A 56307-nucleotide genomic window follows, 5' to 3' on the forward strand; every position below is an offset into this window, starting at 1 on the left:
ACGCAGGCTTGAATCCGTGGGCCGCCGCAATGGGCCATCCATGGCCCAGTGCGGCTAACCCGGCGTCCTGCCGGGTTGCCCACGGATTCAAGCCTGCGTTCGGCCAGCGTGGTTTAACGGGGCGCCTAAGATCAAAAGCAGATCAAGATCAAGAGCGGCTCGCTGCGCATCGTGGTTAGCGTTGGGCGCTGCAGCGTTGTGTCGACACCCATGGGCATGCCCTCTGTAGGAGCGAGCTTGCTCGCGAAAAACGTCAACGATAACGCGTGCTTTCTGAATGAACGCGGTGCCCGTGAGTTTTTCGCGAGCAAGCTCGCTCCTACAAAAAAGCATTGACTGACTGGATTATGGCGAGCCCCACATTGGCCTTGCTCTGCTCCAGCTCAATCGGCACATGCCAAGGCAGACCGGCGGTTGCCGAGCTTGCGCAAGTGCTCAACCGGTGTGTTTGCCATCGCTTCTTCATGCAGGGCGGTTTCCAGCGCTTCCAAGTGCCGCGAAAGGATCTTTACCGAGCCGCTCGGGTTGGCAGGGTCGAACGGGATCTTGCCGTTGGCGACCAGCACCATCGCCAGCTCCCAGGCCTGCTTTGAGGTGTTCATCACGCCACCTCCCGTTCACGGATGACAACCTTCACACCCTCATTATTGGCCACGCTGGATGCGGGCGTCGGGAAATGCGTGTTGAGCACCCCCAGATGCTCAATCGCCTCACGGAACAGCGCTTCGGCCTTGGCTCGCAGGCGCAGGTACTGATCGAACTTTTCGCTGTCGAAATCGGCGCATTCCAACAGGTCGAATGCGCTGCGGCTGAGGGCGTTGGCCTCATCGAAAAGCTTCTGGTTTTGCTCCATCGCCAGTTGGCGGCAGGCCATCCGTTTTGCGTAGGTGTCGGTGTGGTGCATGGCGTAAATCCTTCTTCAACAGGTTCCGATAAGGCTGTGACCGGCCTGAAAAGCGACGGTATCAATTTGATTGCCCCTGAAATATTGATCAATTCAACGATTCAGTTCCGTCGCAACTATCGTTTTTTTAGATTCAGCGCCTGCCCGCCGAAAAATTCTGAACCCTATGAGCGTCCGGTAAACCTAATGTTTCATAACCGGGAGGTGCACCATGGAAACGACCTATTTCTGGATTGGCCTGATGATCATCCTGCTGTTGCTCGACCTGTGGGTCCTCAACAGCGTGTGGCGTAGCGAACATTCCTCGGGGAGCAAGGCAGGCTGGACCGCCGTGGTGGTCCTGCTGCCGTTCCTGGGGGCGGTGATATGGGCCGTGTCCGGCCCGCGCGGCGTGACCAAGGGGCCGTCTTCGCCGGAGCACAGCAAGGGCTGAAAGAGGGCGGGACATGAGCGAGTCAGGGCCTGACGACCTGCACAGCCGCGACTATCCGGTACGCGAGGATATGGCGTTGCAGCGCAAGGTCTGGCGCTTAGAGCGGCTGGGCTGGTATGGGCTCATCGTTCTGATCGGGCTGACGCTGGCGGGGCTGTTTTCCAAAGGGCCGCTGAGCACCAGCGAAGTGCGCAGCGCCGACGGCCACGTACGCGTCGAATACCAGCGCTTCCTGCGCAATGGCTCTTCCGACGCACTGGTGATCCATCTGCAAGGCCCCGCACGCACCCCACTGGAAGTCGCGATCAACGGCGAGCTGTTGCAGGGCTTCAACGTGGAAATGCTCCAGCCCCAGCCTCTGAAGGCCAGCACGGCGGGCGAGGGCGTGAAGCTGTGGACGCTGAGCGACGATCAAGGGCGGGCGACGCTGTATCTGACCTTGCGCAGTGACGGCGTCGGCAGCTTCGACACCCAGGTCTCGCTGAGCAACGGCGCTACCGTGGACTTATCACAGTTCATTTATCCCTAGGGGGCAATCATGGACTCCGTCCTGCGCGCAGCGGCGATTTACCTGGTGTTGCTGGTCCTGTTCAAAATCGCCGGCAGGCGTTCCCTCGCGGAACTTACTACCTTCGACCTGGTGTTGTTGATGGTGATCGGTGAGGCCACCCAGCAGGCGCTGTTGGGCGATGATTTTTCCCTGACCAATGCCGTGCTGGTGATCGTCACGCTGATCGCCATCGACATTGGTTTTTCATTGGTCAAGCAGCGTTCGCTGTGGTTCTCGCGCCTGCTCGACGGCGGGCCGACCGTAGTGGTCGAACAGGGCCGGGTACTCCAAGAACGCCTCAAGCGCGCACGCCTGGATGAGGACGATATCCTCGAGGCGGCGCGCTCGTCCCAGGGCATTCTCGAGATCAGGCAGATCCGCTTCGCGATCCTTGAGCGCAACGGCAAGATCTCGGTGATCCCTTACGAATGACCCCACCTAGCTCTGCGAACGGCACAAGGATTCGATCAGGCTGATCAACGCATCATGGGTGACCGGTTTGCTGACATGGGTGCTGAAGCCTGAGTCGGCGGTTTTCTTCTGGTCGCTGCTGGCACCGTAGCCTGTCAGGGCAATCGCGGGCACTTGCTTGAGGTGGCCGATCTGCCGCAGTTTCTGCATCAGTTCATGGCCGTTCATTTTCGGCATGCCGATGTCTGAAATAATCAGGTCGTAGGTTTTATCGCCAGCCACTTTCAGTGCGTTCAACGGGTCATTGAACGCACTCACCTCGGCGCCTTCCATTTCCAGCAGCATATTCAACACTTCCAGCACATCTTCTGAGTCGTCGACCAGCAACACCTTAACGCCGCTCAGGCGTTCATCCGATGACTGCGCGGCATCGGCGAAGGGCGGCCGATCCTGCTGTGCGGACAGCGGCAGCGATACCGAGAAGGTGCAGCCAAAGCCCAACCCCTCGGAGTACACGCTGACCGTGCCACCGTGGGCCTCCACCAGTTGGCGCACCAGGGACAGGCCGATCCCCAGCCCTTCGCGCTGATGGGTCTGATGTTGATTTTCCGCCTGCCCGAACAGATCGAAGATCTTCTCCAGGCTGTCCTCGGCGAGCCCGGCGCCACTGTCGATCACGTCCAGCCGCGCGAAGCCCTCGGTCCGGCTGACCATCAGTTGCACGCGGCCGTGTTCCGGAGTGAATTTGAGCGCGTTATTGACCAGGTTCCACACCACTTGTTCGAGGCGCGTCGGGTCAGCGTCGACGAACAAGGCCGCAGGCGCCGTTGGTTTTTGCAAGGTGACCTGGCAGTGATGACCATCAGCGAGCACCACAGCGTGGATATCCTCCAGCGTGCGGATCAGGTCGATGCGTTGTTTTTTCAGCTTGAGCTTGCCGGTGCGCACCCTGGCTACGTCGAGCAGGTCATCGATGATGCGCGCCTGGCTGGAGACCGCCTCGCAGATGGTGTTCACCGCCTTGATCGCCGGGCCCGTGGCCTTGGTGGCCGGCAGGCGCCGCAGCAGCTCGGCATTGAGCTGGATCAGGTTCAGCGGGTGCTTGAGTTCGTGGGACATCACCGCGAAGAATTCGTCCTTGAGGTGGCTGTTGGTCTGGGTTTCCATCAACCGCTGACTCTGCTCATCCTGAGTACGCTTGTGGCCTGTGAGGTCGCGGGCGATCTTGACATAGCCCTGCAGGCTGTTGCCGGTCAGCAGGGTGACTTCGCCGCTGCAATAGAACCGGCTGCCATCCTTGCGCACATGCCAGCGCTCGTCTTCGCCGCGCCCGTGTTCGCGAGCGGCACGCAGCTCGTTTTCGGGGATGCCGGCGGTGCGGTCCTCGGGCGAGAAGATCAGATCGTAATAGGCGCCGAGCACTTCCTGCTTGGCGTAGCCGAAGATCAATTCAGCCCCGGTGTTCCAATCGGTAATGGTGCCGTGGTCATCCAGAATGATGATGGCAAAGTCATGGGTGCTGTCGGCGACCAGGCGCATGCGCTCTTCACCCAGGCGCAGTTCTTCTTCGGCCTGGCGTCGCTTGGTGATGTCGATAAAGGTCAACACCGTGCCGTCGATATGGTCTTCGCTGGAGCGGTAGGGCAGCAGGCGTGCAATGTACCAGCGGTCATCCTTGCTGCTGATTTCACGTTCGATCATGCTCAGCGACTCGAATACCGTCGACGCATCGTCGATCATTTCCGGGTAGGTGAGACGATGGGTGATGTCCATCAGCGAGCGCCCGGTGTCCACCGGCAGCATGTTGAACAGGTCAGTGGCCCGTGGCGTGAACCAGCGGATGCGCATGTTGCGGTCGACGAACACCGTGGCGATATCGGTGGAGGCAATCAGGTTGGTCAGGTAGTCATTGACCTTGTCGGTCTCTTCCACCTTGGTCTTGAGTTCGAAATTGACCGTCAGCAGTTCTTCGTTGATCGACTGCAACTCTTCCTTGCTGGTTTCCAGCTCTTCGGTGGCCGAGCGCAGCTCTTCATTGACCGCCTGCATTTCCTCGTTGGACGCCTTGAGTTCTTCGCTTGAGACTTCGGCCTGCTCGATGGTGTCCTGCAGGTGTAATTTGGTGCGTTGCAGCTCGCGCTCCAGGTTGCTCATTATCTGGCTTTCGGCGTGGCCGATGGCGGTTTCTTCGGCGTGCTGCGGGTCGACTTCGGTCTCCTGGAAAATCACCAGTACATAATCGCTTTCGGTGGCTTCGTCCCGGTAGGGCAGCGCAGCGATATCCACCAGGTACTGCGCGTGATCGCGCTCGATGCGCACTTTGCGCGACGTCACCGCAAGGCTCGATTGCTGGACCTGGAACAGCGTGGTGCGGATATCCAGGCGCAGATCGGGGTGCACCAGGGCCAGCAGGTTGCGGGTCATCTCCCCGGCCACATGGCGCAGGAAGCGGCCCGCGCCTTCGCTCATGTGCAGGATGTCGGCCTGCATATCCACAATCACGCTCGGCGGCGCGGCCTTTTCCAGCGCGCGCAAGTGAATGTCGGCGAATGAAATCTTGTTCGGTATCTTGACCTGTGCCGCCGCGGTCGAAGCGTTCGGGCGCAGGTAGCCACCGCGCGGCATGGTGGGTGCGCGGCGCATGGCCGCTGAACCGGCACGCACGCGAAAGATGCGGTTGCGCTTGTCCACCGGCACGAACAGGTCCAGGCAACCGTCGGCGGACTCCGAGGAACCCAGGAACAGGTAGCCGCCGGGGCGCAACGCAAAGTGGAACATCTGCAGGATGTCGCGCTGCACCTCGCGGTCCAGGTAGATCAGCAGGTTGCGGCACACGATCAGGTCGATCTGCGAAAAGGGCGGGTCACTCAGCAGGCTGTGCTTGGCGAACAGCACCTTTTCACGTATCTCCTTGCGCACCCGATAGTGCTGGTTTTTTTCCTTGGCGAAGTACTGGCGCAGGCGTGGCGGCGGCACGTCGGTAATGATCGCTTCGGGGTAAGCGCCGTTACGCCCATGGTTGATCGCCCGCTCGTCGATATCGGTGGCAAATACCTGCATTTTTGCGTCGCTGGCATCCAGCGCCAGTTGCTCGGCGACCAGCATCGCCAGGCTGTAGGCTTCTTCGCCGGTGGAGCAACCGGCCGACCAGATACGCACCTCTTCGCGTTTGGGCACGCTGTCTTCCAGTGACTTCACCAGGTTGGGAATCACATCGCGTTCGAGCGCTTCGAAAGCCTCGCGGTCACGGAAAAAATTAGTCACGCCGATCAGCATGTCACCGAGTAGCGCCTTGGTTTCTTCCGGGTGCCCCTGGAGGTATTCGTAGTAGCTGGCCAAGTCGGATTGAGCCGTGACCTGCAGGCGTCGTTCAATGCGACGCAGAACGGTGGCGCGCTTGTAGTGCTTGAAATCGTGACCGGTGCTGAGCCGCAGTTGAATCAGAATATCCAGCAGCAACTGCTCGGCTACCGCCGCGTCGCGTTCATTGGCGGGCGGCGTGGTCTTGATCTCGGGGTCGTTGGCGGTGGGCAGGATGATGGACTGGGCGTTGCGCCACAGCTCCAGCAGTTTCTGCGGCATCTCCACCACGGGCAGCACCAGGTCGGCCATCTGGGTTTCGATGGCGGCCAGTGGCATGCCGTCGTATTCCGCGTCTTCCGGCGATTGCACCAGGGTGACGCCGCCTTGTTCCTTGATACGCGAAAGCCCCACCGCACCGTCCGAGCCGGTGCCCGAGAGGATCAGGCAAAACGCATGTTCCTTATGGGTGTCCGCCAGGTCGCGAAAAAACAGGTCGATGGCGATATGCGAACCGCCTTCGCGCGCCGACGGCGCGACGGCCAGATAGCCATCATTCATCAGCAAGTGCTGCGCGGGCGAAATCACATATACCCGGTTCTTCTCGATGGGTGTCGTCTCGTTGACCTGCTGCACCGGCATGCGGGTCGACTCCTGAATGATCTTGTCCGCCACGCTCTGATGATCGGGGGACAGGTGCAGGATCACCACAAAGGCCATGCCGCAGTCCTGGGGCATGTGTTCGAAAAACGCCTTCACCGCCTGCAACCCGCCCGCTGATGCGCCGATACCCACGACTGGAAAGTTCAAGGTGCTGGGGATCAGATCCTTGCGTTGCGGAACGTTGGGCGACCGCGGGGGGGCAGACTTCATAAATACCAACCTTGGTTAACTGCGCACGAGAACAACGTGATCAAGGGCACGAATTCAAAACGGGATGAGAGATAAACGAATAGCGGAATATAGCCGAAAAACGCTCTGCAACAGAACGCTACCCCTTCATTCGATACCCTCAACGGGCGTTCACCCTTCGGTTGAGGGATAGATCGTCGCAAAGGTTTACTCAATCTGACGAGTGGCGCAATGCGCTGGAACGGTCATCCGATTTTCTGAAAATTGCTCTGAACTATCGTGCCCGGCCAACCCTCGCAAGACTATCCACACACAGGAGGGAAACCCGATGACCCACTACCCGAAACCACCCTTCAAGCCACAGCAGCAGCCTGTCCCCGGTGACCAGCGCAAGATGGAGCCGATGCCCGATTGCGGTGAGCAAAGCTACAAAGGCTCGGGCCGGATGGCCAATAAGATTGCCTTGATCACCGGCGCCGACAGCGGTATCGGGCGCGCGGTGGCCATTGCCTTTGCCCGCGAAGGTGCCGACGTTGCGGTGTCGTACCTGGATGAGCATGAGGATGCAAAAGAGACCGCGCGCTGGGTCGAAGCGGCGGGGCGTCAGTGCCTGCTGTTGCCCGGCGACCTTGGCGAGGCGGCGCAGTGCAGCGCCATCGTCAATGACACGGTCAAGCAGTTCGGGCGTATCGATGTGCTGGTCAACAACGCGGCGTTCCAAATGACCTACAAATCCCTGGAAGACATTCCCGACGAAGACTGGGTAAAAACCTTCAACGTCAACATCACCGCGATGTTCCGGATCTGCAAGGCGGCGTTGCCGCACATGGCCGAGGGCAGTTCGATCATCAACACCACCTCGGTCAATTCCGATATGCCCAATCCGTCACTGCTGCCTTATGCGGCCACCAAGGGCGCGATTGCCAACTTCACCGCAGGTCTGGCGCAGATGTTGGGCGAACGCGGGATTCGCGTGAACAGCGTGGCACCCGGGCCGATCTGGACACCGTTGATTGTGTCGACGATGACGGAAGACATGGTCAAGGAATTTGGTGGCAACACGCCATTGGGACGGCCAGGCCAGCCGGTGGAAGTGGCGCCGATCTATGTGCTGCTGGCTTCGGATGAGGGCAGCTATATCTCCGGCGAGCGCTACGGCGTGACGGGGGGCAAGCCGATTCTCTGAACCTGCGCCCCCGCTGACTCAGGCGGGGGCTGCCGACGATGCCGAGTACTGTGCAAATCCAAAATGTGGGAGGGGGCTTGCTCCCGATAGCGGTGTGTCAGTCAACGCTTTATGACTGACAGATCGCCATCGGGGGCAAGCCCCCTCCCACATTGGGTATTGAGTGCTTTCGGATTATTGGTTTACTTCTTCCTCGCGCGGTGAATGCGCATCCACGCTCGATAAGCGGCGGTACGTTTGACTCAGGCGGAGGCTGCTGACGATGTCGGGAACTGTGCAAATCCAAAATGTGGGAGGGGGCTTGCCCCCGATAGCGGTGTATCAGTCAACGCTCTATAACTGACAGATCGCCATAGGGGGCAAGCCCCCTCCCATATTGGGTATTCAGTGCTTTCGGCTTATTGGTTTACTTTTTCCTCGCGCGGTGAATGCGCATCCACTCTCGATAAGCGGCGGTACGCTGTGCGTCTGCCACCTTCTTGGCCTCGGTGAAGCGTGCCCAGGTGGCCGCATCGCCGCTGTAGGATTCGATGATTTTATACGCCAGGGCATCGAGTCGATCCGCTTCGAAAAACATCTGCGTGTTTTGCGCCACCTCGTCGTCCACTGCCTGCCGCTTGGTAAAGCCCAGCACCTGACTGTTCATTATGTAATGCCCTCCGCCCACTGAATGGCTGCCGCACTGCACCAGCGCACGTCCGTAATGCCGTATTTTTCCGCCATCGGCTTGGAGACACGCTTGAGGTTGTTTTGCCCGAACCTGGGGATGACCGCCACGCCGGCATCGCAACTGGCCCAGTGCCATGCTTCAGCATTATTCATGCGCGCCGCGCGCACGATAAAGGACCTGGGCTTGCCGTGAAGCTGATAGTTGATCGTGAATAATTCGCTCTTGTTCATGAGGACTCCCTATGCTCATGAAGTACAGATATTTGACGTCAAAAAAAATTCAAAGAACTTGTCGGACAATGCGATGACGTGCGCGCAGGCTCAATCGTCCACCGTGAAGGTGACCCAGCCTGGCCCGTCAGCCGGGCGTTCCAGCGCTACGATTACACCACCAACGGACGTGCCGCCGGGCAAATTGACCGTGACGAAATTGGGATGACCGGGCCATTGCAACGGGGTGGGAAAATCCACGCGAACAATGGTGGGCTTGCCGCTGCTGGTCATTTTTATATCGACGTTCTCATTCAACACTTCATCATCTTCGGTGCCCAGATGGCGCGAAGCAGTGATTAGGCTGACGGTGCCTTGATGGTCATAGGACATATACGGATTCCTCGTGCGAAGGGCACACATGCGCCCCGATTCTTGTGAGGCAAGCGCCGGCAAATGATCGTTCAATCCAAATGACCGGCTGCTGCCGTCAGTGCTGGTGGTCGGTCTGGGTGGGGTCGACGATCTGGATGATGTTGCCCTGGCGCCAGGCATCCGCACCGGGTGCAATCGGCGGGGCGGGAATGTCGGCGCGGTTGGTCTTCTCCTCGGCGCTGTCGACCCCCAGCCGCTGATCCCGCTCGGCGACCATCTTCGCATCGGCCTGGCCGTCGGCGGTGAACCCCATCATCAATTGCGGCACACCCAGCGGCAGGCGCTTGTGCAGGTCGGTATGCCAGGTGTGCCAGGTCTTGCCGTAGGTGTGCACCAGTTTTTCCATCAACGCGTGTTCGGCCACCTGGGGAATACCGGGGGCGACCAATTGGCCCGATTTCACCTCATGCACATGGCTGTGCCACAACGCCTTTTCCGCCGTGGGCAGCGTGTTGAATAGCTGCTCGCTGATGATGTATTCCACGCCCATCAACTTGGCGTCCTTGCGGTTGCCGTCGTAGATCACGCACTGGATCACCTCCTCGTTGAGGATGGCGCAGTAGTGATGGGCTTCCATCTGCACGTCGGGATGGCCGTTGTAGAAGTGAAAACCGTCCAGGTAGGCATTCAGTGCGTCGATGGGCGGGCGCGATTGCAGCAGGGCGGCGCCGGCGTCGAGGCTGCGCGTGGTGGGGGACTTGGCTGCGCCGGGCGCGACCACGTTCGAGGCTGAGTCGTTGCCGGCGCAGGCGGTCAGCGCGGCAATCGAAATCGCCAGGCACAGCGAATGCAGGGTGGGTTGCAAGCGGGTGATGGTCATTGGGGACTCCCTCCATGAGCGGTTGTAGAGCACATCTAGAAAGCCTGCCGAAGTGGGTGTTCAACCGGATTGATGCACTTGCGTATTCGAAGAAGATTTGTGGAACAACCGCTCGACGTGCCGGGTCACTTTTAATAAGTGTTCAACCCCGCGAATGGAGACCATCCCGGATGCCAAACGACGCCCTACCTGACCACACCGCCTTGACCGAAGCCCACACCATTCCCCACTTGCTTGAGCAATTGCTGCTCGCCCGTGGTCCTGGTGGCCAGGAGGATGAGGTGCGCGCCATTTGCCTGGAGCGCCTGCGTCCGCTCTGCGACGAGACCTGGGTGGACCCTGCCGGCAATGTCGTCGGCCTGGTCAAAGGCGCGCAGGACGATGGCGCGCCCCGGCGTGCGGTGAGAGTCATGGCGCACATGGATGAAATTGCCATGGTGGTCAAGCATGTCGACACCGATGGCACCTTGCGGGTGACCGCATTGGGCGGCGCCAATCCGGTGAACTTCGGCATGTGCCCGGTGGACATACTCGGCGATCACCAATTCATTCCGGGGGTGCTGTCTTTTGGTTCGATGCATGCGACCGGCAATGCGCCTCAGGGCGCCGATGTGCAGTCGGGGGATGTGCACTGGAACGACGTGCATGTGATCACCCGTTGCTCGGTGCAGGCCTTGCGTGAATACGGTGTGCGTCCCGGCAGCCGCGTCACGCTGAGCCGCCATTGGCGTGCGCCGTTTCGGGTGGGGGATGCGACAGCCGCGCATTTTCTCGACGACCGCGCGCCCATCGCCGCCGTACTCCACAGCGTGCAGTGCCTGGATCAGCGCCGGCAGGAACTGGCATGCGATGTGTATTTTGTCTTCACCACCCTGGAGGAAGAGTGCAATGCCGGCGCGATGTATGCGGCGCAGACACTGCCGGGCGATACCACCCTCGCGGTGGAGGTGGGCCCGGTGATGAGCGAGTACGGCACGCGCCTGAGTGTCGATCCGATCATCAATACCGGTGACCTCAAAGGCTATTACACCCGCTCGGTGGTCACCGGCCTGGCGGCTGCCGCGCAACGCAGCGGCTATACGCCGCAATATGCGTTGCTGGTGGACTTTGCCTCGGACGCCAGCGCCGTCATGAGTAACGGCACCTCGGCACGCGGCGGTTGCCTGGCGATTCCAACCGAGAATACCCACGGCTATGAGCTGATTGTGGATGGCGCGATCGAGGCCTGTGCGCTGACCTTGGCCGACTACCTTGCAACCTTTTGAACGCGGGAGACTGTAACGATGGACATAGCCGCTGGCACGATCCACTACCTGAAACAACACCAGATGACCCTGACCAGCGCCGAGTCGTGCACGGCGGGCAAAATCATCACGCTGCTCTCAGAGGTGGCGGGCGGCGGCTCGTGCATCGAAAGTGGTTACGTCGTTTATTCGCCGCAGGCCAAACAGCGCTTGCTGGGCGTACGCGCCTATACGATTGACACGTTCAACCTCACCAGTTGCGAAGTCGCCCGGGAGATGGCCGAAGGCGCGTTGCGTGACAGTACGGCGCAGGTCGCCGTCGCCACTACCGGGCTGCTTGGCCCGGATGACATGGACGGGATTCCGGCCGGGACTATCTGTTTTGCCTGGGCCTATCGAATCGGCAAGACGCTCAGCGTGTTCAGCCGCAAGGAGCGCTTCATGGGGTCGCGCGAAGACGTGCAGCTTCAAGCCGCGCTGCATGCCTTGAGGCGGCTGACGCATTTCCACCAGCGTGCGTTGGCCGGTGAGCGGGGTTAGCGCTCAGTGAGCACTGGCCGCTTCAGGTTTGAGGTCCACTTTTAACAGCAACTCGTCGGTGCCGAACGCCTGGGCATCCACCAGCGCGCCATGATAAGTGTGGTTGTCGGTCTTGATCGAAACATTATGGGCTTCAGTCAATGCTTTCGGCCACGGCCATAGCACCCTTAGCGATAGGCCGTCGCCCGCCTGGGTAATCTGCGCTGTGCAGGCATGGGAGAGCGGATTGACGCCAAACAGCGTGTCTTCAAGAAAATCGATGGTGCAGTGTTGCGAGGGGACAGCAGCGGAATCCGGCATGGGAAGCCTCGTTCTGTTCGTGTAAATGCAGTTAACCGACGGATGAAAGGCGCGACGTTTTTCGCGAAACCACCATATCTTCCAGGATCTCCCGCACCAGCCGGTTGATGCCTGACGCGCCGTGGTAGCGGGCGCGGTTGATATTGGCGATGGTGAATTGATTTGCGTCGGGCGCGAGCACCGTAACGGACAGGCTGCTGTCCGGATTGATCGTGCAGGTGACACGGCAATTGCGCAGCCGCTGTGACAGCGCGCGCTGGATTTGCGCTTTGGTCAACGTGTCCATGGGATCACCGGATAACAGGCCTTGGCGGATGAAGGGTAGCGCAAATATGCCGTGCGTAAATGCTGGCAGGTTAATAGCAAACCATTCGTCAGTCTCATTACCCTTGCGTGGAACGTTCGTGCTCCGGTACTGGCCACATGCATCAAGGGTTGACGACTATTTCCTTCACTCATCAGGTGGTTTTCATGAAGAAGTTTTACATGTGCTTGGGCCTTTGCAGCGTGTTCCTGCTGCATGGGTGTTTCGACAACTCCAATAACACCACCAAGGACAACACCAGTGGAAGCAAGTCTTCGGTGCAGATGCAGGAAGGCAAGGCGGACGAGAGCAAGTAGGCGCCTGGAGCAAAATGTGGGAGGGGACTTGCCCCCGATGGCAGGGCGTCAGTCAATGAAGAGGTGACTGACCTACCGCTATCGGGGGCAAGCCCCCTCCCACATGAATGATCGTTCCCACGCTCCGCGTGGGAACGATCAAAGACATTGGATCGCTGTGTATCAACGCATGTGCAAAATGATCGGGCTGCTGCTTGCCGGGTCGGTATGCCCGCGAAGTTCGCCTACCGCCTGGGCCTCGACCGAGCCGCCGTGGTTGCCCCAGGTGCTGCGTACATAAGTCAGCACCTCGGCGATCTCCTGATCGGACAATTGCTCACGGAACGCCGGCATGCGGTAGGCGTCCGGCAACCCGGCGGCCACCACCCGTTGCGAGCCGTTGAGGGTGATATTGATCGCCGAGGCGCTTTCCCTGGCCAGCGCCGAGGTGGCGCCGGCCAGTGGCGGCATCCACGCCGGCTGGCCCTTGCCGTCCAGGCCGTGACAAGAGGCGCAGCGGGTCGCGTAGGTGTGGGCGCCGGGGATGTCCTGGCGCCTATCGGCCACCTGATACTGCCAGGGCGCGCCATCACGTTGCGGGTCGCCGGGCAGGGACTTGAGATAGCGGGCGATGGCGGCCAGGTCGTCATCGGCCATGAACTGCGTGGAGTTGTTGAACGCTTCGGTCATCGAACCGTAGACCACCGCATGCTGGTTGCGCCCGGTCTTGAGGAACTGCACGATCTGCGCCTCGCTCCAGCGCCCCAGACCGGTGTTGGGGTCCTGGCGCAGGCTCGGCGCGTACCAGCCGTCGAGCAGCGCGCCGGCAAGGAAGGGCGCGCCGGACTGGTCCAGGGCCTTCTCGTTGAATGCCAGGCCACGCGGCGTGTGGCAACTGCCGCAATGGCCGGGGCCCTGGACGATATAAGCGCCACGGTTCCACAACGCGTCCTGGCCGGGGGTGGCCGCATAGGGCGCAGTGGGTGCGAATACGCCATTCCACAGCGCGATGGGCCAGCGCATATTCAGCGGCCAGGGAATATCACTGGGAATATTCACCTGGCTGGCCGGTTGCACACCTTTCATGAAGAACGCATACAGCGCTTTCACGTCGTCGTCGCTGAGCTTCACGTAAGACGGGTAGGGCATCGCCGGATACAGGCGGCGCCCGCCCGGTGCCACGCCGTGGCGCACGGCGCGGTCGAAGTCGGCCAGGCTGTAGCGGCCGATGCCATGGTCGCGGTCGGGGGTGATGTTGGTGGCATGGATGGCCCCCAGCGGCGTGGCCATCTCCAGGCCACCGGCAAACGGCGCTTTGCCCGCCAGGCTGTGGCAGGCCACGCAGTCGCTCAGACGGGCGACATACTCGCCGCGACTGACCAGTGCCGGGTCAAAGCCTGTGGCGTGTTCCTGTTCGAACGGCGAGGCGGGCTCGCGGGTGACGTACCAGGCCAGGAGGCCGGCGACGACCAGGCAGGGCAGCGCCAGCCAGCCTGCGGTTCTTGCGAATCGGCGGTTGTTCATGGGCGTTCCCTGTGGGTTAACTGAAGGTGTAGCGGCTCAATGGCAGGCTGCGGATGCGCTGGCCGGTCAATTGGGCCACCGCATTGGCGACCGCCGGTGCCACGGCCGGTAACGGCGGTTCGCCGATGCCCCCCATCTTTTCGCCACTCTCGACGATCTTCACGTGCACCCGCGCCATCCGCGACGGCGGCAGGATCGGATAAAGGTCGTAGTTGCGCGCACGTGGCATGCCGTCCACGTACACCGCTTCCTCCAGCAGGGTTTGCGACAGGCCCAGGGCCACGGCGCCGTTGACCTGGGCTTCAATGATCGCCGGATTGACGATGCTGCCGGGGTCGATGGCCTGCCAGATGTCATGCACCTTGACCTGGCCCTTCTCGATCGACACCTCGGCGATCACCGCCGCGTGGGAGCCAAAGGGCGAAGCCATGGCCACGCCACGCGCCCGTCGGCTGCCGTCTGCGGCGGTGAACGGCCCGCGCTTCCAGCCGCCGGACAGCTCGCCCACCGCCTGCAGCAGGGTAGTCAGCCGCGCGTTGTCGCGCAGCAGGTGCAGACGCAGTTCGTAGGGGTCATGGCCGCCTTTGTCCGCCAGCTCATCGAGGAACGCTTCGTAGAAGAAGTCATTCAGCGAATTGCCCACCGAACGCCAGTAGCCAAGCATCGCCGGGCCCTTGACGTAGATCTGCGCGATGCGCTTGTTGGGGATCGCATAGCTCTTGCCCGACAGGCCTTCGAGGGCCGTAGGGTCGAGCTTGTCGCCCTGTTTGCCGGCAATCGCTTCGGTGGGGCCTTCGGTGGCGCTGACCGCTTCGATGGCCAGCGGCAGGCCTTTGTCATCCAGCGCGGCGCGGAACTTGACCACCGCGACCGGGCGCAGCACATCGCGCACGAACTCTTCCTCGCGGCTCCAGATCAGTTTGATCGGGCGGCCGACGGCCTTGGTCAGTGCGATGGCCTGTGGATACGGATTGGCCGACTCATACAGGAAGTGCCGACCGAAAAAACCGCCCAGCAGCGGGGAGTGCAGGGTGATTTGCTCGATGGCCAGGCCGGTGCGCTTGGCGATGTCGGCGCGGAACATATCCGGCGCCTGGTTGGGCAGCCACACCTCCAGCGTGCCGTCGGGGTTGTAGCGCGCCAGCGCCGAGGGCGGCTCCAACTGGGCGTGATTGAGGTATTGATTGTGATAGGTGGCGTCGACGCGGGTCTTGGCGCTGGCCAGCGTGGCGGCTACGTCGCCTGCGTTTTCTTCGTCGCGGGCCGGACCTTCTTGAGTGGCGAGAAAGTCACGGTAGTTGTCGCTGGAAAAGTCCGCCGGCATTGCGCGTAATGTGGAGTCGGCGGCGGCTTCGCGCCAGTCCACCTGGATCGCTTCAACGGCGCGCTTGGCGTGCCACCAGCGTTCGGCCACCACTGCCACGGCGCCGGGCAGGGTATGCACCGAATGCACGCCTTTCATGGCCTCGACCTGGGCCTGGTTGCGCAGGCTGCCCACGGTCATGCCCAGGCGCGGTGCGTGCTGCACGGCGGCGTGGAGCATGCCGTCGACTTTCAGGTCGATGCAGTACTGCGCCTTGCCGGTGGATTTGTCATAGGCATCCAGGCGTTTGACCGGCTTGCCGATCCAGCGGAACTGGCTGGGATCGCGCAGGGTGATACCGGCAGGGTCGGGCACCGGCATGTCCAGGGCGCGGCCGGCCAACTCGCCGTAACCCAGCGAGCGGCCCGACGCGGCGTGCACCACGCGGCCGGGCTGGGTGGTCAATTGGGCGACCGGCACACCGAGCTGCTCGGCGGCGGCCTGCAGCAACATGGCGCGGGCGAGGGCGCCGAGGCGTCGCATGGTCGGGTAGCTCATGCGCACCGACATGCTGCCGCCGGTGATGCGCATACCGTTTTCCATCACCACATAGGCCTCGCCGGGCGGCGCGGCTTCAACGCTGAACGTAGCCGGGTCGGCATCCAGTTCTTCGCCGATGATCTGCGCCATGGCGGTGTGTGTGCCTTGGCCGCCTTCCATGAAGGGGCTGAGCAGGCGCACGCTGCCGTCCGGGCGAATCTCCAGGAATGCCGGCACCTGGGTGCCGCGTTCGGCGGCGCCGGTGGCGGCCTGCACCCGGGATGCGCCCAGGGGCAGGCCGAAGCCGATCACCAGCGCGCCGACGGCGGTGCTCGCCAGGAAGCGCCGACGCGACAGGTTGATCGGCGCGTCGAGGGTTACGTCAGGCAGGACAGTGCTCATCAGGCGGTCTCCTTCCCGGCGGCCAGGTCAGCCATGGCGGCATGGATGGCGTTGTAGGTGCCGCAGCGGCACAGGTTGACCATCGCCGCGTCGATCTGGTCCCTGGTGGGCGCGGGGGTGTGCTTGAGCAGCGCGGTGGCCGCCATCACTTGCCCGGACTGGCAATAACCACATTGGGCCACCTGGCGCTCGACCCAGGCCGCGACCACGCGCTTGCCCACGTCATCGACCTCGATGGCTTCGATGGTAGTGATCTCGCGCCCGACCAGCGCCGCCACCGGCGTGACGCACGAACGCACCACGTTGCCGTCCACCAGCACCGAACACGCGCCGCACTGGGCCAGGCCGCAGCCGTACTTGGTGCCGGTCAGGCCCAGGTCGTCGCGGATCACCCACAGCAACGGCGTGTCGGCGTCGGCATCGACCTCATAGGCCTGTTGGTTAATACGTAATTGCATGGCGGCTCACCTGCTGATCATCGGTTGGTGCTGCATAAGTTCTTATAGGTGCGGTGCGACGGTACGTCGCCCATCGTCGAACTCTAGACCAACGCGCAAGGGCTATCTATGCAATCGCCTGCAAGTTCAGAGGATCAGGCAAGTAATCGACAGGATTGGGTCAATGCTCGGGCAGGTTCTCGCCCACCGCCTGGCGGATACCCTCGAGCAACATCGTGAACGCCGGGTTGTCGTTGTGCTCGCGCCAGATCAGGTGCAGTTCGCTCTGTGCGCCTTCGCCCAGGTCGATATCGCGGAACACCACGTTCTTGAACACCACACTGCTGGCGCAACGCGGCACCAGGGCCAGGCCCATGCCGGCGTTGACCAGCGCAAGGATGGTCAGCGACGAGCCCAGCCACTGCACATACTGCGGCGCGACGCGGGCCGAGCGCAGCAGGCCGGTGAGCAATTCATTGAACGGCGGGTAGGCGGAATGGGCGTACATCAGGAACGGTTGCGCATCCAGGTCGTGCACGCTGACCGTCTCTGTCTGGGCCAGCCGATGACTGCTCGGCACCGCCAGCACAAATGGCTCGCGCACCAGGCATTCGGTGGCGTAGCCGGGCTCCAGCAGCGGCGCGCGCACGATGCCCAGGTCGATGCGCCGGGCGCGCAAGGCTTCATATTGCTGGTAGGTGTTCATCTCGGACAGGTCGATCTTGACGTGGGGCTGCTTGAGCCGCGCCTCGGCGATCACCTTGGGCAGAAACTCATACACCGCGCTGCCGACGAAACTGATGTTGACCGTACCGATATCGCCCTCGGCAAAGCGCCGCGCGGTGACAGCCGCCTGCTGGGCGCGCTCCAGCAGGTACTGCGCCTCGATGAAAAAGGCCCGGCCGGCGGCGTTCAGCGCGACGCTGCGGGTGGTGCGCACAAACAGCTCCACGCCCAGATGATGCTCGAGCAACTGGATCTGCCGGCTCAGCGGCGGCTGGGTCATGTTCAGGCGTTCAGCGGCGCGGCGAAAGTTCAGCTCGGTGGCCACGGTGGTGAAGCAGCGCAGTTGCGTCAATTCGAACATTGATCTAATTCCGGTATCAATCCAATGCCAGGTTAGATTAGACGGGAACAATGCCTGGCGTCCATCATCGAGCCGTCCCCAAAAAAATAATGAAAGGGAGTTGCCCGTGGATACCCTTCAAAATGCGCCGGACCCGAGCGTGCTTGCGCGCGCCGCCGCCAAGGTCAAGCGCCATGTGCTGCCGTTGTTCGTGGTGATGTTCATCGTCAACTACATCGACCGGGTCAATATCGGCTTCGTGCGCAGCCATCTGGAAACCGACCTGGGCATTGGCGCGGCGGCCTATGGCTTGGGCGCCGGGCTGTTTTTCATCGGTTATGCGATCTTCGAAGTGCCCTCCAACCTGCTGCTGCAACGCTACGGCGCGCGGGCCTGGTTGACGCGCATCATGTTCACCTGGGGCGCGGCCGCGATGGGCATGGCGTTCGTGCAGGGTGAAACCAGCTTCTACGTGTTGCGCTTTATCCTGGGCGCCGCCGAAGCCGGGTTCTTTCCCGGCATCATCTATTACTTCACCCAGTGGCTGCCGGCCAGCGAGCGCGGCAAGGCCATGGCGGTTTTCCTCAGTGGTTCGGCGATTGCCTCGGTGATCTCCGGGCCGGTGTCGGGCGCGTTGCTCAATGTCAGCGGGTTGAGCCTGCATGGCTGGCAATGGATGTTCCTGATCGAAGGCTTCGCCTCCATCGTGCTGTGCGGCTTCGTGTGGTTCTGGCTGCAGTCCCATCCGCACCAGGCCAAGTGGCTCAGTACCGCGGAAAAACACGCGCTGGTCAGTGCCATTGCGCTCGAGCAACAGGCGCGCGAGGCGAGCCGGGGCGTGCGGCCGTCGATGTTCAAACTGCTCGCCGATGCGCAGATCGCCCTGTTCTGCTTTATCTACTTTTCCATCGCCCTGACTATTTACGGCGCCACGTTCTGGCTGCCGAGCATGATCAAGAAAATGGGCGACCTGGGTGACTTCCAGGTGGGCCTGTTCAATTCCATTCCCTGGTTGATTTCCATCGTCGCCATGTACGGCTTCGCCTCGCTGGCCAGCAAGTGGAAGCACCAGCAGGCGTGGGTGTCGCTGATGCTGGTGATCGCCGCGTTCGGCATGTTCATGTCCACCACCGGCGGGCCGGTGTTTGCGTTCGTCGCCATCTGTTTTGCCGCCATCGGCTTCAAGGCCGCTTCGGCGCTGTTCTGGCCGATTCCCCAGGGGTACCTGGACGCGCGGGTCGCGGCGGCAGTGATTGCCTTGATCAATTCGGTCGGCAACCTGGGCGGTTTCGTGGCGCCCACTACGTTCGGTTTGCTGGAGCAGACCACGGGGTCGATCGAGGGCGGCCTCTACGGCCTGGCGGCCACTTCACTGGTGGCGGCGGTGCTGGTGTTTTTTGCCCGCACCGCACCGCGCGGCGGTACACCGTCCATTTCATCCACGGCACATCACACCGTGCGTTCAGGTCCACAGGGAGCCGTCTCTTGAAAATTGTCCGCGTCACCGTCACCCCGATTGCCTTTCGTGACCCGCCGCTGCTCAACGCCAGTGGCATCCACGAACCTTTCGCACTGCGCTCGATCATCGAGATTGAAAGCGACACCGGTTACATCGGCCTGGGCGAAAGCTATGGCGATGCGCCGGCACTGGCGATCCAGCAACAGGTCCAGCCACAGCTGATCGGGCTCGACCCGTTCAACCTCAATGGCCTGCGTGCTGTGGTCCAGGCCACCGTGGCGGCGTACAGACCGCAGAGCATTGCTGGTGCGGAGCTGGCGCCGGGCTCACATGCCAGCAAAGCCGTGAGCAATGCCTATTCGGCGTTCGAAGTGGCGTTTCTCGACCTGCAGGCGCATGCGCTGGATGTGCCGCTGGTGGACCTGCTCGGCGGGGCGATTCGTGACCGGATCCCGTTCAGCGCCTACCTGTTTTTCAAATACGCCGAACATATCGATTCGCCCTACAAACCCGACAGTTGGGGCGAGGCCCTGAGTGAAGTGCAGATCGTCGCCCAGGCCCGGCGCATGCTTGAAACCTACGGCTTCAAAAGCATCAAGCTCAAGGCCGGTGCGCTGGAGCCTGAGCACGAGGTGCGCTGCATCAAGGCGCTGAAAAAGGCGTTTCCGGGGGTGCCGCTGCGCATTGATCCGAACGGCAACTGGTCGTTGCACACCTCGATTCGCATGGCCGAACTGCTGGGCGACGACCTGCAATATTACGAAGACCCGACGCCCGGCCTGGACGGCATGGCCGAGTTGCACGCACGCACCGGCTTGCCCCTGGCGACCAATATGGTAGTGACCGACTTTGACGAGTTTCGCCGCAGCGTGGCGTTGAACAGCGTGCAGATCGTGCTCGCCGACCACCATTACTGGGGTGGCCTGCGCGATACCCAGGTGCTGGCGAAAATGTGCCACACCTTTGGCCTGGGCGTGTCGATGCACTCCAACTCGCACCTGGGCATCAGCCTGATGGCCATGGCCCATGTAGCGGCCGCGGTGCCCAACCTCGACTATGCCTGCGACACGCACTACCCGTGGCAGGAGCCGGACGAAGAAGTGATCAAGGGCGGCAAGGTGCCCATCGTCGACGGCTGCGTGAGCATCACCCGTGCGCCGGGGCTGGGGCTGGAGCTTGACCACGATCAGTTGGCCAAGCTGCATGACCAATACCTCAGTTGCGGCATCCGTCAGCGTGATGACGTGAAACAGATGCAGCGCTATCAACCGGACTGGAAAACGCTCAAGCCGCGTTTCTGAAGCAGGTCGCTTGCTTTGCCCGGTGACGCATCCGCGTGTGTCGCCGGGCTTTTTTTCCCTCAGTCGACGAATCGAAACCCGCCGGCCAACTGCGCCTTCAAAAAGCCCACCAGCGCACTCACCGACTTCGGCACATGGGGCGAGTACGGCCGGATCAGGTAGATCTCATCGGCAAACGCGCCCTTGAGCGTCCAACCTTTCAATACCTGCACCAGCTTGCCCTCGGCCAGCGCCGCGTGGGCGCTGAAGTCCGGCAGCAGGGCGATGCCCAAGTGGTTGAGCGCGGCGTCGCGCAGGGCTTCGCTGTTGTTGGTGGCGAAGCTGCCGGCGATGGGGACGGTCAGGCGTTCGATGTGCTGGCTGCCGCGTTCGAAGGTCCAGGCCGGCTGGTCGGTGCCGCGCGGGTAGAACAGACAGTTGTGCGCCGACAGCTCGCTCGGCGCGCCGGGTTCGCCATGGCGCTGCAGATACTCGCGGGTGGCGACCAGCACCGAGGCGGTGTCGCAGAGTTTCCAGGCCACATGGGTTTCGGGGATCTGGAAGCCATGGCGCACGGCCAGGTCGTAGCCTTCGGCGACCAGTGAACTCAAGGCGTCGGACACGTCCAGTTGAATGCGCACCTGCGGGTATTGCAGCAAGAATTGCGGCAGGTGCGGCACCAGTTGTTGCCGGGCGAACGCCACCGGGGCGGTCAGCCGCACCAGGCCACGGACTTCCCCGGCCTGGTCGCGCACCGAAGAAAAGCTGCGGGCGATGTGTTCATAGGCGCTGCGCACCTCGCGGGTCAACGACAGCCCCGCGTCGGTCAGCCGAACGCTGCGCGTGGTGCGTGTGACCAGCCGGGTGCCGGTGGCCTTTTCCAGGTCGGAAATACGCTGGCTCACCGCCGATTTGCTCACGCCCAGGCGCGTCGCGGCGGCGGTGTAGGTGCCTTGTTCTTCCAGCACCGACAGCCAGTGAATGTGGGTCCACAGCCCTTCGATCTCGGCTTTTTCCATGGGTGTATTGTTCGCCAGGTTGCACAATAAGTTCAGGATTCTGCTCTGGTTCGGAACAAAGCGAAAGCCTAAGGTGGGTGCCAACGCCAACTACCTGGAGCGCCTGCCATGTCCACTACCCTTGAGCACTACATCAACGACCAGCGCGTGAGCCGCGATGATCGCTATCAGGACGTCTACAACCCGGCCACCGGTGAAGTCACCGCGCGCGTGGCCCTGGCCAGCCGCCAGACCGTGGCCGAAGCCGTCGGCGCCGCCCAGGCCGCCTTCGCCGGCTGGGCCGACACCCCGCCGATCCGCCGCGCCCGTGTGCTGTTCCAATACCTGCACCTGCTGCGCGAACGCAAGGACGATCTGGCGCGCATCATCGTCGCCGAACACGGCAAGGTCTTTACCGATGCCCAGGGCGAAGTCGACCGTGGCATCGACATCCTCGAATTCGCCTGCGGCATTCCCAACCTGCTCAAGGGCGAACATTCCGACCAGGTTTCCCGTGGCATGGACAACTGGACCCTGCGCCAGCCCCTGGGCGTAGTGGCCGGCGTGACGCCGTTCAACTTCCCGGTGATGGTACCGATGTGGATGTACCCGATTGCCATTGCGGCGGGCAACACCTTCATCCTCAAGCCAAGCCCCACCGACCCGAGCGCCTCGTTGTTCATGGCCGAGTTGCTGCGCGAAGCGGGCTTGCCCAAGGGCGTGTTCAACGTGGTGCAGGGCGACAAGGAAGCGGTGGACGCGCTGATCGAACACCCGGACGTCAAGGCGGTGAGCTTTGTCGGTTCCACGCCGATTGCCCAATACATCTACGAGAGCGGCGCGCGCAACGGCAAGCGCGTGCAAGGCCTGGGCGGTGCGAAAAACCATATGGTGGTGATGCCCGACGCGGATATCGAGCGCACCGTCGATGCCCTGATGGGCGCCGCCTACGGCAGTGCCGGCGAGCGCTGCATGGCGATCTCGGTGGCGGTGCTGGTGGGGGATGTGGGTGACAAAGTGATTGCGGCCTTGACCGAACGCGCCAAGACCCTGCGCATCACCGATGGCCGCGATTTGAAAGCCGAAATGGGGCCGATTGTGTCGAAGGTGGCGCTGGAACGCATCCGTGGCTATATCGAGCAGGGCGTCCAAGCCGGTGCGCACTTGCTGCTCGATGGCCGTGACTACGTGCCCACCGAACCCGGCCTGGAAAAGGGCTTCTGGCTCGGCGCCACGCTGTTCGACCACGTGACCCGGGACATGAGCATCTACCGCGAAGAGATCTTCGGCCCGGTACTGGCCTGTGTGCGCGTCAACGACTTTGCCGAAGCCGTGAAGCTGGTCAACGACCACGAGTTCGGCAACGGCGTCAGCTGCTTCACCCGCGACGGCCACATCGCCCGCGAATTTGCGCGGCGCATCGAAGTGGGCATGGTCGGCATCAACGTACCGATCCCGGTGCCGATGGCCTGGCATGGGTTTGGTGGCTGGAAGAAGAGCCTGTTTGGCGACATGCATGCCTATGGCACCGAAGGCGTGCGTTTCTATACCAAGCAGAAGTCGATCATGCAGCGCTGGTCGGAGAGTATCGAGCAGGGCGCGGAGTTTGCGATGCCCGTGTCCAAGTAAAGTCTCACAGGCCCTGTAGATCCGAGTGTGGGAGGGGGCTTGCCCCCGATAGCGGAGTATCAGTCACCCTCGATGTGCCTGAAGCACTGCTATCGGGGGCAAGCCCCCTCCCACAGGTTTTACCGCATTCAGGCAGTGGGTTTTGTAGAGGTCAGGCACTCGATGGATCGATCCACCGTGGTCTTGGCAATTTCCAGCAGGTGCCACACTGCCAGGATTTTCGCCCGCTCGGGGCTTTGCAGCAGTTCGCCACAGTCCAGGGCGGTGGCGGAGGCGCTGTCGAGCAAACTGGCGGTGTAGAGCAGGGCGTCTTCGAAGCTCAGGTCTTCGTTGACCGAGTGGAAGCCCTGGGTGGGCAGGTAGTGGTCGATGGCGCGGTTGAACGCGGCGCGGTCTTTTGCGGGGTCAAACGGTGGATCTGGCTGGACTTTATTCATGCTGCAATTCCTCGTGTGGTTTGGTACCGACCCCCGGCGCGACTAAACGATGGGTGGCGGCTGTACGCAGGTTAGTCGACCGGCCACAAGGAAAATCCGGCGCACCCGGAGGTGCCCTGCGCACAGCCACCATAAAACTTGATGGACCATGCGCCTTGTGACATTCCGGGCGACTAAACCCGATCACTGAATTGGCAGTGACGGAACGCAGACTAGCCAGCGATTCCAGCAGGCACAAGGCGGCAGGGATTGTCTAGGAAACGTCCTGCAATTTAAAGGGACACGCCTTGCTGGCCCTTTAAAAACCATGACCAAATGCCACCAATCCCAAGTTTTGCAATGCAGACAAAATGTGGGAGGGAGCTTGCTCCCGATAGCGGTGGGTCAGTCAATATCCATTTATCTGACCCACCGCCATCGGGGGCAAGCCCCCTCCCACAGTTTGACCGCGTTCAGGCAGTGGATTTTGTACAGGTCCGGCACTCGATGGAGCGTGGTCCTGGCAACTTCCGGCCATGCCACCAACCTCACTGTTGGAATGCAGACCAATGTGGGAGGGGGCTTGCCCCCGATGGCTGAGTGTCAGTCACTAGTTTTTACCGCGTTCAGGCAGCGGGTTTTGTACAGGTCAGGCATTCGATGGAGCGATCTACCGTGGTCTTGGCAATTTCCAGTAAGTGCCATACCGCCAGGATCTTTGCCCGCTCGGGGCTTTGCAGCAGTTCGCCACAGTCCAGGGCGGTGGCGGAGGCGCTGTCGAGCAAACTGGCGGTGTAGAGCAGGGCGTCTTCGAAGCTCAGGTCTTCGTTGACCGAGTGGAAGCCCTGGGTGGGCAGGTAGTGGTCGATGGCGCGGTTGAAGGCGGCGCGGTCTTTTGCGGGATCGTGGGGTGGGTCGGGTAGGACTTTGTTCATGGTGTCTTTCCTGTCTGAATATCAAGGAGCTGACACGTTTCGCGACTAAACGAAGGTGGCGGCTGTACGCAGGTTAGTCGACCGGTCAGAACAGGAACCCGGCGCGCCCGAGGGCGCCCTGCGCACAGCCACCATGAAGCTTCATGGGACATGCGCCTGTTCAAATCCGGGCGACTAAACCCGATCACTGATGAGCAGTGACGGAGCGCAGACTAGCCAGCGATTCCAGCAGGCACAAGGCGGCAGGGATTGTCTAGGAAACGTCCTGCAATTTAAAGGGACACGCCTTGCTGGCCCTTTAAAAACCATGACCAAATGCCACTAACCCCGCCGATCCAACAGTGGAATGCGGGCAAGATGGGAGCTGGCTTGCCTGCGATAGCCTTGGGTATCTACACAACTTTCAAAGGCTGACAAATCTCCCTCCATATTAAACAATAAAGTATTCGACGGCTCGCCGCGTCTTCACTAACCGTTTTGATACTTCGTAAGTGTGGGTCGTAGAGGGGATGCGCTGCGAGTGCTTTTATGTCGACAGCAACTAAGCTGACAACTAAGCGCTCGGTTTAATTTGGCGTGCAATACCATTAAGTGCAGAAAAATAACGGCCCCGGCCCGCAACCCTCCTGTCTGGTAGTTGAGTAGCTAGCTTTCTAGTTGCTGATCGTTGATTGTAAGTGCCACTGTCTTTATATCAAGGATATAAATACAGTGATGGCCTTTGTAATCTAAATAATTCTTCACGTTGCGACAGCCAGGCTTCCATGTTAAACCTTGCTCCGCACGTTAAGGCCAACTCTGGCTCGCTCTTTTCAGTCAGCAGCAAGTTGCTGGCTGTCATGTGTTATTCAATCTTCGCTTGTCACTTAAGCGTCAGTAAAAGGACATCATCATGAAACACGCGAATCACACACCCACTCGCTGGACTCGGGCCGATGCGCTGAAAGTTAATGAGAATGACCCGACGACCACGCAGCCGTTAGTGCGTCCTGACTTTCCTGTCATGAGTGACACGGTATTTATCTGGGACACCATGCCATTGCGTGAACTCGATGGCACCGTGGTATCCGTCAATGGCTGGTCGGTGATCTTCACACTCACCGCCGACCGCCGTCCCCACGATCCGCAATTCATCAATGCCGACGGCCGCTACGACATCAAGCGCGACTGGGAAGATCGCCATGGCCATGCGCGTATCTGCTACTGGTACTCGCGCACCGGCAAGGACTGGATCTTCGGCGGTCGTGTCATGGCCGAAGGGGTTTCGCCGACCACCCGTGAATGGGCCGGTACACCAATCCTGCTCAATAACGCCGGTGATATCGACCTGTATTACACCTGTGTCACCCCCGGAGCGACGATTGCCAAAGTGCGCGGCCGGGTTGTCACCTCCGACAGCGGTGTGGAGCTGCAAGGCTTTAGCCAGGTCAAGTCGCTGTTCGACGCCGACGGCACCTATTACCAAACCGAAGCGCAGAACGCGACCTGGAACTTCCGCGATCCCAGCCCGTTTATCGACCCTGTGGATGGCAAGTTGTACATGGTGTTTGAAGGCAACGTCGCCGGCGAGCGCGGGACACATGAAGTGGGCCCCAATGAGCTGGGGTTGGTGCCACCGGGGCACGAGGACGTGGGCGGGGCGCGCTATCAGGTCGGCTGCATCGGCATTGCCGTCGCCAAGGACCTCAACGGTGACGAATGGGAGATCCTGCCGCCGCTGGTGACCGCCGTCGGCGTGAACGATCAAACCGAGCGGCCGCACTATGTGTTTCAGGACGGCAAGTATTACCTGTTCACCATCAGTCACAAATTCACCTACGCCGATGGCGTGACGGGGCCGGATGGCGTCTATGGGTTCGTCAGCGATCATCTGTTCGGCCCTTACACACCCATGAATGCCTCCGGGCTGGTGCTCGGCAACCCGCCTTCGCAGCCGTTCCAGACGTATTCGCACTGCGTGATGCCCAACGGCCTGGTAACGTCGTTTATCGACAGCGTGCCCACCAACGGCGATGACTACCGCATCGGCGGCACCGAAGCGCCCACCGTCAGGATCGTATTGAAGGGTGACCGCTCGTTTGTGCAGGAGGCTTATGACTATGGGTACATCCCCGCAATGCGTGATGTCGTGTTGAACCAGTGACTGTCTGACGGCAATTTATCAGCAGATAAAATGCTGCAAATGTGGGAGGGGGCTTGCCCCCGATAGCGGTGGGTCAGTCGACATTTACATTGACTGACCCACCGCCATCGGGAGCAGGCCCCCTCCCACTTTTTTTACTGCGCTCATCAAGTCCCCGCCCACCGGGCCGATACAAGCTCTAGCCCCCCGAGCGTTCCCGAGCTCGGGGCGTGCACGCCTGGTCATCTCAGGACAACGAATAACAATCAAAAAGGGGTAGCCATGACCATATTGCAGCGCGTGATCGGCGGATTTGCGGTGTTGGTGCTGTTGCTGCTGATCATGGCCGGGATCAGCTATCAGAACACGCAGTCCATCGGCAGTCGCTTGTCCATCATCACCGGCCAGTCGGCGCCGTTGAGCCGGGCCGCCAGTGAGCTCTACGTGCACATCCTGCGTGCCAACCAGGCGTTGCTGGCCATTCAGATCAGCACCGACCCCAAGCAGATCGAGGACGGCAAGCAGCCGTTCACCGAGAGCATTGCCCAGTTCACTCAGTTGCTCGACAGCACCGCGGCCTATACCGGCGAGCATGAGGCGCTGCGGGCCAACCTGGCGCAGCAGCGCCAGCAGGTCGCGGCCTACGCCGAGCAGGCGCAGGGGTTGATGACGTCCCACTTGCAGCATGTGCAGCAGTTGGCGCTGACACGCACACTGCAGGGCTACAGCAGTGCACAGGCGATGCAGCTGACCAGCTACTTGCGTGATTACATCGCACAGGCACGCACCGCCGGCGAGCCGCAGCAGGTGGCCGCCGCAGAAAAACTCCTGTTGGAAGTCAACAAATCCTACGATGGTTTCGCAGCCCACACCGTCACGCCCGCCATTGATAAACTACAGCGCGTGCTCAACCTGCAGGACGAAGTGATCAGCACCCGCGCCCAGGCCCTGACGGCGATTGACCCGAGAGTCGGGCGGATCGCCGGCGTCATGGTCAATCGCCTGCTTACGGACCTGACCGCCGCTGACGGCCTGTTCCAGGCCTATCAGGTGGAGGCCAAGCTCGCCGCGCAGGTTCAGCAACAGCGCACGGCGGTTGACGCGGCGCTCAAAGCCACCCTGGACCGGATTGCCGAGTTCGGCAGCCAGTCCCTGGAGGTCGCCAACCAGGCCAGTCACTCGGCCAATGCAACCATCGGCACCAGCCGCAGCGTGCTGTTGATCGCCTGTGTGCTGGCGGTGCTGGCGGCGCTGGCGATTGGTACGTGGGTGGCCTTCAGCCTGCGGCGTCCGCTGGCGGCATTTCGCGACGTGCTCAAGACGCTCACTGCCGGGGACATGCGGGTCAGTTTCGATGTCAGCCGTAAAGATGAGTTCGGTGAGTTGGGCGGTTACCTGAACGAACTGACCAAGGCCCTGCAGACAACCTTCCGTGAATTGATCCGTTCTGCCGATGCGCTGGCCGTGACCGCCGGTAGCAACGCCTTGAACAGCGAGCAGACCACCCGTGTGGTGGATGAGCAGAAGGACCGTTTGCAATCGGCCGCCTCGGCCATGACGCAGATGGAAAGCACGGTCGAGGAGGTGGCTCGGCGCGCGCAGGACACCCGCCAGGCGGTGGACGACACCAGTGACCTCACGCACAAGGTGCAGGCGCGCGTGGCCGAGACCATCGTCAATATCCGTCAGCAGGCCGACCAGGTGAACAAAGCCACGCAGGTGACCGATGAGCTGCAGAAGTACGGGCAGAACATCGAAGGCATCGTGGTGGCCATTCGTACCATTGCCGAACAGACCAACCTGCTGGCCCTGAACGCGGCAATCGAAGCGGCCCGTGCCGGCGAGCAGGGGCGTGGGTTTGCGGTGGTGGCCGATGAAGTGCGGTCGCTGGCCAGCCGTACCCAGACCTCGACCAGCGAAATCCAGGACATGATCGGGCTCATGCAGGAAAAAATTCATTCGGTGGTGCAGGTCATGAACGAAAGCCAGGCGCAGTCCAGCCAATGCGTGTCCCTGGCCTCGGGCGCCGGTGACTTGTTGCTGTCCATGAGCGGCGCGGTCGACAGCATCCGCGACATGAATATCCAGATTGCCGCCGCCACCGTGCAGCAGAGCGCCACGGTGCAGGAAACCAGTCGGATGGTCATCCAGATCAACGATTCGGCCCAGCAGACGGCCGACGGCGCCGAACAGTCCGCCATCAGCAGCCAGGAGCTGTCGAACATGGCCAAAGTGCAGCGTGAGCTGCTCCATCATTTCAGCGTTTGAGCCGCAGGAGTCAGAACATGAAAGCATGGTTGATGCTCGCCCTGGGAGCGACGCTGTTCGTTCCGGGCTTCGCCCAGGCCGCCACCCCTTTGCTGGGTGTAGGCATGGCAAAGTATGACGATAACTTCCAGACCCTGCTGCGCAACGGGGTGCAGCAACAGGCCGGCGTCATGAACGCCAATATCTTTATGGAGAATGGCAAGGACAGCGTCGATTTGCAGATGCGCCAGTTCCGCAACCTGGTCAATTCCAAAGTGGATGCGATCATCATCGCGATGGTCGATGGCAAAAGTGCCGCGCAGATGATGCAGTTGGCTTCTGACGCCAAGATCCCGCTGGTGTTCGTCAACCGCAACCCGAACCCGGAAAAGTGGCCGGCGCAGACCGCGTTTGTCGGCTCCAACGAGCTGGAGTCGGGCACGTTGCAGATGGAAGAGCTGGCGCGCCGTGCCGGTTACAAAGGCAACGTGGTGATTCTGGTGGGCGACCCGGCCAACGCGTCCTCTTTGATGCGCACCGAAGACGTGGAAAAAGTCGTCGCCAAATACCCGGATATGAAAGTCGTACAGAAAAAGGTCGGTAACTGGGAACGTAGCCAGGCCGCCACGATTGTCATTGACTGGGTCAAGCAGGGTGTCGATTTTTCGATCATCGCGGCCAATAACGACGAAATGGCGATCGGCGCGATCATGGGGCTGGAAAAGGCCGGCAAGCAGGCCAAGGATTATTGGGTCGGCGGCATCGACGGTACACCGGACGGGTTGAAACTGATGGCCGAGGGCAAGATGGCGGTCAGCGTGTTCCAGGACGCCGCCGGCCAGGCCGCCGGCGCCGTGGACACCGCGCTGCGCCTGGTGCGCGGTGAGGTGCTGGAGTCTGCGGTGGTATGGGTGCCGTTCAAGCTGATCACGCCCGAGAATCGTCAGACGTTTGAATAGGGGCGATCCCACCTTGGAATGCGATCAACTGTGGGAGGGGGCTTGCCCCCGATAGCGGTGGGTCAGATAAATGAATGTTGACTGACCCAACGTCATCGGGGGCAAGCCCCCTCCCACAGGGTTATTCAGTGTTGGTAGGAAGTGGGTTCAGCGCCTTCCCGCCCGTGTACTCACATCCACCCACACCGCCAGCACCAGGATGCTGCCCTTGACGATCATCTGCCAGTAACTGTCCACGTCCAGCATCGACATGCCGTTATCCAGGCTGGTAATCACCAGTGCTCCGAGCAATGCGCCATACACCGTGCCCGAGCCGCCGCGCATCGAGGTGCCGCCGATAAAGCACGCGGCAATTGCGTCCAGTTCGCCCATGTTCCCCGCTGACGGTGAACCGGCGGCCAGGCGGGCGGTGTTGACCAGGCCGGCCAGCGCGCACATCACGCCCATGATGCCGAAGATCCACAGTTTCACCGCCTGCACGTTGATACCCGACAGCCGCGTCGCCTCCATATTGCTGCCCACCGCATACACCCGGCGGCCGAACACGGTCTGGCTGGTGACGTAGCTGAACACGCCGAGCAGCATCAGCAGCAGCAATACCGGCACCGGGATTCCGTCGTAGCTGTTGAGGGTGGTGACGAACCCGGCCAGCACTGCGCCGATCAGCACCACGCGCACCACGTCACGTACCAGCGAGTGCGCCGCCAGGCCATGCAGGGCGCGGTTGCGCCGTTGTTTCCAGGTGAGGAACAAGGTCAGAGCAAACAGCAGAACACCCAGGCCGATGCCCACGGTGTGCGGCAGATAGCCCTGGCCCACGTACACCAGCGACGGCGACACCGGCGCAATGGTGGTGCCGCCGGTAATCCCCAGCAGGATCCCGCGAAACGCCAGCATCCCGCCAAGGCCGACAATGAACGAAGGGATGCGCAGATACGCCGTCATATAGCCGTTGGCCAGGCCTATCATCAAACCGCACAACGCCACCAGGCTCAGGTTGGCCAGCAGCGGGATGTGATACACCACGTCCAGGATCGCCGCCAGCCCGCCGAGCAAGCCCAGCAATGAACCCACCGACAAGTCGATTTCGCCGCTGATGATCACCAGCACCATGCCGCACGCCAGTATCCCGGTGATGGACATCTGCCGCAGCAGGTTGGACAGGTTGCGCGGCGTGAGGAAGCCACCCTCGGTCTGCCAGCTGAAAAACAGCCAGATGAACGCGACGGCGATCACCAGGGCGAGCATTTTGTAGCGGGTGAAAAGCTGTTTGACCTGATTCATCTACGCGGTCTTCCGATCGTTATTATTGTGGCTGAGCGCAGCGGCGAGTACCTGTTCCTGGGTGAGCCCCTGATTGATGAAGTCGCCACGCAACTGGCCGTCGCCGATCACCAGCACGCGGTTCGACACGCCGAGCACTTCGGCGAGTTCCGACGACACCATGATGATCGCCACGCCTTCGGCCGCCAGCGCGCCCATCAGTTTGTAGATCTCGTACTTGGCGCCCACATCCACCCCGCGCGTGGGCTCATCCAGAATCAGTACCTTGGGCTTGGTCATCAGCATTTTTGCCAGCACGGCCTTTTGCTGGTTGCCACCTGAGAGGCTGGTAATCGGCAGAAACGGGCTGGCGGTTTTCAGGTGCATGCGGGCGATCTGTTGATCGATGCTGCCCAGTTCGGCTTCGGCGTCGATGCGGGTCAGGTGGGCATAGCTGTCGAGCACCGCCAGGGTGATGTTCTGGCCCACGCCCAGGTCGGGAATGATGCCCTGGCGCTTGCGGTCCTCGGGTACCATGCACAGCCCGGCGCGGATCGACTTGAGCGGTGTGCGCGTGTCGATCACCTTGCCTTCCAGCCACACTTCGCAGCTATAGCGCCCGGGGTAGGCGCCGAACAGTGCCGACACCAGCTCCGTGCGCCCGGCGCCGACCAGCCCGGCAATGCCGAGGATTTCGCCACGCCTGAGCACGAAGGAAACATCGTCAACGCGTTTGCGCCTGGGGTTGTCGACGTCGTAGCAGGTGACGTTGCGCGCCTCGAACATCACCTCGCCCACCTCATGGGGTTCGGTGGGGTAGAGGTTGCTCATCTCGCGGCCGACCATCTGGGTGATGATCTGCGCAATGTCCATGTCGGCCATGGCGGTGGTTGCGATGTGCTTGCCGTCACGAATCACGGCGATGGTGTCGCACACGGCCGCCACTTCATCGAGCTTGTGCGAGATGTACACGCAGGCCACACCCTTGGCCTTGAGGTCGCGGATGATGTCGAGCAATACCTCGATTTCCGAGCGGGTCAGGGCCGAGGAGGGCTCGTCCAGGATCAGCAGCCGCGCCTGCTTGTTCAAGGCCTTGGCGATCTCCACCAACTGCTGGTAGCCACCGCCGTACTGCGACACCGGCAGCGCCACATTCATGTCCGGCACCTTGAGTTCACGCATCAACGCCTCGGCGCGGTGCAGCATCGCCGGGTAATTCATACGCCCACCGGGCAGGGTCAGCTCGTGGCCCATGAAGATGTTCTCGGCCACCGACAGGTCGGGCACCAGGGTCAGTTCCTGGTGGATGATGACGATGCCGGCGGCTTCGGTTTCGCTGATCGACTGGGCCCTGAGCGGCTGCCCGTCCCAGAGGATTTCGCCCTCCCAGGTGCCGTACGGGTAGACCGCCGACAGCACCTTCATCAAGGTGGATTTGCCGGCGCCGTTTTCGCCGCACAACCCGACGCACTCGCCGGGCCGTACCTTGATGTCGATGCCGTTGAGGGCGTTGACACCGCCAAAGCTTTTGACGATGCCGTTCATTTGCAGCAGGTAGTCGGACATGGGAAAGGCTCACACAAAAAGGCTGACCCCCACCCCTGTAGGAGCGAGCTTGCTCGTGAAAAACGTCAACGATAATGCGCGCTTCCTGGATAAACGCGGCGCTCTCGGGTTTTTCGCGAGCAAGCTCGCTCCTACAGGGAGCGAGGTTTTATCGAGGCCATCATCATTGCCCGGCGATCTGCTCTTTGGTGTAGAACCCGTCCTTCTCCAGCACGTCGATATTGGCCTTGGTCAGCGGCGTCGGGGTGAGCAGGATGGTGTCGACCTGCTTGCTGCCATTGTCGTACTGCGAGCTGTAGGTGGGTTTTTCATTGCGCGCCAACTGCACCGAGAGTTTGGCCGCCTCGGTGGCGATCAGCTTGAGCGGCTTGTAGACGGTCATGGTCTGGGTGCCGTCGATCACGCGCTTGATCGCCGCGAGGTCCGCGTCCTGGCCGGAAATCGGCACCTTGCCCGCCAGTTTCTGCGCGGCCAGGGCCTGGATCGCACCGCCGGCGGTGGCGTCGTTGGAGGCGACGATGGCGTCGATCTTGTTGTTGTTCCGGGTCAGGGCGTTTTCGACGATGCTCAGGGCTTCGGTGGGGTTCCACTCTTTCACCCATTGCTGGCCGACAATCTTGATGTCGCCCTTGTCGATGGCCGGTTGCAGCACCTTCATCTGGCCTTCGCGCAGCACCTTGGCGTTGTTGTCGGTGGGCGCGCCGCCGAGCAGGAAGTAATTGCCCTTGGGCGCGGCTTGCAGCACGCCGCTGGCCTGCATCTCGCCGACTTTTTCGTTATCGAAGGAGATGTAGGCGTCGATGTCCGCATTGAGGATCAGGCGGTCATAGGAGACCACCTTGATTCCGGCCTTCTTCGCTTCGGCCACCGCGTTGGTGAGCACCGTGGCATTGAACGGCACGATCACGATCACATCGACGCCCCGGGAGATCAGGTTTTCGATCTGGGAGATTTGCTTCTGCTCGTTGGCATCAGCGGACTGCACGAACACCTTGGCATCGAGTTTTTCCGCCGCGGCGACGAAGTAGTCGCGGTCACGGGACCAGCGCTCCAGGCGCAGGTCGTCGATGGAGAAACCGATTTTCGGGTGAGCCGAATCGGCCATCACCGGCAGGGCGAGCAGGGCCAGGGCAGTGGCGAGCAGCGTACGTTTGAATGACTTCATGGTGGTGCGTCCTTTTATTGTTGTTGGAAAAGACACAGCGTGGTGCGGGTTCAACTGTAGAGCGTCATTCGACGCCCGGTGCAAAGATTTGTCGCGCAAATGTCACTGCCCTTGTAGGAGCGAGCTTGCTCGCGAAGAACGTCAACGATAACGCGAGACACCGGGTTAACCGTGTCGTTCTGGCGTTCTTCGCGAGCAAGCTCGCTCCTACAGAGGGGCGTCAGGTGTAGATAAACCGATTCACGATACCTTCCAGCATCTCCTGCCGACCGCTCACGGCCTGCGGGTCCAGTTCGTTGGCAAACGCATGCTCGGCCAGGGATTGCAGGCTGAACTCGCCTGCCAGTACGGCTTTGCCCAGCGGCTGCTGCCAGCCGGCGTAGCGCTGGTCCTTGAACTGTTGCAGCCGGTCGTTCTGCACCATGGCGGCCGCGCGTTCCAGGGCCAGGGCCAACACATCCATCGCCGCGACGTGGCCGTGAAACAGGTCCACATCGTCCAGGCTCTGGCGGCGCACCTTGGAATCGAAATTGTAGCCGCCGTTCCTGAATCCGCCGGCCTTTAGGATTTCATAGGTGGCCAGGGTCATTTCCTCGACGCTGTTGGGGAACTGGTCGGTGTCCCAGCCGTTCTGCGGGTCGCCACGGTTGGCGTCGATGCTGCCGAAGATCCCCAGGGACACGGCGGTGGCAATCTCATGGTGAAAGCTGTGCCCGGCCAGCGTCGCATGGTTGGCCTCGATATTGACCTTGATCTCGTGCTCCAGGCCGTACTCATGGAGGAAGCCGAACACCGTGGCGCTGTCGTAATCGTACTGGTGCTTGGTCGGCTCCTGGGGCTTGGGCTCGATCAGCAGGTCGCCGGTAAAGCCGATCTTGTGCTTGTGCTCCACCACCATGCGCATGAACCGGCCGAGCTGTTCACGTTCGCGCTTGAGGTCGGTGTTGAGCAGGGTTTCATAGCCTTCGCGGCCACCCCACAGCACATAGTTGGAACCCTTGAGCCGCAGCGTGGCGTTCATCGCGCTGAACACCTGGGCAGCGGCGTAGGCGAACACCTCAGGGTCGGGGTTGCTCGCGGCGCCGGCGGCAAAACGCGGGTTGCTGAAGCAATTGGCGGTGCCCCACAGCAGCTTGATGCCGGTCTGTTCCTGATGACGCTCCAGGTGATCGACCATCTGCGCAAAGTGGTTGCGGTACTCCTTGAGCGAACTGCCTTCGGGCGCCACGTCGGTGTCGTGAAAACTGTAGTAGTCGATACCCAGCTTGGAGAAAAACTCAAAGGCCGCCTCCGCCTTGCCGATGGCCAACTCCATCGGATCGCCGCTGCGCTGCCACGGACGCTTGAAGGTGCCCACCCCAAACATATCCGCCCCCGGCCACACAAAGGTGTGCCAGTAACAGGCGGCCATGCGCAGGTGCTCGCGCATGGGCTTGCCGAGGATCAGCTTGTTGGCGTCGTAGTGACGAAAGGCGAGGGGAGCGTCGCTGGCAGGGCCTTCGAAGCGAACCTGCTCGACACCGGGGAAGTACGGCATGGCGTTTTCCTTATTGTTCTTGGCGGTGTCTGGATACTAGCAATGGCACCGGGGCTGCTGATTATGAAAATCACCAAGGGGTGGTGCGATTTTGTGCAGTCGGGTCTAACCTGTCTCAACCGGCCCCAGGACAAAAACAATGAAAACCCTACCGCCCGTGCACCGCATCGCCTTGCTCTTCAACGGCAGCAAAATCTACGACCGTGGCATCATCGCCGGCATCGGCAATTACCTGAGCAGCACCCGCGCGTCCTGGGATTTGTTCCTGGAGGAGGATTTTCTCTGTCGCCTGCGCGGCATCGAGCGTTGGCAGGGCGACGGGATCATTGCCGACTTCGACGACCCGCTGATCGGCGAGGCGTTGGCCGGCAGTCGAATACCGGTGGTGGCGGTGGGCGGGTCGTATGCGGACGTCAGCCTGTACCCCAAGGGCATTCCCTATGTGGCGACCGATAACCATGCCCTGATGAAGCTGGCCTACGAGCACCTGATCGAGGCGGGGTTGACGCGGTTTGCCTGTTTCAGCCTGCCCGAAGCCCAGGCCAATCGCTGGGCCCAGGAGCGTGAGAAGGCGTTTCGCGGGTTGATGCAGCGCGATGGTTTGCAGGTGGAGATCTATCGCGGCCTGGGGACCAGCGCGCCGTTGTGGGACAGCGCGGTAGAGCAGCAGATTGCCTGGCTGCACAGCCTGCCCAAGCCCATCGGCATTATCGCGGTGACCGACGCCCGTGCCCGGCAGCTGTTGCAGGCCTGCCTGACAGCGGGCATTGCGGTGCCGGAAGAGGTGGCGTTGATCGGCATCGACAACGACCCGCTGACCCGCACGCTGACGCGGGTGCCGCTCAGTTCGGTGATCCAGGGCACCGAAACCATGGGCCGCACCGCCGCCGCGCTGCTGCACCAGATGTTGCATGGCAAGCCCTGTGCCGGCACGCAGGTGCTGGTGCCGCCGGACGCGATCAACGTGCAGGCCTCCAGCCTGCATCAACCGTTGGGCAACCCTTATGTGATGCAGGCGCTGCTGTTTATCCGCCAGTACGCCTGCCAGGGCATCAAGACCGCCCAGGTGGCGGCGTATGTCGGGGTGTCGCGTTCATCGTTGGAGTCGCACTTTCGCAAGGTGCGCGGCTGCAGCGTGCATGACGAGATCCTGCGCTTCAAACTTGCCGCCGCCGCCAAGGGCCTGGAAAACCAGGCCCTTGCGATTGCCGATATTGCGCAGACCTGCGGGTTCACCTCGGCGCAATACCTGCACACGGTGTTTCGCCGCGAGTTCGGGTGTACGCCCAGGCAGTACCAGCAGGGCGCGGCCTAGAGCAGGCGCCCAAGGGACGTATGAGCAGCAGGGTTCATGCGGGATTTTCCAGGCACAAAAGCGCGGTGCGGGCGCACCGCGCTGACAAGGGGTTGTTACGGCAGGGCGTAGGCGATCACGTAGTCGCCACGGTCGCTGGACTGGCGCGCACCGCCGGCGGTGACGACGATGTACTGCTTGCCGGTTTTCGGTGATACGTAGGTCATCGGGCCGCCCTGGCTGCCGACCGGCAGGCGGGCTTTCCAGATTTCATCACCGTTGCCGCTGTTGAAGGCGCGCAGGTAGAAGTCCTGGGTGCCGGCGATAAAGATCAGGCCACCTTGGGTCGACAGCGTACCGCCGAGGGTCGGAAGGCCCACCTTGATCGGCAGGTGCATGCGGATGCCCAGAGGGCCGGTGTCTTCGACGGTGCCCACCGGCACTTGCCAGGCGATTTTTTGCGTCTTCATGTCGATGGCGGTCAAGGTGCCGAACGGCGGCGCCTGGCACGGAATGCCGGCCACCGACAGGAAGCGGTTCTTGTTCACCGCATACGGCGTGCCCTTGAGCGGCACGGCGCCCATGCCGGTGTTCAGCGCTTCGCCACCGGAGGCGGCCAGGGCCTTGTTCTGCGACGGCACCATCTGGATCCACAGGCCCAGGCGCATGTCGTTGACGAAGATAAAACCGTGCACCGGGTCGGTGGAAATACTGCCCCAGTTCATGCCGCCCAGGGAACCCGGGAAGCTCAGGGATTTATCGGTGCCCGGCGCGGTGTACAGGCCGTCGTAGCGCATGCCCTTGAAGTCGATGCGGCACAGCAATTGGTCATACGGCGTGGCGCCCCACATGTCCGATTCGGTCAGGGTTTGCGCGCCGATCTGCGGCATGCCCAGGGATTTGGGCTGGGTAGGGGAGTACGGCTCGTTGGGAATGTTCGCGGCTTTGACCGGCACTTCCTGCACGTCGGTCAACGGCTTGCCGGTGGCGCGGTCGAGTACATAGAGCTGCCCGGCCTTGGTGCCGATCACCACGGCGGGCACCGCCTTGGCGCTGCCCGGCGGGGTGAAATCGATCAGGCTGGGCTGCATCGGCAGATCGAAGTCCCACAGGTCATTGTGGACCGTCTGGTACACCCATTTCTCTGCACCGGTGGAGGCGTCCAGCGCCAGTACCGAAGCACCGTATTTATGATTGAGCCGGGTACGCTCCACGCCATAGATGTCGGTGGACGAGCTGCCCATTGGCAGGAAGACCGTGTTCATCAGCGGGTCGTAGGACATCGGCGCCCAGCTGTTCGGGGTGCTGCGCACGTAGGTGCCGCCATCGGCCGGCGCTTGTCTGTCTTCAGGGTTGCCGGGGTCGAAGGCCCAGCGCATCTGGCCGCTGATCACATCGAAACCACGGATCACGCCGCCGGGCATATCGGTTTGCACGTTGTCCGCGACGCGACCGCCCACCACAACGGTGGTACCGGCAATCAGCGGCGCCGAGGACAGTTGGTAGTAACTGTCCGGCACATTCCCCAGGCCGGCCTTCAAATCCACCTGGCCGTGGGTGCCGAAGTCTTCGCAGAATTGGCCGGTGTCGGCATCCACGGCGATCAGGCGCGCATCGATGGTGTTGGTCAGCAGGCGACGCTGGCATTGCGCACCGGCAGGAACGCTGGCGGCAAGGATCGGCGAGCTGCCTTGTTGGGTCGGCTGGGCAATCGGCGCAGTGGCGTCGAAATACGCCATGCCACGGCAACGCTGCCAAACCGCCGATTGGGCGTTGACCTGGTTCTTCCACAGTTCCTTGCCCGTGTCGGCGTCGAGCGCGATGAGGTTGTTGTGCGGGGTGCAGATGAACACTTTGTTGCCGATCTGCAGGGGCGTCAGCTGGTCCTCGGCACCGTTGCCGTCGCTTATCGCCACGTCACCGGTGTGGTAGGTCCAGGCGACCTTGAGCTTGTCGATGTTGTCGCGATTGATCTGGTCCAGCGCGGCGAAGCGGCTGCCGCCTTCGGTGTTGCCGTAGTGCGCCCAGTCTTTCTGGGCATCGGCCGCAGCCACCGGGGTGATGCCGGGGCCGGCTCCGGTCGGCGCGACGCTAGGGTGAGCGACGAACATATTGCCCGCCGCCACCGCCACGCCCAGCGCCAGCACGACGGCGACGCCGTACGCAGCACGCGCCGGTTTGCCGACCAGCAGCGGATACACCAGCGCGACCACGATACCGATCACCGCAAACATGAACAGGCGCGAGAACAGCGGCCAGTACACCAGGCCCACGTCCGCGACGGCCCATACGGCCGTGCCGACCAGGAACGCGGCGAACAGCCAGGCCCCCGCCGGGTTGCGCCGGGCAATCAGCAGCCCGGCAATGACCATGGCCACGCCACCGATCAGGAAGTACCAGGAACCTCCCAGGCTGATCAGTTTGGCGCCGCCGACGGCGAGCGCAAGGCCGAGCAGGGCGATGATCACGCCCAGGCCCAGGAGTAGGATTTTAGAGACGCCAGCGGCGCGCGATGCTCGTTTCATGTCGAAAGGACTCGAGTGAGAGAGGGCAAGGCCTAATGCCAGTCAGTTAAGCGAACGAAATGCTTAAAGCAGCGAAGATCCCCTGTGGGAGGGGGCTTGCCCCCGATGACGTCGGCCCAGCAAACACTGATGTTGGTTGACCCACCGCTATCGGGGGCAAGTCGAATCGTCGCACCGCCCCTCCCACAGGGATCGGCGCTAACTGACTGGCATTAGGGCAAGGCCGTGATTTTAGCAATATAAGTAACTGGTTAGTACATTTTGTCGCAGGGCGATGATTTCAGCGCATCGCGGACAGCCGGCGCGGCATGAAACATTTATTAATAATTAACCCGCTTTTGTGGTTGTACGACGTCGTATCAACTGTGTTCGACTATCAGCGCTCTCACAAAAAAAATAACGGAGACTCTCCCCTATGACCGGTTTTCCTTCCGTCGAAGGCAAGGCTGCGGCGCCTGCGCCCGGCCATGTCGTACGACTTCTAAAGCTGCTCGGCCCCGGCGTTATCGCGGTACTGTCCTGGCTGGGCGCAGGCGATCTGATTACCTCCTCCGTTGCCGGCGCCAACTACGGCTACGCCATGATGTGGGTGCTCGCCGTATCGCTGCTGCTCAGGTACCTGATCGTCAACATCATTGCGCGGTTCCAGCTGTGCAATAACCAGGGCATGACCATCCTTCAGGGCTATGCCCAGTTGAACCCGTTTTTCGCCTGGTTCCTGCTGGTGTATGCGCTGCTGATGGGGCATTTGATGAATGCCTACATGATCAAGGGCGCGGGTGAAGCGCTGGCCATGCTGTTCAAGACCGACTATGCGCTGCTGTGCTCGGTGGCCGTGGTGCTGGCGGTGTGGCTGCTGGTGGGACGCAATATCTATTCGATGATTGAAGGCGTGATGAAGGGCCTGCTGGCGATCATGACCCTGGCGTTCATTGCCTTGGCGGTGATGTCCGGGCCGGACATGGCGGGCATTGTCAGAGGCACGATCGGTTTCAGCATTCCGCCGGATGAGGGCGTGCACGGGGCGTTGCTGGTGGCGGTGTCGGTAATCGGCGCGGTGGCGGGCTCGATCGCCAACTTCGTGCACCCCTATGTGATGCGCCAGAAGGGCTGGATCGGCCCGCAGCACAAGCGTATCCAGCGTAACGACCTGTTGTTTGCGGTGTTTGTCGGCATCGTGATCAACCTGGCGATCTGGATAGTCGGCGCCGAGATCCTGCGGCCCAACGGCATTGAAGTGAAGACCCTGGGCGATCTGGGCAAGGCGCTGGAACTCTTCTTCGGCCCGATCGGCTGGTACATCTTCTTTATCGGTGTGTTCGCCACGCTGTTCGCCAGCATCTCGGGCAAGACCACGGCCTTTCCGATGCTGATCACCGATGCGTTCCAGCACGTGCGCCCCGGACGCCGGGAACGCTACGGCAAAGAGTTCCACCATGACCCGATGCACAAGTGGTTCATGCTGTTCATCCTGGTGACACCCCTGATCTGGTCGCTGCCGGGCATGCCGGACTTCGTCACCCTGACCATCGGCGTCAGCGCGTTGAACATCATTGGCCTGCCGGTGATTTCCCTCGGCTTGCTGATCATGTCCAACCAAAAGTCGCTGCTCGGCAAGGAGTACCGCAATAACCTGTTCGAGAACATTGCGTTGCTCTTCGCCACGGGGCTGGCGTTGTGGGTCGCGTTCCAGTTGGGCGTCGAGCTGTTCAACTGATCACCCGGTCGTGCAGGCGTCGCATCGGCTTGATGCGACGCCTGCGGGCGATCAACGAAACGCCGGCACTACCTGTTCGATAAACAGTGCCAAAGACTTCTTCTTCTCGGCATGGGGCAGGCTGTTGTCGCACCAGAAGCTGAACTCATCCACGCCCAGTTCCTGGTAGTAGCGGATGCGCGGGATGATTTCTTCTGCGGTGCCGATCATCGCGGTTTTGTGCAGGCTTTCCAGTTCGAATTCCGGGCGTGCGGCGAACTTCTCTTCCGGGCTTGGCTCAAGGAAGCCGTTGACCGGCACGCTCTTGTTGCCGAACCAGGCGTCGAAGGTGCGATAGAACTTCGAGATCGCCCTGGCCCCGACTTCCCAGCCTTGCGGGTCATCGGCGGCGTGCACATGGGTGTGACGCAGCACCATCAGTTGCGGGCGCGGCACGCCAGGGTTGTTGTCCAGGGCGGCCTGGAACTTGTTCTTGAGGTCCAGGACTTCTTCGTCGCCCTTCATCAGCGGCGTGACCATTACGTTGCAGCCATTGGCGACTGCGAAATTGTGCGAGTCGGGGTCGCGGGCGGCGATCCACATCGGTGGGCTGGGCTGCTGGATTGGCTTGGGCACGCTGGTGGAGGTGGGGAATTTCCAGATATCGCCGTCGTGGGCGTAGTCGCCTTTCCACAGGGCGCGCACCACCGGCACCATCTCACGCAGGGCCTGGCCGCCGCTGGAGGCTGGCATGCCGCCGGCCATGCGGTCGAATTCGATCTGGTAAGCGCCACGGGCCAGGCCCACTTCCATGCGCCCGTTGCTGATCACGTCGAGCAACGCGCATTCGCCCGCCACCCGCAACGGGTGCCAGAACGGCGCGATGATGGTGCCGGCGCCCAGGTGGATAGTGGTGGTCTTGGCCGCGAGGTAAGCCAGCAGCGGCATCGGGCTTGGCGATATGGTGTATTCCATCGCGTGGTGTTCGCCAATCCACACGGTGCTGAAACCACCGGCTTCGGCCATCAGGGTCAGTTCGGTCAAGTCTTCGAACAACTGACGGTGGCTGACGCTTTCATCCCAGCGTTCCATGTGTACGAACAGCGAAAATTTCATGACGCGTACCTCGGATCTATTGTTGTTTTCCGCAAAAAACGGGTTCAGCGGGGTATCAGGCAGGCACCGGCAGGGTACCCATCTTGCCGTGGCAATACACCAGGGGCCCGTTCGGCTGCGCAGGCACGATCAGGTTCTTGACCGAGCCCACCATGATGGCGTGGTCGCCGCCTTCGTATTCGCGCCACAACTCGCATTCGATGACCGCCGTGGCGTTGGCCAGGATCGGATTGCCCAATGCACTCAGGGTCCACTCGATGCCCTGGGCCTTGTCCTTGCCTTTGCGCGCAAAGGCGTAGGCTTCGCTTTGCTGCCCGCCGGACAGCACATGGATGGCGAAGCGCTTGTTCCTGATCAGCACGGGGTAGGAGTCGGAGCTGTAGTTGGGGCAGAAGAGCACCAGGGCCGGGTCCATGGACAGCGAGCTGAACGCGCTGGCGGTGAGGCCGACGATTTGCCCGTCGTCATCGAGCGTGGTGATTACGGTGACCCCGGACGGAAACGAGCCCATCACTTGTTTGTAGATGGCGGCATCAATCATGGATGGTCCTCTGGTATGAGCGATTTTCTTAAATTTGTAGGTCTGATGGTATACCGTAATACAGGAGTTGCAAGGGCTTTTTTGAGCGGGCGATAAACGTGCCCAGAACCCGCCAAGACCCTCTGCTACGGGGATTTTTACCCTGATAGCGGGCTTTATCGAGTCGCAATTTTCGGATCAGGGACGGGCTGAAACAGCGGATCAGTCTTGTTAAAAGCTTGGAATACCATAATATGGTGTTCATCTGAGGGGCGGCCATGGCGCTCTCCTCGGTTGGCGTCAAACAACTATAAGATCAGACAAACGCGAGTTATTCCTATGCCTCAGATGTCCCGGCAAGACCCCCTGATCGAGCATCACACGGTCGATTACGTCCCCCTCGCAGAGCGCCACGGGAAGGCCCGCGACCTGTTCACGTTGTGGTTCAGCACCAATATCGCGCCGCTGCCCATCGTCACCGGCGCGATGGTGGCCCAGGTGTTTCACCTCAACCTGATGTGGGGGCTGTTGGCGATTGCCCTCGGGCATCTGCTGGGCGGTGTGGTGATTGCCCTTGCCTCGGCCCAGGGCCCGCGCATGGGCATCCCGCAGATGGTGCAGAGCCGCGGTCAGTTCGGGCGCTACGGCGCGCTGCTGATCGTGTTTTTCGCGGCGCTGATCTACATCGGTTTTTTCATTTCCAATATCGTGCTGGCCGGCAAATCCATCGTCGGTATCGTGCCCTCGATGCCGGTGCCGGCGAGCATCCTGATCGGCGCCCTCAGCGCGACGGCCATCGGCGTGATCGGTTACCGCTTTATCCATACCTTGAACCGCATCGGCACCTGGGTGATGGGCAGCGCGTTGCTCGCCGGTTTTGCCTACATCTTTGCCCATGACCTGCCAGCGGACTTCCTCACCCGTGGCGGCTTCAACGCCGCCGGCTGGCTGGCCACAGTGTCGCTGGGGGTGATCTGGCAGATCAGCTTCTCGCCCTACACCAGCGACTATTCGCGCTACCTGCCGGCGGACATCGGCATCACCCGGCCGTTTATCGCCACCTACCTGGGCGCGACGCTGGGCACCATCCTGTCGTTCGCCTTCGGCCTGGTGGCGGCCCTGGCCACACCGGAAGGCACCGAAGCCATGGTCGCGGTCAAACAAGCCACCGGCGCGCTGGGGCCGGTCCTGATGGTGCTGTTTTTGCTCAATATCATCAGCCACAACGCCCTGAACCTGTACGGCGCGGTGCTCTCGATCATCACCTCGATCCAGACCTTCGCCAGCCGCTGGACCCCCAGCATCAAGGTGCGCGTGGTGCTGTCAGGCGTGATCCTCGCCGGCTGCTGCTTGGTGGCGCTGGGTGCGTCGGCGGACTTCATCGCGCAATTCATCGGGCTGATCCTCGCGCTGCTGCTGGTGCTGGTGCCGTGGGCGTCGATCAACCTGATCGATTTCTACCTCATCAAGCGCGGGGTGTATGACATTGCCTCGATTTTCCAGGCGGATGGCGGGGTGTATGGGCGGTTCAACCTGCATGCGATCGTCGCGTATTTCATCGGGATTATCGTGCAACTGCCGTTTGCCAATACGTCGTTGTACGTGGGGCCGTGGGCCAACCTGGTGGAAGGCGCGGATTTGTCGTGGCTGGTGGGGTTGGTGGTGACGTGTCCGTTGTATTACTGCCTGGCGACGCGTGGGCAGGCGCAGAAGGTCAGGGCGGTGAAGCTGGGTTACACCGACTAGACCCAATTGGCTCAAGTGCCCGGCCAGTGCCGTAATGCTGTTCAGTTAAGCGTATATCGCCCTCTGTAGGAGCGAGCTTGCTCGCGAAAAACGTCAACATTAACGCGTGCTTCCTGAATGAACGCGACGCCTGTGCGTTTTTCGCGAGCAAGCTCGCTCCTACAAAAGGCCTTAACTGAACGGCATTACGGCCAGTGCCGGGCATTTTTGTATCCTCGATAAAAACAAAAAAAGGCCGCTACGACCCGACGTCGTAGCGACCCGAAGGTGATGCATTCGTCAGGTGTCAGTGCGCTCCGGCCGCCTTGTTCAAATCACTCTCCGTCCACTGCGTATACACACATGCATCCGCCGTGGCCCAGCGCACCCGCACCGGGTCGCCGGCCTTGAGCGGCATGCCCGCCGCCGAGAGCGCCTTGACCGTCATCGACGTACCGCCCAGGGTCTTCACCGCGCAGGTCTGGCTCTCGCCCAGAAACAGCACCTCGCCGACAATCGCCGAGACCTCATTCCAGCCCGCCGCCAACGGTTGCTCTGCAGCCTGTTCGACGCTCAGCGCCAAGGCCTTTTCCGGGCGCACCATCAGCAATACATCCTGCTCGGTGTGCAGCCCGCTGGTCAGGCGGATCGACAGCGACTGGCCTTCGAACGACGCCGCCGCATTGCCCTGGGCCTTGAGCTTGAGGAAGTTTGAGTTGCCGAGGAACGACGCCACGAACGCGTTCGGCGGGTTCTGGTACAGGTCGAAACCGCTGCCCAGGCCGACAATCTTGCCGTGGCTGAAAATCGCGATGCGCTGGGACAGGCGCATGGCTTCTTCCTGGTCGTGGGTCACGTAGACGATGGTGATGCCCAGGCGCCGATGCAACTGGCGCAGTTCGTCCTGCAGGTCTTCACGCAGTTTCTTGTCGAGGGCGCCCAGGGGTTCGTCCATCAGCAGGATGCGCGGCTCGTACACCAGCGCGCGGGCGATGGCGACGCGTTGTTGCTGGCCGCCGGAGAGTTGCGAAGGGCGGCGATGCGCAAATTGCTCAAGCTGTACCAGCTTGAGCATGGCGTCGACGCGTTTCTCGCGTTCGGCGCCGGCCAGTTTGCGGATGGCCAGGGGGAAGGCGATGTTGTCGCGCACCGACAAATGCGGGAACAGCGAGTAGCGCTGGAACACCATGCCAATGTCGCGCTTGTGCGGCGGCACGTTGACCAGGGATTGGCCGCTGACCAGGATCTCGCCGCTGCTCGGCGTTTCGAAACCGGCGAGCATCGACAGGGTGGTGCTTTTGCCCGAGCCGCTGGAACCGAGGAACGTGAGGAACTCGCCGTCCTTGATGTCCAGGGAGATGTCGTCCACGGCGGCAAAGTCGCCGTAGTACTTGTTCAGGTTGCGCAGGCTGACCAGGGGTTGGCCAGGGTTGCGCACATCTTGGATCACTGCACTCATGTTCTACTCCTGGGCGCTTAGGCGCTGGTTTCAGTGCGCCTACGAAGGGCGGCGGCAATCACCATGACCAGCACCGAGAGGCCGATCAGCAACGTCGAGGCGACGGCGATCACAGGCGTCAGGTCCTGGCGTAGGGTGGTCCACATTTTGACGGGAAGGGTTTGCAGGGTCGGGCTGGCCATCATCACGCTGAGCACCACTTCGTCCCAGGAGACAAGAAAGGCGAACAGCGCACCGGCCACCATGCCTGGGCGAATCGCCGGGAAGGTCACCTTGAACACCGCCTGCAAGCGCGAGGCACCGCAGATCACCGCGGCGTCTTCAATCGACTGGTCGAACAGCTTCAGCGAGTTGATGATCGAGATGATGGTGAACGGCAGCGCGACAATCACATGGCTGACCACAAAGGCGAACATCGTGCCGGTGTAGCCGAGCTTGAGGAACAGCGCGTACACCGCCACGGCGATGATCACCAGCGGCACGATCATCGGCAGGGTGAACAGGCCGTAGAGCAGCTCGCGGCCGGGGAAGCGCCCGCGCACCAGGGCAAAGGCCGTCGGCAGCCCCAGCGCGACGGCGAAGATCGTGGTCAGCACCGCCACCTTGAGGCTGGCCATTGCCGCGTTCATCCAGTCGGGGTTGGAGAAGAACTGGCCGTACCATTTCAATGTCCAGCCCGGTGGCGGGAACACCAGCCATTGCGACGAGCCGAACGACAGCAGCACGATAAACACGATCGGCAACAGCAGGAACAGGCCGATCAAACCGGTGGTGGTGTAGAGGCCCAGGCGCATCCTGCGGCTCATGGCGTTGGGGGTCAGGAGCATGACGGCTTACCTCGCGTTGCTGGCGCCAACCGGGGATTCCGGCTGCAGCTTCAGGTAGAAGTAGAACAGCACCAGCGTAATCAAAATCAGCAACGCCGCACCGGCACTGGCCAGGCCCCAATTGAGGAATGATTGCACCTGCTGAATGATGAACTCGGGCAGCATCATGTTCTGCGCACCGCCCAGCAGGGCCGGGGTAACGTAGTAACCGAGGGACATCACGAACACCATCAACCCGCCGGAAAACAACCCCGGCCGGCACAGCGGCAGGAACACCCGGAAGAAGTTGGTCCAGGGGCTGGCCCCACAGATGGAACCGGCCTGCAGGATCATCGGGTCGATGGCCTGCATGGTCGCCTGCAGCGGCAACACGATGAACGGAATCATGATGTAGCTCATGCCGATCACCACGCCGGTGAGGTTATGCACCATTTCCAGCGGTTGATCGATGATGCCCATGGCCATCAGCGCCTTGTTGATCACGCCCGAGGCTTGCAGCAATACCAGCCAGGAATAGGTGCGGGCGAGCAGGCTGGTCCACATCGACAACAGCACGATATTCAGGATCCAGCGGCCCCAGCCGCGCGGCACCAGGGTAATCGCCCAGGCCAGCGGAAAGCCCAGCAGCAGACTGAACAGCGTCACCAGGCCGGCCACCGAAAAGGTATTGAGCAGCACCCGCGCATACGCCGAGTTGGCGAACAGCTGTTCGTAGTTGCCCAGGCCCGGCACCGGCTCCAGCACGCCGCGCAGCAGCAGGCCGATCAGCGGCGCCAGGAAGAACAGGCCGAGGAACAGCAACGCCGGGATCAGGTTGCTCGACCCGCGCCAACGCTGCCCCAGGGATGGCGCCCCGGCCCTGGCGCCAACGGCACCGCCGAGGGCGCCCGCGGCCGGCGTGGTTGCCGTCATTTTCATTTGACTAGCCATTCATTCCACCGTGTCGCAATGGCGGGACCGTTCTTGGCCCAGTAGGCGAAATCGAGGGTGATCTGGTCCTTGGCATACGCCGTCGGCAGGTTGGGCGCCAACACCGAATCCAGGCGCTGCACGCTGTCGATGTTCACCGGGGCATAGGCGGTCAGGTTGGAGAAATCCGCCTGGCCCTTGGCGCTGCTGGCATTGGCCAGGAACTTCATCGCGGCGGCTTTGTTCTTGGTGCCTTTAGGGACGACGAGGATGTCGGCCATCACCAGGTTCTGCTTCCAGCTCACGCCCACCGGCGCGCCATCTTCCTGCAAGGCGTGAATGCGGCCGTTCCAGAACTGGCCCATGCTCACTTCGCCGGAGGCCAGCAACTGTTGCGACTGCGCGCCGCCGCCCCACCAGACGATGTCTTTCTTGATGGTGTCGAGTTTCTTGAAGGCGCGGTCCAGGTCCAGGGGGTAGAGCTTGTCGGCTGCAACACCGTCGGCCAGCAGCGCCAGTTCCAGTACGCCTGGGCTTGGCCATTTATAGAGGGCGCGTTTGCCGGGGTAGGTCTTGGTGTCGAACAAGGCGCTCCAGTCCTGCGGTTTGCCGGCGCCGAGCTTGCCTTCGTTATAGCCGAGCACGAAGGAGAAGAAGAACGAACCGACGCCATGGTCGGAGACGAAACGCGGGTCGATCTTGTCGCGCTGGATCACCGAGAAATCGAGGGGCTCGAGCAGGCCTTCGGCGGCGGCGCGCAGGGCGAAGTCGGCTTCGACATCCACCACGTCCCACTGCACGTTGCCGCTTTCGACCATGGCCTTGAGTTTGCCGTAGTCGGTGGGGCCGTCCTGGACCACGGTGATGCCGCTGGCCTTGCTGAAAGGATCGGCCCACGCCTGCTTCTGCGCATCCTGAGTGCTGCCGCCCCAGCTGACGAAATTCACGCTTTCGGCTGCCATGGCCGCGTGGCTGGCCACGCTCAACAGACCCGCGAACAGCGCCGCGGTTGCACCTTTGTTCAACACCATGTTTACGCCCTCATTGTTGTGTTTATGAGCGGGGCTTAGGAGTGCCCGCCTATCGGGAGCAATCGGTCCGGACCCTGTTTTTTGAGCTGTCCGGACTATGGAATATCATATTATGGTATTCCAAACTTTGCGCAAGCACTTTGCCATACCGGCTATCCGCTGACGCTGGGTTTTACCGTCAGATGAAGGCGATGCTTTCCACGACTTCCAGGTCGTAACCGGTCAAGCCCGCGTATTTCAGTGGTGGTCCGAGGTGGCGCAGTTTGCCCACGCCCAGGTCCTGCAATATCTGCGCGCCGGTACCCACTTCCGAGTAAATCCGTGACTGCGACCGGCTGAACTGACGCGGCGCCTGGGTCAACTGCGGTACGCGTTCGAGCAATGCCTGGGACGATTCATGGTTGGCCAGCACCACCACCACGCCGCTGCCTTCTGCCGCCACGCGTTGCAGGGCGGCCCACAAGGTCCAGTTGGAGGGGCCGCTGTAGTCGGCGCCGACCAGGTCGCGCAGCGGGTCGATCACATGCACACGCACCAGCGCCGGTTCATCGCGGCGCAACTGGCCCATGACCATGGCCATGTGCACGCCGCCGTCGATGCGGTCTTCAAAGGTGATCAGGCGGAAGGTGCCGTGCACCGTGGGCAGGTCGCGTTCGCCGATGCGCACCACGGTGCGTTCGGTGCTGAGGCGGTAGTGGATCAGGTCGGCGATGGTGCCGATCTTGATCCCATGCTTGCGGGCAAAAGCTTCCAGCTCGGGGCGGCGGGCCATGGTGCCGTCGTCGTTCATCACTTCCACGATCACCGAGGCCGGCGTGTGCCCGGCCAGGCGCGCCAGGTCGCAACCGGCTTCGGTGTGGCCGGCGCGGGTCAGCACGCCGCCATCCCTGGCGCGCAGCGGGAAGATATGCCCGGGCTGTACGATGTCGGCGGGGCCGGCGTTACTGTCGACGGCCGCCGCCACGGTGCGCGCGCGGTCGGCCGCAGAGATGCCGGTGGTCACGCCGGTGGCGGCTTCGATGGACACGGTGAATGCGGTGCTGAACACGCTGCCATTGCTGGGCACCATCTGTTCCAGGCCCAGGCGTTGGCAGTGTTCGTCGGTGAGGGTCAGGCAGATCAGGCCACGGGCTTCGCGGGCCATGAAGCTGATAGTCTCGGCGGTGCAGCACGCCGCAGGCAGCAACAGGTCGCCTTCGTTTTCCCGGTCTTCGTCGTCCACCAGGAGCACCATCTTGCCCTGGCGGTAGTCTTCGATGATGTCTGCGATGCTGTTGAAGGGCATGGGGGATGCTCAAGTTATTGGTTGTATGTATTATGGTATACCATAAAATTCGAACAAGAGGATGTCCCGATGAAAGCCTATTGGATTGCCCATGTGGATGTGTCCGATGCAGAGCAATACACCCAGTACACCCAGCGCGCGCCGGCGGCCTTTGCGAAGTTCGGCGGGCGCTTCCTGGCAAGGGGCGGGCGCAGCGCGGCGCTGGAAGGCGGGCCGGCACGGCAGCGCAATGTGGTGATCGAGTTTGAGAGCTATGAGCAGGCGGTGGCGTGCTATGAGTCCGCCGAATATCAGGCGGCGAAGGGGCACAGAGCGGGGGCGGGTGAGGCGCAGATCATTATTGTGGAAGGTGTGGCGCCCTAGGCCTACCAGACCGAGTGTGGTCCAAATGTGGGAGGGGGCTTGCCCCCGATGGCGGTGGGTCAGCTATAAACACGCTGACTGACAGGCCGCCATCGGGGGCAAGCCCCCTCCCACATGTTGAACCGTGTTCAGGCTGAAGATCAGCGCATGAAGTGAATCTTGCCGTTGTCGTCATTGCCCATGTAAATCCCGTACACCCCGGCCTGGCGCTCTTCGATATAGCGCTCGAGAATCTGCCGGATCGCCGGGTAGTAGATGCTGTCCCAGGGGATGTCCTCGGGGGCGAAGAAGGTGTAGGCCAGGGTTTCCGGCCCGAACTGGCCGGTGATCTCCAGCGCGATGGCGCGGAAGATGATGTACACCTCGCTGATTCTGGGCACGCTGAAGATCGAGTAGGGCGACACGATCTCGGCGCGCACGCCGCTTTCTTCCCAGACTTCGCGCAACGCCGCCTCTTCGGTGGTTTCGCCACCTTCCATGAAGCCGGCCGGCAGCGTCCAGGTGCCGGGGCGCGGGGGGATTGCGCGCTGGCACAGCAGGTATTTGCCGTCCTGCTCGATGATGCAGCCGGCGATGATCTTGGGGTTGATGTAGTGGATGTAGCCGCAGCCCCGGCACATCAGACGCTCGTGGGTGTCGCCCGGTGGCAGCTGGTGACCGAGGTCACGGCCGCCGCAGGTCGGACAGAAGCTGGGGCTGGGCACGGTCAGTGACCTATGCGTGGTTCTTTGAGCGCGATGGGCAGGGTGATCTCGGGGAGCTTGCCGGTTTCTTCCTGTTTGCGCTTGAGGTAATCCAGGGCCACGGCGGCCGCTGCACGCACGTGGTCGACGCAGGCCTGGTGGGCGGCGAGGGGGTCACCGCTCTTGATCGCCTGGACCATGCGTTCCATTTCCTGGTTGCTGGCGCCACGCCGGTTCTGCTGGGACACCGAGGTCGCGCGCAGGTAGCTGATACGCGCCTGCAACTGGCGCAGTTGGGTGGCGGCCACGTGGTTGCCGCAGCCTTCGAGCAACACGTCGTAGAAGCCCTGCACGGAGTCGATCACTTGCTGCAGTTCGCCTTCCTTGAGGGCCTTGCGGTTTTCCTCGAGGGCTTTTTCCAGGGCCTTGATGTCCTTGGCCTTGGCGCGCAGGGTGAACAGTTGCACGATCAAGCCTTCGAGCACGCAGCGCAGTTCATAGATATCGACGGCATCGGCCAGGGTAATGATTGCCACCTGCGGGCCTTTGGCATCGGCGAATTCCACCAGGCCTTCGGACTCCAGGTGGCGCAACGCTTCGCGTACCGACGTGCGACTGACGCCGAGGCGGTCGCACAGGTCGCGCTCCACCAGGCGGTCACCGGGCAGCAGCTGGAAATTCATGATGGCGCTGCGCAGTTTCTCCAGCACGATTTCGCGCAGGGTGACCGGGTTGTGATTGACCTTGAAGCTGTCGTCGAGGGGCGCGCGTTTCATGGGGTCTGCTCTGAATGTAGCGGTTAACTGGAGGCCTCGGCATCGGCTTCGGCGAAGGCTTCACGGGCCAGCCGGAAGCTGTCCACGGCGGCGGGAACCCCGCAATAAATGCCGACCTGAAGCAGAATTTCGCGTATTTGTTCACGACTCAGCCCGTTGCGCAAGGCGCCGCGCACGTGCAGCTTGAGTTCGTGAGGCCGATTGAGGGCCGAAATCATTGCCAAGTTTATCATGCTGCGTTCTTTAAGCGACAAACCCTCCCGGCCCCACACATGGCCCCAGCAGTACTCGGTGACCATGTCCTGCAGCGGCCGAGTGAAGTCGTCGGCGTTGTCGATTGAACGCTGTACGTAGGCTTCACCCAGGACTTGCGTACGAATTTTCAGGCCCTGTTCATATTTTTCGTTGCTCATGCTTCAGCGCTCCTCAGGCCAGGGTCGGCAGCGGGCCCAGCTTGCCCTTGTGGTAAATCATCGGCGTTACCGGCTGCGCTGGCAGGATCAGGTTCTTCACCGCGCCGACAATGATCGCGTGGTCGCCGCCGTCGTATTCGCGCCACAACTCGCACTCGATAATGGCCGTGGCGTTGGCCAGCAGCGGGTTGCCCAAGTCGCTGAGGTGCCACGCGATGCCCTTGGCCTTTTCCTTGCCTTTACTGGCGAAGGCATAGGCTTCGGCGGTCTGGCCGGCGGACAGCAAGTGAATCGCGAAGCGCTTGCTGTCGCGCAGGATCGGGTAGGTGTCCGACGCGTAGTTGGGGCAGAACAGCACCAGGGCCGGGTCGATCGACAGCGCACTGAATGCGCTGGCGGTGATGCCGACGATGCCGCCGTCCGGGTCGAGGGTGGTGACCACCGTCACGCCCGAAGGGAACGAGCTCATGACGTCTTTGTAAATGCCGGGTTCGATCATGGTTGTGGACTCTTAACGCATCACAAAGGGATCAGGCATGGGTGCCTGGGACAGGTTGATCCACACCGTCTTCAGCTCGGTGTAGGCCAGCACCGAATCGATGCCGCTTTCGCGCCCGTAGCCGCTGTTCTTGAAGCCGCCGATGGGCGCCATGGCCGAGACGGCGCGGTAGGTGTTGACCCAGATGATCCCCGAACGCACGTCCCGGGCCAGTCGATGGGCGCGGCCCAGGTCGCGGGTCCAGATGCCGGCGGCGAGGCCGAACTGCGAGTCGTTGGCGATCGCCAATGCCTGGGCTTCGTCCTTGAAACGGATCACCGAAGCCACCGGGCCGAACACTTCTTCCTGCATGATTTTCATCGAGTTGGTGTCGCACTCGAACAACGTCGGCTCATAGAACCAGCCTGCACCGAGGTTCTGCGGGCGCTTGCCGCCGGTGCGCAGGCGCGCGCCTTCGGCGATGGCGTCCGCGACCAGGCCTTCGACCACCGCCAGTTGCTGGGCGGTGGCCATGGGGCCCATTTCGCTGGCATCGTCCAGAGGGTTGCCGATGCGGATGCGCTGGGCACGTGCCACCAGGCGCTCGACGAACTCGTCGTAGATTTCCTCCTGCACCAGCAGGCGCGAACCGGACACGCAGCTCTGGCCGGAAGCCGCATAGATACCGGCTATCGCACCGTTGATGGCGCTGTCGAGGTCGGCGTCGGCAAAAATGATATTCGGTGACTTACCGCCCAGCTCCAGCGACAGCTTGGCGAAGTTCTCCGCGCTGCTGCGCACCACATGCCGTGCGGTGGCCGCGCCGCCGGTGAAGGCGATCTTGCGCACCAGCGGGTGGCGGGTGAGGGCGGCGCCGGTACTCGGGCCGTAGCCGGTCACCACATTGACCACGCCCGGCGGAATCCCGGCTTCGAGGGCCAGGCGCGCCAGTTCCAGAATGGTTGCCGAGGCGTGTTCCGAAGGTTTGATCACGATGGTATTGCCCGCCGCGAGGGCCGGCGCGAGCTTGATCGCGGTCAGGTACAGCGGGCTGTTCCACGGAATGATCGCGGCGACCACGCCCATGGCTTCGTGCACGGTGTAGGCGAACAGGTCCGGTTTGTCCAGCGGCAGGGTGCCGCCTTCGAGCTTGTCGGCCAGGCCTGCGGTGTAGTGGAAGAACTCCGGCAGGTAGCTGACCTGGCCGCGGGTCTCGCGGATCAGCTTGCCGTTGTCGCGGCTTTCCAGCTGCGCCAGTTGCTCGGTGTTCTGGGCGATCAAATCGCCCAGGCGGCGCAGCAACTTGCCCCGTGCGGTAGCGCTGAGGCCACGCCAGGCCGGGCTTTCGAAAGCCGTTTGCGCGGCCTGTACGGCGCGGTCCACGTCGGCTTCATCGGCATCGGGCAGTTGCGCCCAGGGTTCGGCCAGGGCCGGGTTGAGGCTGTCGAAGGTCTTGCCGGACAGGGCATCGACCCATTCACCGCCGATGCACATCTGGAAGCGTGCGAGTGTCATGCAACGATCCCCTTTATTGGAGTGTTTTGGGCGTACACATTGGCCAGGAACCCCAGCAGCAGGCTATTGACCAGGCGCGGTGATTCCACCGGCATCATATGCCGTTGCTCGGCCAGCACCGCAACCGTGGCGCCGGGAATGCGGTCGGCCAGTTGCCGGGCCATTTCCGGCGTCGAGCCGGGGTCCAGTTCGCCGGTGGCGACCAGGGTGGGCGCGCGCAGCCCCTTGAGGTCATCGGCGCGGTACATGTCCTGGGTCGCAAACAGCTCGTAGGTGGTCAGGTAGCCCTGGGGGTCATTGCCCGCCAGGGTCTGGCGCAGCGCGGCGATCTGCGCTGGGTTGGCCGCCTGGTATTCAGGGCTGAACCAGCGCGACAGCGCCGCTTCCGCATTTGCATCCGGCCCGTGCTCGGCGGCCTGGGCGGTGCGCGCGATCACGCCGGCGCGCTGCTCGGGGCTGCGGTTGAACACACTGTTAAGCACCACCAGGCTTTTGAGACGGTCGGGGTAATGCAGGGCGAACGCCCGTGCAACCAAGCCGCCCATGGAAAACCCGATCACCGTAGCCTGGGGCAGTTGCAGGTGGTCGAGCAGCTCCAGCAACTGGTCCGCATAGCCGAGCAACGGCGTGCCGGCGGCCGGGCGCGGGCTGGCGCCATGGCCGAGCATGTCATAGCTGATCACGTGGTAGTTCGTGGCCAGGCCAACGACTTGCCCGCCCCACATTTCTTTGTTCAGGCCCACGCCGTGGATCAAAACCACAGGCTGGCCTTGGCCGGTCGCCAGATAACTGGTGCCGGCCGGGGTGCGTTCAGCGGTGAGCCGAATCATGGAGCGCTCCTGCATGCTTTTTCTTATGGCCGGTGTTGCTTACTGGGCTTGTTCAGCCGCCAGCTCTTCCAGGTCGATGTAACGGTTGCCGATCCGTGGGTGCAGGCGGCCGCCATCGGCGCAGCCCAGCACGACGACGATTTCGTCAGCGCGCGGCGCGTCTTCGATCTGCATTTCCAGGGTGATGTAGTGCGAGCGCAGGCCTTCGTCGTCCTTGTGCATCATCGGAATCTGGATCGAAGTGCCCGGGCCGCCGCGCTTGTTGGTGAAGCTCAGGTAGCTCTTGGCCTTGACCGCTTCACGGTAGTGGTTGCCGAAGCGCAGGGTATGGATGATCGCGCTCGCGTGTTCGATCTCGCCATCGGCACCCACCACGGCGGCTTTGCCGTAGGCCTCGATGTTTTCGGCGCCACCGATGATGGCTACCAGACGCTCGACCATCAGTGCGCCGAGATCGGAGCAGTTGGCGCGGATCTCCGGCTTCAGGTCGTCGACGAAACCACGGCCCAGCCAAGGGTTTTTCAGCACCACGGCCAAGCCGACCATTTTCACGGGCGTGTCGGAGGCTTTGCCGCCCTCGATAAAGGTCTCTTCTACATAACTGACGATCTTGCGGATTTCGAAACTCATGGGCTGCTCCGTCTAAGTGAGGGTCTGCGTATGATGGTATACCATAATACGAGAAGCGCAATAGCTGTAGGAGAGAGCTTGCTCGCGAAAAACTCACAGGCACCGCGTTCATTCAGGAAGCACGCGTTATCGTTGAAGTTTTTCGCGAGCAAGCTCGCTCCTACAGTTGATCGCTGGCAGTGCTTGAGAGGGGGAAGGGGTGCAGCGATCAGGCGGTGAAGGGCTCACCGCCTGTTTCGGGAGGGAGAGTCAGTACTTGAAGCGGCCCACCAGGCCTTTGAGCTGGCCGGAAATATCGGTCAACCGACCTGACCCGGTCTGCGCCGTGTGGGCGAAACCTTCAACCAGCTGCGCATCGGCATGGATTTGCGCGATGTGCCGGTTGATCTCCTCGGCCACCTGGTGCTGCTCTTCGGCGGCCGTGGCGATCTGGGTGTTCTGGTCGCGGATCGAATCCACCGAGCCACGGATCTTGTCAAAGCTGTCGCGGGCCTGCTGGATGCGTTCCACGCTGGTGTGCGACACCAGCAAACTGCCTTGCATCTGCTGGGTGACTTCCTGGGTGCGGCGGGCAAGATTGCCCAACAGGCTGTCGATCTCGCCGGTGGAATCGGCGGTGCGTCGGGCGAGGGCGCGGACCTCGTCGGCCACCACGGCGAACCCTCGGCCCTGGTCACCGGCGCGGGCGGCTTCGATCGCGGCGTTGAGCGCCAGCAGGTTGGTCTGTTCGGCAATCGAGCGGATGGTGTCGAGGATAGTGTTGATGTTCTGGCTGTCCTGCTCCAGCAACTGCATGGTCTGGGTCGACTTCTGCAGGTCTTCGCTGAGCTTGAGCACGCTGCCGGTGGCTTCGCCGATGTGCTGCTGGCCGTTGTGGACGTCGCGATAGCCTTCGTCGGCACTTACCGCGGCGGCGCTGCATGAGCGGGC

The 56307-nt window shown here is 62.0% G+C and carries 52 protein-coding genes and 2 pseudogenes; 18 read left to right on the top strand and 36 right to left on the bottom strand.

Features of this window, described 5'->3' with window-relative positions:
- Window positions 1–383: 383 nt before the first annotated feature.
- Window positions 384–602, bottom strand: a complete 219-nt coding sequence (locus TU82_RS04445; RefSeq protein WP_057721920.1) for a hypothetical protein — start codon at window positions 600–602, stop codon at window positions 384–386.
- Window positions 602–904, bottom strand: a complete 303-nt coding sequence (locus tag TU82_RS04450) for a hypothetical protein (protein ID WP_057721921.1) — start codon at window positions 902–904, stop codon at window positions 602–604. Before TU82_RS04450 ends, TU82_RS04445 begins: the two co-directional genes overlap by 1 nt.
- A 211-nt stretch (window positions 905–1115) precedes the next feature.
- Between TU82_RS04450 and TU82_RS04455 the strand changes: the two genes are divergently transcribed.
- From TU82_RS04455 to TU82_RS04465, 3 genes are read left to right on the top strand one after another with little or no spacing between them, the layout of a single operon-like run.
- Entirely contained in the window at window positions 1116–1337 is a 222-nt protein-coding gene (locus tag TU82_RS04455) for a PLD nuclease N-terminal domain-containing protein (RefSeq protein WP_057721922.1), read from the top strand.
- Window positions 1338–1350: 13 nt separating this feature from the next.
- Window positions 1351–1866, top strand: a complete 516-nt coding sequence (locus TU82_RS04460; protein WP_057721923.1) for a hypothetical protein — start codon at window positions 1351–1353, stop codon at window positions 1864–1866.
- Between the two features lie 9 nt (window positions 1867–1875).
- A complete protein-coding gene (locus tag TU82_RS04465; protein ID WP_057721924.1) occupies window positions 1876–2319 on the top strand; it encodes a DUF421 domain-containing protein in 444 nt (147 codons plus the stop codon).
- Between the two features lie 6 nt (window positions 2320–2325).
- On the opposite strand, the gene TU82_RS04470 is transcribed toward TU82_RS04465, so the two are convergent.
- On the bottom strand, window positions 2326–6471 hold the full coding sequence (locus TU82_RS04470) for a CheR family methyltransferase (protein WP_057721925.1): 4146 nt from the start codon (window positions 6469–6471) through the stop codon (window positions 2326–2328).
- A gap of 307 nt (window positions 6472–6778) precedes the next feature.
- Here TU82_RS04470 and TU82_RS04475 point away from each other — a divergent pair, with 307 nt between their 5' ends.
- Complete coding sequence (locus TU82_RS04475) at window positions 6779–7636, top strand: SDR family oxidoreductase (protein ID WP_057721926.1); 858 nt, start codon at window positions 6779–6781, stop codon at window positions 7634–7636.
- A gap of 406 nt (window positions 7637–8042) precedes the next feature.
- Here the strand turns inward: TU82_RS04475 and TU82_RS04480 are convergent, their stop codons facing one another.
- The 4 genes from TU82_RS04480 to TU82_RS04495 form a co-directional block, all read right to left on the bottom strand.
- Window positions 8043–8282 (bottom strand): hypothetical protein, encoded by a 240-nt coding sequence (locus TU82_RS04480; RefSeq protein WP_057721927.1) that lies wholly within the window; start codon window positions 8280–8282, stop codon window positions 8043–8045.
- Entirely contained in the window at window positions 8282–8536 is a 255-nt protein-coding gene (locus TU82_RS04485) for a DUF6555 family protein (RefSeq protein WP_057721928.1), read from the bottom strand. Before TU82_RS04485 ends, TU82_RS04480 begins: the two co-directional genes overlap by 1 nt.
- Before the next feature lie 90 nt (window positions 8537–8626).
- Window positions 8627–8908, bottom strand: a complete 282-nt coding sequence (locus TU82_RS04490) for a hypothetical protein (RefSeq protein ID WP_057721929.1) — start codon at window positions 8906–8908, stop codon at window positions 8627–8629.
- Window positions 8909–9005: 97 nt separating this feature from the next.
- Window positions 9006–9770, bottom strand: a complete 765-nt coding sequence (locus TU82_RS04495) for an OBAP family protein (RefSeq protein WP_057721930.1) — start codon at window positions 9768–9770, stop codon at window positions 9006–9008.
- 170 nt (window positions 9771–9940) lie between these two features.
- Between TU82_RS04495 and TU82_RS04500 the strand changes: the two genes are divergently transcribed.
- Window positions 9941–11035: a zinc-binding metallopeptidase family protein gene (locus TU82_RS04500; RefSeq protein WP_057721931.1), complete on the top strand. Its 1095-nt coding sequence runs from the start codon at window positions 9941–9943 to the stop codon at window positions 11033–11035.
- 18 nt (window positions 11036–11053) lie between these two features.
- Window positions 11054–11554: a CinA family protein gene (locus tag TU82_RS04505; RefSeq protein ID WP_057721932.1), complete on the top strand. Its 501-nt coding sequence runs from the start codon at window positions 11054–11056 to the stop codon at window positions 11552–11554.
- 3 nt (window positions 11555–11557) lie between these two features.
- Here the strand turns inward: TU82_RS04505 and TU82_RS04510 are convergent, their stop codons facing one another.
- Window positions 11558–11854, bottom strand: a complete 297-nt coding sequence (locus tag TU82_RS04510) for a hypothetical protein (protein ID WP_057721933.1) — start codon at window positions 11852–11854, stop codon at window positions 11558–11560.
- A 31-nt stretch (window positions 11855–11885) separates the two neighbouring features.
- Window positions 11886–12140: a DUF1652 domain-containing protein gene (locus tag TU82_RS04515; protein WP_057721934.1), complete on the bottom strand. Its 255-nt coding sequence runs from the start codon at window positions 12138–12140 to the stop codon at window positions 11886–11888.
- 185 nt (window positions 12141–12325) lie between these two features.
- On the opposite strand from TU82_RS04515, the gene TU82_RS28865 reads away from it, so the two are divergent.
- Window positions 12326–12475, top strand: a complete 150-nt coding sequence (locus TU82_RS28865) for a hypothetical protein (RefSeq protein ID WP_169794953.1) — start codon at window positions 12326–12328, stop codon at window positions 12473–12475.
- A gap of 162 nt (window positions 12476–12637) precedes the next feature.
- Here TU82_RS28865 and TU82_RS04520 read toward each other — a convergent pair whose 3' ends face one another.
- From TU82_RS04520 to TU82_RS04535, 4 genes are all read right to left on the bottom strand, one after another.
- Window positions 12638–13978 (bottom strand): c-type cytochrome, encoded by a 1341-nt coding sequence (locus TU82_RS04520; RefSeq protein WP_057721935.1) that lies wholly within the window; start codon window positions 13976–13978, stop codon window positions 12638–12640.
- Window positions 13979–13994: 16 nt separating this feature from the next.
- Window positions 13995–16223, bottom strand: coding sequence for a xanthine dehydrogenase family protein molybdopterin-binding subunit (locus TU82_RS04525; protein ID WP_057721936.1), 2229 nt, complete (start codon window positions 16221–16223; stop codon window positions 13995–13997).
- The gene (locus TU82_RS04530; protein WP_057721937.1) at window positions 16223–16681 is read right to left on the bottom strand and encodes a (2Fe-2S)-binding protein; all 459 of its coding nucleotides are present in this window, start codon (window positions 16679–16681) and stop codon (window positions 16223–16225) included. Before TU82_RS04530 ends, TU82_RS04525 begins: the two co-directional genes overlap by 1 nt.
- 160 nt (window positions 16682–16841) lie before the next feature.
- Window positions 16842–17747, bottom strand: coding sequence for a LysR family transcriptional regulator (locus TU82_RS04535; RefSeq protein WP_057721938.1), 906 nt, complete (start codon window positions 17745–17747; stop codon window positions 16842–16844).
- Window positions 17748–17853: 106 nt separating this feature from the next.
- On the opposite strand from TU82_RS04535, the gene TU82_RS04540 reads away from it, so the two are divergent.
- On the top strand, window positions 17854–19215 hold the full coding sequence (locus tag TU82_RS04540) for an MFS transporter (RefSeq protein ID WP_057722590.1): 1362 nt from the start codon (window positions 17854–17856) through the stop codon (window positions 19213–19215).
- Complete coding sequence (locus TU82_RS04545) at window positions 19212–20486, top strand: glucarate dehydratase family protein (protein WP_057721939.1); 1275 nt, start codon at window positions 19212–19214, stop codon at window positions 20484–20486. The genes TU82_RS04540 and TU82_RS04545 overlap by 4 nt, the downstream gene beginning before the upstream one ends.
- Before the next feature lie 59 nt (window positions 20487–20545).
- On the opposite strand, the gene TU82_RS04550 is transcribed toward TU82_RS04545, so the two are convergent.
- On the bottom strand, window positions 20546–21484 hold the full coding sequence (locus tag TU82_RS04550; RefSeq protein WP_057721940.1) for a LysR family transcriptional regulator: 939 nt from the start codon (window positions 21482–21484) through the stop codon (window positions 20546–20548).
- 108 nt (window positions 21485–21592) lie between these two features.
- Between TU82_RS04550 and TU82_RS04555 the strand changes: the two genes are divergently transcribed.
- Entirely contained in the window at window positions 21593–23092 is a 1500-nt protein-coding gene (locus TU82_RS04555; protein WP_057721941.1) for a CoA-acylating methylmalonate-semialdehyde dehydrogenase, read from the top strand.
- A 128-nt stretch (window positions 23093–23220) separates the two neighbouring features.
- Here the strand turns inward: TU82_RS04555 and TU82_RS04560 are convergent, their stop codons facing one another.
- A complete protein-coding gene (locus TU82_RS04560) occupies window positions 23221–23529 on the bottom strand; it encodes a DUF6124 family protein (RefSeq protein ID WP_057721942.1) in 309 nt (102 codons plus the stop codon).
- A 605-nt stretch (window positions 23530–24134) separates the two neighbouring features.
- Window positions 24135–24443, bottom strand: a complete 309-nt coding sequence (locus tag TU82_RS04565) for a DUF6124 family protein (RefSeq protein WP_057721943.1) — start codon at window positions 24441–24443, stop codon at window positions 24135–24137.
- An 892-nt stretch (window positions 24444–25335) separates the two neighbouring features.
- Between TU82_RS04565 and TU82_RS04570 the strand changes: the two genes are divergently transcribed.
- The 4 genes and pseudogenes from TU82_RS04570 (at window position 25336) to TU82_RS04580 (ending at window position 29771) form a co-directional block, all read left to right on the top strand.
- Window positions 25336–26586, top strand: a complete 1251-nt coding sequence (locus tag TU82_RS04570; protein WP_057721944.1) for a glycoside hydrolase family 68 protein — start codon at window positions 25336–25338, stop codon at window positions 26584–26586.
- 969 nt (window positions 26587–27555) lie between these two features.
- A pseudogene (locus TU82_RS29470) lies at window positions 27556–27975 on the top strand (HAMP domain-containing protein); the annotation flags it as partial.
- A 102-nt stretch (window positions 27976–28077) separates the two neighbouring features.
- Window positions 28078–28833 (top strand): methyl-accepting chemotaxis protein, encoded by a 756-nt coding sequence (locus tag TU82_RS29475; protein WP_420893013.1) that lies wholly within the window; start codon window positions 28078–28080, stop codon window positions 28831–28833.
- A 17-nt stretch (window positions 28834–28850) separates the two neighbouring features.
- Window positions 28851–29771 (top strand): substrate-binding domain-containing protein, encoded by a 921-nt coding sequence (locus tag TU82_RS04580; RefSeq protein WP_057721946.1) that lies wholly within the window; start codon window positions 28851–28853, stop codon window positions 29769–29771.
- A 147-nt stretch (window positions 29772–29918) separates the two neighbouring features.
- Here the strand turns inward: TU82_RS04580 and TU82_RS04585 are convergent, their stop codons facing one another.
- The 4 genes from TU82_RS04585 to xylA all read right to left on the bottom strand — a co-directional run bounded on the left by TU82_RS04585 (window position 29919) and on the right by xylA (window position 35302).
- Complete coding sequence (locus TU82_RS04585; RefSeq protein WP_057721947.1) at window positions 29919–31055, bottom strand: sugar ABC transporter permease; 1137 nt, start codon at window positions 31053–31055, stop codon at window positions 29919–29921.
- Window positions 31056–32600 (bottom strand): D-xylose ABC transporter ATP-binding protein, encoded by a 1545-nt coding sequence (xylG, locus tag TU82_RS04590; protein WP_057721948.1) that lies wholly within the window; start codon window positions 32598–32600, stop codon window positions 31056–31058.
- Between the two features lie 163 nt (window positions 32601–32763).
- The gene (gene xylF, locus TU82_RS04595; RefSeq protein WP_057721949.1) at window positions 32764–33765 is read right to left on the bottom strand and encodes a D-xylose ABC transporter substrate-binding protein; all 1002 of its coding nucleotides are present in this window, start codon (window positions 33763–33765) and stop codon (window positions 32764–32766) included.
- Between the two features lie 220 nt (window positions 33766–33985).
- The gene (gene xylA, locus TU82_RS04600) at window positions 33986–35302 is read right to left on the bottom strand and encodes a xylose isomerase (protein ID WP_057721950.1); all 1317 of its coding nucleotides are present in this window, start codon (window positions 35300–35302) and stop codon (window positions 33986–33988) included.
- A gap of 139 nt (window positions 35303–35441) precedes the next feature.
- On the opposite strand from xylA, the gene TU82_RS04605 reads away from it, so the two are divergent.
- Window positions 35442–36617 (top strand): XylR family transcriptional regulator, encoded by a 1176-nt coding sequence (locus TU82_RS04605; protein WP_057721951.1) that lies wholly within the window; start codon window positions 35442–35444, stop codon window positions 36615–36617.
- Window positions 36618–36712: 95 nt separating this feature from the next.
- On the opposite strand, the gene TU82_RS04610 is transcribed toward TU82_RS04605, so the two are convergent.
- Window positions 36713–39121, bottom strand: coding sequence for a glucose/quinate/shikimate family membrane-bound PQQ-dependent dehydrogenase (locus TU82_RS04610; protein ID WP_057721952.1), 2409 nt, complete (start codon window positions 39119–39121; stop codon window positions 36713–36715).
- A 415-nt stretch (window positions 39122–39536) separates the two neighbouring features.
- Between TU82_RS04610 and TU82_RS04615 the strand changes: the two genes are divergently transcribed.
- A complete protein-coding gene (locus tag TU82_RS04615) occupies window positions 39537–40838 on the top strand; it encodes an Nramp family divalent metal transporter (RefSeq protein ID WP_057721953.1) in 1302 nt (433 codons plus the stop codon).
- Between the two features lie 51 nt (window positions 40839–40889).
- On the opposite strand, the gene TU82_RS04620 is transcribed toward TU82_RS04615, so the two are convergent.
- Window positions 40890–41933: an LLM class flavin-dependent oxidoreductase gene (locus tag TU82_RS04620; RefSeq protein WP_057721954.1), complete on the bottom strand. Its 1044-nt coding sequence runs from the start codon at window positions 41931–41933 to the stop codon at window positions 40890–40892.
- Between the two features lie 55 nt (window positions 41934–41988).
- The gene (locus TU82_RS04625; RefSeq protein WP_057721955.1) at window positions 41989–42474 is read right to left on the bottom strand and encodes a flavin reductase family protein; all 486 of its coding nucleotides are present in this window, start codon (window positions 42472–42474) and stop codon (window positions 41989–41991) included.
- A gap of 318 nt (window positions 42475–42792) precedes the next feature.
- On the opposite strand from TU82_RS04625, the gene TU82_RS04630 reads away from it, so the two are divergent.
- Complete coding sequence (locus TU82_RS04630) at window positions 42793–44199, top strand: purine-cytosine permease family protein (RefSeq protein WP_057721956.1); 1407 nt, start codon at window positions 42793–42795, stop codon at window positions 44197–44199.
- Between the two features lie 286 nt (window positions 44200–44485).
- On the opposite strand, the gene TU82_RS04635 is transcribed toward TU82_RS04630, so the two are convergent.
- From TU82_RS04635 to ribBA, 5 genes are all read right to left on the bottom strand, one after another.
- Window positions 44486–45637, bottom strand: coding sequence for an ABC transporter ATP-binding protein (locus TU82_RS04635; RefSeq protein ID WP_057721957.1), 1152 nt, complete (start codon window positions 45635–45637; stop codon window positions 44486–44488).
- A gap of 17 nt (window positions 45638–45654) precedes the next feature.
- A complete protein-coding gene (locus TU82_RS04640; RefSeq protein WP_057721958.1) occupies window positions 45655–46464 on the bottom strand; it encodes an ABC transporter permease in 810 nt (269 codons plus the stop codon).
- A 6-nt stretch (window positions 46465–46470) separates the two neighbouring features.
- Window positions 46471–47394 carry an ABC transporter permease gene (locus TU82_RS04645; RefSeq protein ID WP_420892996.1) on the bottom strand — a complete coding sequence of 308 codons (924 nt, stop codon included), beginning with the start codon at window positions 47392–47394 and terminating at the stop codon, window positions 46471–46473.
- A complete protein-coding gene (locus tag TU82_RS04650; RefSeq protein ID WP_057721960.1) occupies window positions 47379–48404 on the bottom strand; it encodes an ABC transporter substrate-binding protein in 1026 nt (341 codons plus the stop codon). The genes TU82_RS04645 and TU82_RS04650 overlap by 16 nt, the downstream gene beginning before the upstream one ends.
- A 178-nt stretch (window positions 48405–48582) precedes the next feature.
- The gene (ribBA, locus tag TU82_RS04655; protein ID WP_057721961.1) at window positions 48583–49689 is read right to left on the bottom strand and encodes a bifunctional 3,4-dihydroxy-2-butanone-4-phosphate synthase/GTP cyclohydrolase II; all 1107 of its coding nucleotides are present in this window, start codon (window positions 49687–49689) and stop codon (window positions 48583–48585) included.
- Window positions 49690–49758: 69 nt separating this feature from the next.
- Between ribBA and TU82_RS04660 the strand changes: the two genes are divergently transcribed.
- Window positions 49759–50052: a DUF1330 domain-containing protein gene (locus tag TU82_RS04660; RefSeq protein ID WP_057721962.1), complete on the top strand. Its 294-nt coding sequence runs from the start codon at window positions 49759–49761 to the stop codon at window positions 50050–50052.
- A 140-nt stretch (window positions 50053–50192) separates the two neighbouring features.
- Here the strand turns inward: TU82_RS04660 and TU82_RS04665 are convergent, their stop codons facing one another.
- The 8 genes and pseudogenes from TU82_RS04665 to TU82_RS29480 form a co-directional block, all read right to left on the bottom strand.
- Complete coding sequence (locus TU82_RS04665) at window positions 50193–50756, bottom strand: NUDIX hydrolase (RefSeq protein WP_057721963.1); 564 nt, start codon at window positions 50754–50756, stop codon at window positions 50193–50195.
- Between the two features lie 2 nt (window positions 50757–50758).
- A complete protein-coding gene (locus tag TU82_RS04670; RefSeq protein ID WP_057721964.1) occupies window positions 50759–51511 on the bottom strand; it encodes a GntR family transcriptional regulator in 753 nt (250 codons plus the stop codon).
- 23 nt (window positions 51512–51534) lie between these two features.
- The gene (locus TU82_RS04675; RefSeq protein WP_057721965.1) at window positions 51535–51924 is read right to left on the bottom strand and encodes a carboxymuconolactone decarboxylase family protein; all 390 of its coding nucleotides are present in this window, start codon (window positions 51922–51924) and stop codon (window positions 51535–51537) included.
- Between the two features lie 13 nt (window positions 51925–51937).
- Entirely contained in the window at window positions 51938–52423 is a 486-nt protein-coding gene (locus TU82_RS04680) for a flavin reductase family protein (protein ID WP_057721966.1), read from the bottom strand.
- A gap of 12 nt (window positions 52424–52435) precedes the next feature.
- A complete protein-coding gene (locus TU82_RS04685) occupies window positions 52436–53917 on the bottom strand; it encodes an aldehyde dehydrogenase (RefSeq protein ID WP_057721967.1) in 1482 nt (493 codons plus the stop codon).
- Window positions 53914–54747, bottom strand: a complete 834-nt coding sequence (locus tag TU82_RS04690) for an alpha/beta fold hydrolase (protein WP_057721968.1) — start codon at window positions 54745–54747, stop codon at window positions 53914–53916. Before TU82_RS04690 ends, TU82_RS04685 begins: the two co-directional genes overlap by 4 nt.
- 39 nt (window positions 54748–54786) lie before the next feature.
- Window positions 54787–55377: an amino acid synthesis family protein gene (locus tag TU82_RS04695; protein ID WP_057721969.1), complete on the bottom strand. Its 591-nt coding sequence runs from the start codon at window positions 55375–55377 to the stop codon at window positions 54787–54789.
- Window positions 55378–55626: 249 nt separating this feature from the next.
- A pseudogene (locus tag TU82_RS29480) lies at window positions 55627–56142 on the bottom strand (methyl-accepting chemotaxis protein); the annotation flags it as partial.
- Window positions 56143–56307 lie beyond the last annotated feature (165 nt).

Source organism: Pseudomonas orientalis (assembly GCF_001439815.1).
GTDB classification, from domain to species: Bacteria; Pseudomonadota; Gammaproteobacteria; order Pseudomonadales; family Pseudomonadaceae; genus Aquipseudomonas; species Aquipseudomonas orientalis.

Excerpts from the sequence above, each read along its gene's own strand:
- TU82_RS04485 (WP_057721928.1), bottom strand. The coding sequence starts at position 8,536 with ATGAACAAGAGCGAATTATTCACGATCAACTATCAGCTTCACGGCAAG.
- xylG (WP_057721948.1), bottom strand. The coding sequence starts at position 32,600 with ATGTCCGACTACCTGCTGCAAATGAACGGCATCGTCAAAAGCTTTGGC.
- TU82_RS04530 (WP_057721937.1), bottom strand. The coding sequence starts at position 16,681 with ATGCAATTACGTATTAACCAACAGGCCTATGAGGTCGATGCCGACGCC.
- TU82_RS04480 (WP_057721927.1), bottom strand. The coding sequence starts at position 8,282 with ATGAACAGTCAGGTGCTGGGCTTTACCAAGCGGCAGGCAGTGGACGAC.
- TU82_RS04670 (WP_057721964.1), bottom strand. The coding sequence starts at position 51,511 with ATGAAACGCGCGCCCCTCGACGACAGCTTCAAGGTCAATCACAACCCG.
- TU82_RS04455 (WP_057721922.1), top strand. The coding sequence starts at position 1,116 with ATGGAAACGACCTATTTCTGGATTGGCCTGATGATCATCCTGCTGTTG.
- TU82_RS04640 (WP_057721958.1), bottom strand. The coding sequence starts at position 46,464 with ATGCTCCTGACCCCCAACGCCATGAGCCGCAGGATGCGCCTGGGCCTC.
- TU82_RS04650 (WP_057721960.1), bottom strand. The coding sequence starts at position 48,404 with ATGGTGTTGAACAAAGGTGCAACCGCGGCGCTGTTCGCGGGTCTGTTG.
- TU82_RS04620 (WP_057721954.1), bottom strand. The coding sequence starts at position 41,933 with ATGAAATTTTCGCTGTTCGTACACATGGAACGCTGGGATGAAAGCGTC.
- TU82_RS28865 (WP_169794953.1), top strand. The coding sequence starts at position 12,326 with ATGAAGAAGTTTTACATGTGCTTGGGCCTTTGCAGCGTGTTCCTGCTG.
- TU82_RS04445 (WP_057721920.1), bottom strand. The coding sequence starts at position 602 with ATGAACACCTCAAAGCAGGCCTGGGAGCTGGCGATGGTGCTGGTCGCC.
- TU82_RS04460 (WP_057721923.1), top strand. The coding sequence starts at position 1,351 with ATGAGCGAGTCAGGGCCTGACGACCTGCACAGCCGCGACTATCCGGTA.
- xylF (WP_057721949.1), bottom strand. The coding sequence starts at position 33,765 with ATGAAGTCATTCAAACGTACGCTGCTCGCCACTGCCCTGGCCCTGCTC.
- TU82_RS04535 (WP_057721938.1), bottom strand. The coding sequence starts at position 17,747 with ATGTTCGAATTGACGCAACTGCGCTGCTTCACCACCGTGGCCACCGAG.
- TU82_RS04580 (WP_057721946.1), top strand. The coding sequence starts at position 28,851 with ATGAAAGCATGGTTGATGCTCGCCCTGGGAGCGACGCTGTTCGTTCCG.
- TU82_RS04625 (WP_057721955.1), bottom strand. The coding sequence starts at position 42,474 with ATGATTGATGCCGCCATCTACAAACAAGTGATGGGCTCGTTTCCGTCC.
- TU82_RS04550 (WP_057721940.1), bottom strand. The coding sequence starts at position 21,484 with ATGGAAAAAGCCGAGATCGAAGGGCTGTGGACCCACATTCACTGGCTG.
- ribBA (WP_057721961.1), bottom strand. The coding sequence starts at position 49,689 with ATGCCCTTCAACAGCATCGCAGACATCATCGAAGACTACCGCCAGGGC.
- TU82_RS04560 (WP_057721942.1), bottom strand. The coding sequence starts at position 23,529 with ATGAATAAAGTCCAGCCAGATCCACCGTTTGACCCCGCAAAAGACCGC.
- TU82_RS04520 (WP_057721935.1), bottom strand. The coding sequence starts at position 13,978 with ATGAACAACCGCCGATTCGCAAGAACCGCAGGCTGGCTGGCGCTGCCC.
- TU82_RS04660 (WP_057721962.1), top strand. The coding sequence starts at position 49,759 with ATGAAAGCCTATTGGATTGCCCATGTGGATGTGTCCGATGCAGAGCAA.
- TU82_RS04500 (WP_057721931.1), top strand. The coding sequence starts at position 9,941 with ATGCCAAACGACGCCCTACCTGACCACACCGCCTTGACCGAAGCCCAC.
- TU82_RS04495 (WP_057721930.1), bottom strand. The coding sequence starts at position 9,770 with ATGACCATCACCCGCTTGCAACCCACCCTGCATTCGCTGTGCCTGGCG.
- TU82_RS04695 (WP_057721969.1), bottom strand. The coding sequence starts at position 55,377 with ATGAGTTTCGAAATCCGCAAGATCGTCAGTTATGTAGAAGAGACCTTT.
- TU82_RS04630 (WP_057721956.1), top strand. The coding sequence starts at position 42,793 with ATGCCTCAGATGTCCCGGCAAGACCCCCTGATCGAGCATCACACGGTC.
- TU82_RS04585 (WP_057721947.1), bottom strand. The coding sequence starts at position 31,055 with ATGAATCAGGTCAAACAGCTTTTCACCCGCTACAAAATGCTCGCCCTG.
- TU82_RS04615 (WP_057721953.1), top strand. The coding sequence starts at position 39,537 with ATGACCGGTTTTCCTTCCGTCGAAGGCAAGGCTGCGGCGCCTGCGCCC.
- TU82_RS04525 (WP_057721936.1), bottom strand. The coding sequence starts at position 16,223 with ATGAGCACTGTCCTGCCTGACGTAACCCTCGACGCGCCGATCAACCTG.
- TU82_RS04680 (WP_057721966.1), bottom strand. The coding sequence starts at position 52,423 with ATGATCGAACCCGGCATTTACAAAGACGTCATGAGCTCGTTCCCTTCG.
- TU82_RS04475 (WP_057721926.1), top strand. The coding sequence starts at position 6,779 with ATGACCCACTACCCGAAACCACCCTTCAAGCCACAGCAGCAGCCTGTC.
- TU82_RS04490 (WP_057721929.1), bottom strand. The coding sequence starts at position 8,908 with ATGTCCTATGACCATCAAGGCACCGTCAGCCTAATCACTGCTTCGCGC.
- TU82_RS04645 (WP_420892996.1), bottom strand. The coding sequence starts at position 47,394 with ATGGCTAGTCAAATGAAAATGACGGCAACCACGCCGGCCGCGGGCGCC.
- TU82_RS04515 (WP_057721934.1), bottom strand. The coding sequence starts at position 12,140 with ATGGACACGTTGACCAAAGCGCAAATCCAGCGCGCGCTGTCACAGCGG.
- TU82_RS04565 (WP_057721943.1), bottom strand. The coding sequence starts at position 24,443 with ATGAACAAAGTCCTACCCGACCCACCCCACGATCCCGCAAAAGACCGC.
- xylA (WP_057721950.1), bottom strand. The coding sequence starts at position 35,302 with ATGCCGTACTTCCCCGGTGTCGAGCAGGTTCGCTTCGAAGGCCCTGCC.
- TU82_RS04570 (WP_057721944.1), top strand. The coding sequence starts at position 25,336 with ATGAAACACGCGAATCACACACCCACTCGCTGGACTCGGGCCGATGCG.
- TU82_RS04465 (WP_057721924.1), top strand. The coding sequence starts at position 1,876 with ATGGACTCCGTCCTGCGCGCAGCGGCGATTTACCTGGTGTTGCTGGTC.
- TU82_RS04685 (WP_057721967.1), bottom strand. The coding sequence starts at position 53,917 with ATGACACTCGCACGCTTCCAGATGTGCATCGGCGGTGAATGGGTCGAT.
- TU82_RS04470 (WP_057721925.1), bottom strand. The coding sequence starts at position 6,471 with ATGAAGTCTGCCCCCCCGCGGTCGCCCAACGTTCCGCAACGCAAGGAT.
- TU82_RS04510 (WP_057721933.1), bottom strand. The coding sequence starts at position 11,854 with ATGCCGGATTCCGCTGCTGTCCCCTCGCAACACTGCACCATCGATTTT.
- TU82_RS04505 (WP_057721932.1), top strand. The coding sequence starts at position 11,054 with ATGGACATAGCCGCTGGCACGATCCACTACCTGAAACAACACCAGATG.
- TU82_RS04605 (WP_057721951.1), top strand. The coding sequence starts at position 35,442 with ATGAAAACCCTACCGCCCGTGCACCGCATCGCCTTGCTCTTCAACGGC.
- TU82_RS04610 (WP_057721952.1), bottom strand. The coding sequence starts at position 39,121 with ATGAAACGAGCATCGCGCGCCGCTGGCGTCTCTAAAATCCTACTCCTG.
- TU82_RS04635 (WP_057721957.1), bottom strand. The coding sequence starts at position 45,637 with ATGAGTGCAGTGATCCAAGATGTGCGCAACCCTGGCCAACCCCTGGTC.
- TU82_RS04690 (WP_057721968.1), bottom strand. The coding sequence starts at position 54,747 with ATGATTCGGCTCACCGCTGAACGCACCCCGGCCGGCACCAGTTATCTG.
- TU82_RS04450 (WP_057721921.1), bottom strand. The coding sequence starts at position 904 with ATGCACCACACCGACACCTACGCAAAACGGATGGCCTGCCGCCAACTG.
- TU82_RS04555 (WP_057721941.1), top strand. The coding sequence starts at position 21,593 with ATGTCCACTACCCTTGAGCACTACATCAACGACCAGCGCGTGAGCCGC.
- TU82_RS04675 (WP_057721965.1), bottom strand. The coding sequence starts at position 51,924 with ATGAGCAACGAAAAATATGAACAGGGCCTGAAAATTCGTACGCAAGTC.